Source organism: Tenacibaculum amylolyticum, assembly GCF_964511145.1.
In the GTDB taxonomy this organism is placed as follows: Bacteria; Bacteroidota; Bacteroidia; order Flavobacteriales; family Flavobacteriaceae; genus Polaribacter; species Polaribacter amylolyticum.
Map to the genome: position 1 here is coordinate 396,974 of NZ_CAZEFZ010000026.1, position 56,507 is coordinate 453,480.

General features: G+C 30.3%; 62 protein-coding genes (1 of these 62 cut by a window edge). 24 read left to right on the plus strand and 38 right to left on the minus strand.

What is annotated here, in order from left to right:
• Positions 1–1,101: 1,101 nt before the first annotated feature.
• From ACKTTC_RS10085 to mqo, 4 genes are all read right to left on the minus strand, one after another.
• Positions 1,102–1,878 (minus strand): hypothetical protein, encoded by a 777-nt coding sequence (locus tag ACKTTC_RS10085; RefSeq protein WP_408039694.1) that lies wholly within the window; start codon positions 1,876–1,878, stop codon positions 1,102–1,104.
• Positions 1,865–2,425, minus strand: coding sequence for an RNA polymerase sigma factor (locus tag ACKTTC_RS10090; protein WP_408039695.1), 561 nt, complete (start codon positions 2,423–2,425; stop codon positions 1,865–1,867). The genes ACKTTC_RS10085 and ACKTTC_RS10090 overlap by 14 nt, the downstream gene beginning before the upstream one ends.
• Before the next feature lie 482 nt (positions 2,426–2,907).
• Entirely contained in the window at positions 2,908–4,329 is a 1,422-nt protein-coding gene (locus ACKTTC_RS10095) for a TPM domain-containing protein (protein WP_408039696.1), read from the minus strand.
• 14 nt (positions 4,330–4,343) lie between these two features.
• A complete protein-coding gene (gene mqo / locus ACKTTC_RS10100; protein WP_408039697.1) occupies positions 4,344–5,819 on the minus strand; it encodes a malate dehydrogenase (quinone) in 1,476 nt (491 codons plus the stop codon).
• Between the two features lie 58 nt (positions 5,820–5,877).
• Here mqo and ACKTTC_RS10105 point away from each other — a divergent pair, with 58 nt between their 5' ends.
• Positions 5,878–6,459, plus strand: coding sequence for a hypothetical protein (locus ACKTTC_RS10105; protein ID WP_408039698.1), 582 nt, complete (start codon positions 5,878–5,880; stop codon positions 6,457–6,459).
• 321 nt (positions 6,460–6,780) lie between these two features.
• Here the strand turns inward: ACKTTC_RS10105 and priA are convergent, their stop codons facing one another.
• Positions 6,781–9,222 (minus strand): replication restart helicase PriA, encoded by a 2,442-nt coding sequence (gene priA / locus ACKTTC_RS10110; protein WP_456243510.1) that lies wholly within the window; start codon positions 9,220–9,222, stop codon positions 6,781–6,783.
• 71 nt (positions 9,223–9,293) lie between these two features.
• Between priA and ACKTTC_RS10115 the strand changes: the two genes are divergently transcribed.
• On the plus strand, positions 9,294–10,145 hold the full coding sequence (locus ACKTTC_RS10115) for an alpha/beta fold hydrolase (protein WP_408039699.1): 852 nt from the start codon (positions 9,294–9,296) through the stop codon (positions 10,143–10,145).
• Positions 10,146–10,219: 74 nt separating this feature from the next.
• On the opposite strand, the gene ACKTTC_RS10120 is transcribed toward ACKTTC_RS10115, so the two are convergent.
• The 6 genes from ACKTTC_RS10120 to ACKTTC_RS10145 all read right to left on the minus strand — a co-directional run bounded on the left by ACKTTC_RS10120 (position 10,220) and on the right by ACKTTC_RS10145 (position 13,325).
• A complete protein-coding gene (locus ACKTTC_RS10120; RefSeq protein WP_408039700.1) occupies positions 10,220–10,555 on the minus strand; it encodes a hypothetical protein in 336 nt (111 codons plus the stop codon).
• Between the two features lie 14 nt (positions 10,556–10,569).
• The gene (locus ACKTTC_RS10125; protein WP_408039701.1) at positions 10,570–10,932 is read right to left on the minus strand and encodes a hypothetical protein; all 363 of its coding nucleotides are present in this window, start codon (positions 10,930–10,932) and stop codon (positions 10,570–10,572) included.
• 16 nt (positions 10,933–10,948) lie between these two features.
• Positions 10,949–11,923 (minus strand): permease, encoded by a 975-nt coding sequence (locus ACKTTC_RS10130; RefSeq protein WP_408039702.1) that lies wholly within the window; start codon positions 11,921–11,923, stop codon positions 10,949–10,951.
• A gap of 10 nt (positions 11,924–11,933) precedes the next feature.
• Complete coding sequence (locus ACKTTC_RS10135) at positions 11,934–12,170, minus strand: thioredoxin family protein (protein ID WP_408039703.1); 237 nt, start codon at positions 12,168–12,170, stop codon at positions 11,934–11,936.
• 89 nt (positions 12,171–12,259) lie between these two features.
• Entirely contained in the window at positions 12,260–12,646 is a 387-nt protein-coding gene (locus ACKTTC_RS10140; RefSeq protein WP_408039704.1) for a hypothetical protein, read from the minus strand.
• 79 nt (positions 12,647–12,725) lie between these two features.
• Entirely contained in the window at positions 12,726–13,325 is a 600-nt protein-coding gene (locus tag ACKTTC_RS10145; RefSeq protein ID WP_408039705.1) for a sigma-70 family RNA polymerase sigma factor, read from the minus strand.
• A gap of 180 nt (positions 13,326–13,505) precedes the next feature.
• Between ACKTTC_RS10145 and ACKTTC_RS10150 the strand changes: the two genes are divergently transcribed.
• Positions 13,506–13,682, plus strand: a complete 177-nt coding sequence (locus tag ACKTTC_RS10150; protein ID WP_408039706.1) for a hypothetical protein — start codon at positions 13,506–13,508, stop codon at positions 13,680–13,682.
• 217 nt (positions 13,683–13,899) lie between these two features.
• Positions 13,900–14,082 (plus strand): hypothetical protein, encoded by a 183-nt coding sequence (locus ACKTTC_RS10155; protein WP_408039707.1) that lies wholly within the window; start codon positions 13,900–13,902, stop codon positions 14,080–14,082.
• Positions 14,083–14,133: 51 nt separating this feature from the next.
• Here the strand turns inward: ACKTTC_RS10155 and recG are convergent, their stop codons facing one another.
• Positions 14,134–16,239 (minus strand): ATP-dependent DNA helicase RecG, encoded by a 2,106-nt coding sequence (gene recG, locus ACKTTC_RS10160; protein ID WP_408039708.1) that lies wholly within the window; start codon positions 16,237–16,239, stop codon positions 14,134–14,136.
• A 149-nt stretch (positions 16,240–16,388) separates the two neighbouring features.
• Here recG and ACKTTC_RS10165 point away from each other — a divergent pair, with 149 nt between their 5' ends.
• Both ACKTTC_RS10165 and ACKTTC_RS10170 read left to right on the plus strand, forming a co-directional pair.
• The gene (locus ACKTTC_RS10165; RefSeq protein WP_408039709.1) at positions 16,389–17,603 is read left to right on the plus strand and encodes an RsmB/NOP family class I SAM-dependent RNA methyltransferase; all 1,215 of its coding nucleotides are present in this window, start codon (positions 16,389–16,391) and stop codon (positions 17,601–17,603) included.
• A gap of 2 nt (positions 17,604–17,605) precedes the next feature.
• Entirely contained in the window at positions 17,606–18,664 is a 1,059-nt protein-coding gene (locus ACKTTC_RS10170) for an endonuclease (RefSeq protein WP_408039710.1), read from the plus strand.
• Positions 18,665–18,844: 180 nt separating this feature from the next.
• Here the strand turns inward: ACKTTC_RS10170 and ACKTTC_RS10175 are convergent, their stop codons facing one another.
• The 3 genes from ACKTTC_RS10175 to ACKTTC_RS10185 are packed head-to-tail and all read right to left on the minus strand — an operon-like array spanning position 18,845 to position 21,448.
• Complete coding sequence (locus ACKTTC_RS10175; protein ID WP_408039711.1) at positions 18,845–19,243, minus strand: acyl-CoA thioesterase; 399 nt, start codon at positions 19,241–19,243, stop codon at positions 18,845–18,847.
• Positions 19,243–19,422: a CPXCG motif-containing cysteine-rich protein gene (locus ACKTTC_RS10180; RefSeq protein ID WP_408039712.1), complete on the minus strand. Its 180-nt coding sequence runs from the start codon at positions 19,420–19,422 to the stop codon at positions 19,243–19,245. Before ACKTTC_RS10180 ends, ACKTTC_RS10175 begins: the two co-directional genes overlap by 1 nt.
• A gap of 4 nt (positions 19,423–19,426) precedes the next feature.
• On the minus strand, positions 19,427–21,448 hold the full coding sequence (locus ACKTTC_RS10185) for a VWA domain-containing protein (protein ID WP_408039713.1): 2,022 nt from the start codon (positions 21,446–21,448) through the stop codon (positions 19,427–19,429).
• 136 nt (positions 21,449–21,584) lie between these two features.
• Here ACKTTC_RS10185 and ACKTTC_RS10190 point away from each other — a divergent pair, with 136 nt between their 5' ends.
• Positions 21,585–21,929 carry a hypothetical protein gene (locus ACKTTC_RS10190; RefSeq protein WP_408039714.1) on the plus strand — a complete coding sequence of 115 codons (345 nt, stop codon included), beginning with the start codon at positions 21,585–21,587 and terminating at the stop codon, positions 21,927–21,929.
• On the opposite strand, the gene ACKTTC_RS10195 is transcribed toward ACKTTC_RS10190, so the two are convergent.
• Positions 21,921–22,316, minus strand: coding sequence for a group III truncated hemoglobin (locus ACKTTC_RS10195; RefSeq protein WP_408039715.1), 396 nt, complete (start codon positions 22,314–22,316; stop codon positions 21,921–21,923). The genes ACKTTC_RS10190 and ACKTTC_RS10195 overlap by 9 nt on opposite strands.
• Before the next feature lie 69 nt (positions 22,317–22,385).
• On the opposite strand from ACKTTC_RS10195, the gene ACKTTC_RS10200 reads away from it, so the two are divergent.
• The 6 genes from ACKTTC_RS10200 (at position 22,386) to ACKTTC_RS10225 (ending at position 28,285) form a co-directional block, all read left to right on the plus strand.
• On the plus strand, positions 22,386–22,982 hold the full coding sequence (locus tag ACKTTC_RS10200) for a Crp/Fnr family transcriptional regulator (RefSeq protein ID WP_408039716.1): 597 nt from the start codon (positions 22,386–22,388) through the stop codon (positions 22,980–22,982).
• Positions 22,983–23,053: 71 nt separating this feature from the next.
• Positions 23,054–24,397 carry an adenylosuccinate lyase gene (gene purB / locus ACKTTC_RS10205; protein WP_408039717.1) on the plus strand — a complete coding sequence of 448 codons (1,344 nt, stop codon included), beginning with the start codon at positions 23,054–23,056 and terminating at the stop codon, positions 24,395–24,397.
• The gene (locus ACKTTC_RS10210; RefSeq protein WP_408039718.1) at positions 24,397–24,825 is read left to right on the plus strand and encodes a hypothetical protein; all 429 of its coding nucleotides are present in this window, start codon (positions 24,397–24,399) and stop codon (positions 24,823–24,825) included. Before purB ends, ACKTTC_RS10210 begins: the two co-directional genes overlap by 1 nt.
• Positions 24,826–24,920: 95 nt before the next feature.
• The gene (locus ACKTTC_RS10215; protein WP_408039719.1) at positions 24,921–25,232 is read left to right on the plus strand and encodes a hypothetical protein; all 312 of its coding nucleotides are present in this window, start codon (positions 24,921–24,923) and stop codon (positions 25,230–25,232) included.
• Positions 25,233–25,269: 37 nt separating this feature from the next.
• A complete protein-coding gene (locus ACKTTC_RS10220) occupies positions 25,270–27,666 on the plus strand; it encodes a TonB-dependent receptor (protein WP_408039720.1) in 2,397 nt (798 codons plus the stop codon).
• Positions 27,667–27,700: 34 nt separating this feature from the next.
• The gene (locus tag ACKTTC_RS10225; protein WP_408039721.1) at positions 27,701–28,285 is read left to right on the plus strand and encodes a type 1 periplasmic binding fold superfamily protein; all 585 of its coding nucleotides are present in this window, start codon (positions 27,701–27,703) and stop codon (positions 28,283–28,285) included.
• A gap of 54 nt (positions 28,286–28,339) precedes the next feature.
• Here the strand turns inward: ACKTTC_RS10225 and ACKTTC_RS10230 are convergent, their stop codons facing one another.
• Together ACKTTC_RS10230 and ACKTTC_RS10235 are read right to left on the minus strand one after the other, a co-directional pair.
• Positions 28,340–29,650 carry an MFS transporter gene (locus ACKTTC_RS10230; RefSeq protein ID WP_408039722.1) on the minus strand — a complete coding sequence of 437 codons (1,311 nt, stop codon included), beginning with the start codon at positions 29,648–29,650 and terminating at the stop codon, positions 28,340–28,342.
• Between the two features lie 59 nt (positions 29,651–29,709).
• Positions 29,710–30,540: a M48 family metallopeptidase gene (locus ACKTTC_RS10235; RefSeq protein WP_408039723.1), complete on the minus strand. Its 831-nt coding sequence runs from the start codon at positions 30,538–30,540 to the stop codon at positions 29,710–29,712.
• 119 nt (positions 30,541–30,659) lie between these two features.
• Between ACKTTC_RS10235 and ACKTTC_RS10240 the strand changes: the two genes are divergently transcribed.
• Genes ACKTTC_RS10240 through ACKTTC_RS10250 form a run of 3 tightly spaced genes read left to right on the plus strand, consistent with a single transcriptional unit; the run spans position 30,660 to position 32,601 of the window.
• Positions 30,660–31,535, plus strand: coding sequence for an alpha/beta hydrolase (locus tag ACKTTC_RS10240; RefSeq protein ID WP_408039724.1), 876 nt, complete (start codon positions 30,660–30,662; stop codon positions 31,533–31,535).
• Complete coding sequence (msrB, locus tag ACKTTC_RS10245) at positions 31,532–32,011, plus strand: peptide-methionine (R)-S-oxide reductase MsrB (protein WP_408039725.1); 480 nt, start codon at positions 31,532–31,534, stop codon at positions 32,009–32,011. Before ACKTTC_RS10240 ends, msrB begins: the two co-directional genes overlap by 4 nt.
• A 35-nt stretch (positions 32,012–32,046) precedes the next feature.
• Positions 32,047–32,601 carry a DUF1572 domain-containing protein gene (locus tag ACKTTC_RS10250; RefSeq protein ID WP_408039726.1) on the plus strand — a complete coding sequence of 185 codons (555 nt, stop codon included), beginning with the start codon at positions 32,047–32,049 and terminating at the stop codon, positions 32,599–32,601.
• A gap of 5 nt (positions 32,602–32,606) precedes the next feature.
• Here the strand turns inward: ACKTTC_RS10250 and ACKTTC_RS10255 are convergent, their stop codons facing one another.
• On the minus strand, positions 32,607–33,602 hold the full coding sequence (locus ACKTTC_RS10255) for a LacI family DNA-binding transcriptional regulator (protein WP_408039727.1): 996 nt from the start codon (positions 33,600–33,602) through the stop codon (positions 32,607–32,609).
• Positions 33,603–33,950: 348 nt separating this feature from the next.
• Between ACKTTC_RS10255 and ACKTTC_RS10260 the strand changes: the two genes are divergently transcribed.
• The 5 genes from ACKTTC_RS10260 (at position 33,951) to ACKTTC_RS10280 (ending at position 37,967) form a co-directional block, all read left to right on the plus strand.
• Positions 33,951–34,112, plus strand: a complete 162-nt coding sequence (locus ACKTTC_RS10260; protein ID WP_408039728.1) for a hypothetical protein — start codon at positions 33,951–33,953, stop codon at positions 34,110–34,112.
• A gap of 31 nt (positions 34,113–34,143) precedes the next feature.
• On the plus strand, positions 34,144–34,680 hold the full coding sequence (locus tag ACKTTC_RS10265) for a GNAT family N-acetyltransferase (RefSeq protein ID WP_408039729.1): 537 nt from the start codon (positions 34,144–34,146) through the stop codon (positions 34,678–34,680).
• Between the two features lie 69 nt (positions 34,681–34,749).
• The gene (locus ACKTTC_RS10270) at positions 34,750–35,370 is read left to right on the plus strand and encodes a hypothetical protein (protein ID WP_408039730.1); all 621 of its coding nucleotides are present in this window, start codon (positions 34,750–34,752) and stop codon (positions 35,368–35,370) included.
• Positions 35,371–35,922: 552 nt separating this feature from the next.
• Entirely contained in the window at positions 35,923–36,891 is a 969-nt protein-coding gene (locus tag ACKTTC_RS10275) for a hypothetical protein (protein ID WP_408039731.1), read from the plus strand.
• An 83-nt stretch (positions 36,892–36,974) separates the two neighbouring features.
• Entirely contained in the window at positions 36,975–37,967 is a 993-nt protein-coding gene (locus ACKTTC_RS10280; RefSeq protein ID WP_408039732.1) for a zinc metalloprotease, read from the plus strand.
• A gap of 116 nt (positions 37,968–38,083) precedes the next feature.
• Here ACKTTC_RS10280 and ACKTTC_RS10285 read toward each other — a convergent pair whose 3' ends face one another.
• From ACKTTC_RS10285 to ACKTTC_RS10300, 4 genes are all read right to left on the minus strand, one after another.
• Positions 38,084–38,839 (minus strand): LytR/AlgR family response regulator transcription factor, encoded by a 756-nt coding sequence (locus ACKTTC_RS10285; RefSeq protein ID WP_408039733.1) that lies wholly within the window; start codon positions 38,837–38,839, stop codon positions 38,084–38,086.
• Positions 38,836–39,870, minus strand: coding sequence for a histidine kinase (locus tag ACKTTC_RS10290; RefSeq protein WP_408039734.1), 1,035 nt, complete (start codon positions 39,868–39,870; stop codon positions 38,836–38,838). The genes ACKTTC_RS10285 and ACKTTC_RS10290 overlap by 4 nt, the downstream gene beginning before the upstream one ends.
• Positions 39,867–40,871, minus strand: a complete 1,005-nt coding sequence (locus ACKTTC_RS10295) for a sensor histidine kinase (RefSeq protein WP_408039735.1) — start codon at positions 40,869–40,871, stop codon at positions 39,867–39,869. The genes ACKTTC_RS10290 and ACKTTC_RS10295 overlap by 4 nt, the downstream gene beginning before the upstream one ends.
• A 99-nt stretch (positions 40,872–40,970) precedes the next feature.
• On the minus strand, positions 40,971–42,332 hold the full coding sequence (locus tag ACKTTC_RS10300; RefSeq protein ID WP_408039736.1) for a hypothetical protein: 1,362 nt from the start codon (positions 42,330–42,332) through the stop codon (positions 40,971–40,973).
• Positions 42,333–42,479: 147 nt separating this feature from the next.
• On the opposite strand from ACKTTC_RS10300, the gene ACKTTC_RS10305 reads away from it, so the two are divergent.
• The 3 genes from ACKTTC_RS10305 (at position 42,480) to folD (ending at position 45,344) form a co-directional block, all read left to right on the plus strand.
• Positions 42,480–43,007: a DinB family protein gene (locus tag ACKTTC_RS10305; RefSeq protein WP_408039737.1), complete on the plus strand. Its 528-nt coding sequence runs from the start codon at positions 42,480–42,482 to the stop codon at positions 43,005–43,007.
• Between the two features lie 44 nt (positions 43,008–43,051).
• Positions 43,052–44,380, plus strand: a complete 1,329-nt coding sequence (ffh, locus tag ACKTTC_RS10310; RefSeq protein ID WP_408039738.1) for a signal recognition particle protein — start codon at positions 43,052–43,054, stop codon at positions 44,378–44,380.
• 82 nt (positions 44,381–44,462) lie between these two features.
• A complete protein-coding gene (gene folD, locus ACKTTC_RS10315; RefSeq protein WP_408039739.1) occupies positions 44,463–45,344 on the plus strand; it encodes a bifunctional methylenetetrahydrofolate dehydrogenase/methenyltetrahydrofolate cyclohydrolase FolD in 882 nt (293 codons plus the stop codon).
• Positions 45,345–45,423: 79 nt separating this feature from the next.
• Here the strand turns inward: folD and ACKTTC_RS10320 are convergent, their stop codons facing one another.
• The 15 genes from ACKTTC_RS10320 to ACKTTC_RS10390 form a co-directional block, all read right to left on the minus strand.
• The gene (locus tag ACKTTC_RS10320; RefSeq protein ID WP_408039740.1) at positions 45,424–46,737 is read right to left on the minus strand and encodes a T9SS type A sorting domain-containing protein; all 1,314 of its coding nucleotides are present in this window, start codon (positions 46,735–46,737) and stop codon (positions 45,424–45,426) included.
• A 247-nt stretch (positions 46,738–46,984) separates the two neighbouring features.
• Positions 46,985–47,593, minus strand: a complete 609-nt coding sequence (locus ACKTTC_RS10325) for a hypothetical protein (protein ID WP_408039741.1) — start codon at positions 47,591–47,593, stop codon at positions 46,985–46,987.
• Positions 47,594–47,850: 257 nt separating this feature from the next.
• Positions 47,851–49,299, minus strand: a complete 1,449-nt coding sequence (locus ACKTTC_RS10330) for a nicotinate phosphoribosyltransferase (RefSeq protein WP_408039742.1) — start codon at positions 49,297–49,299, stop codon at positions 47,851–47,853.
• Positions 49,300–49,375: 76 nt separating this feature from the next.
• The gene (locus ACKTTC_RS10335) at positions 49,376–49,798 is read right to left on the minus strand and encodes a nucleoside 2-deoxyribosyltransferase domain-containing protein (RefSeq protein WP_408039743.1); all 423 of its coding nucleotides are present in this window, start codon (positions 49,796–49,798) and stop codon (positions 49,376–49,378) included.
• Positions 49,799–49,923: 125 nt separating this feature from the next.
• Positions 49,924–50,415: a hypothetical protein gene (locus ACKTTC_RS10340; RefSeq protein ID WP_408039744.1), complete on the minus strand. Its 492-nt coding sequence runs from the start codon at positions 50,413–50,415 to the stop codon at positions 49,924–49,926.
• On the minus strand, positions 50,412–50,960 hold the full coding sequence (locus ACKTTC_RS10345; protein WP_408039745.1) for an NADAR family protein: 549 nt from the start codon (positions 50,958–50,960) through the stop codon (positions 50,412–50,414). Before ACKTTC_RS10345 ends, ACKTTC_RS10340 begins: the two co-directional genes overlap by 4 nt.
• A gap of 10 nt (positions 50,961–50,970) precedes the next feature.
• Positions 50,971–51,732, minus strand: a complete 762-nt coding sequence (locus ACKTTC_RS10350; RefSeq protein WP_408039746.1) for a metallophosphoesterase family protein — start codon at positions 51,730–51,732, stop codon at positions 50,971–50,973.
• A 3-nt stretch (positions 51,733–51,735) separates the two neighbouring features.
• Positions 51,736–52,338: a macro domain-containing protein gene (locus ACKTTC_RS10355; protein ID WP_408039747.1), complete on the minus strand. Its 603-nt coding sequence runs from the start codon at positions 52,336–52,338 to the stop codon at positions 51,736–51,738.
• 2 nt (positions 52,339–52,340) lie between these two features.
• Positions 52,341–52,889, minus strand: coding sequence for a prolyl hydroxylase family protein (locus tag ACKTTC_RS10360; protein WP_408039748.1), 549 nt, complete (start codon positions 52,887–52,889; stop codon positions 52,341–52,343).
• An 8-nt stretch (positions 52,890–52,897) separates the two neighbouring features.
• Entirely contained in the window at positions 52,898–53,449 is a 552-nt protein-coding gene (locus ACKTTC_RS10365) for an RNA 2'-phosphotransferase (protein WP_408039749.1), read from the minus strand.
• Between the two features lie 122 nt (positions 53,450–53,571).
• A complete protein-coding gene (locus ACKTTC_RS10370) occupies positions 53,572–54,045 on the minus strand; it encodes a macro domain-containing protein (protein WP_408039750.1) in 474 nt (157 codons plus the stop codon).
• Between the two features lie 2 nt (positions 54,046–54,047).
• On the minus strand, positions 54,048–54,557 hold the full coding sequence (locus tag ACKTTC_RS10375) for an O-acetyl-ADP-ribose deacetylase (RefSeq protein ID WP_408039751.1): 510 nt from the start codon (positions 54,555–54,557) through the stop codon (positions 54,048–54,050).
• On the minus strand, positions 54,554–54,979 hold the full coding sequence (locus tag ACKTTC_RS10380; RefSeq protein WP_408039752.1) for an ADP-ribosylation/crystallin J1: 426 nt from the start codon (positions 54,977–54,979) through the stop codon (positions 54,554–54,556). The genes ACKTTC_RS10375 and ACKTTC_RS10380 overlap by 4 nt, the downstream gene beginning before the upstream one ends.
• Complete coding sequence (locus tag ACKTTC_RS10385) at positions 54,976–55,917, minus strand: ADP-ribosylglycohydrolase family protein (RefSeq protein ID WP_408039753.1); 942 nt, start codon at positions 55,915–55,917, stop codon at positions 54,976–54,978. Before ACKTTC_RS10385 ends, ACKTTC_RS10380 begins: the two co-directional genes overlap by 4 nt.
• A protein-coding gene (locus ACKTTC_RS10390; protein WP_408039754.1) for a DUF4291 domain-containing protein crosses the window boundary here: on the minus strand, positions 55,914–56,507 show its 3' portion. The gene runs 42 nt beyond the window's last position; the window shows 594 of its 636 coding nt (coding positions 43–636); its start codon lies beyond the right edge, outside the window; it ends in the stop codon at positions 55,914–55,916. The genes ACKTTC_RS10385 and ACKTTC_RS10390 overlap by 4 nt, the downstream gene beginning before the upstream one ends.

A 56,507-nucleotide genomic window follows, 5' to 3' on the forward strand; every position in this document is an offset into this window, starting at 1 on the left:
ATATCTGTATTCTTAAATAATGGATTCAAATCATATTTAACATATAATCCACATCCTCTGTAAGCAAAATATGTACTTAATCCGTAGTTTAATGTATTTGTATTGAATGAGTTTTTTTGTACCTCTTCTATTCTTACTCCTGAACTATTTACGTATTCTAAGTATTGTCTTGTTCCTAATTTAAAACCAAAGAATCCTCCTAATCCAAATCGAATTCCTTTATGAGTTCTATCTCTTACAAATCCATCGTCATATTTTTTATTCTCAGAAAAATCGAACTCTAAGTGCATTGGAAAAATCATTTGTACATGACGTAATCTACTTTCTGATAATGTTTCTGGAAAGGTTACTAAATCTGTACTGTTTCCATTTACTTGATGATATAAGTTGTTTTCCGCTCTTAAATTATTCCATAAAAAAGAAACTCCGTATTTAAAATATGTTTTAGAAGGCTCTTTTGAGAAACGTGTTTTTAACGTGAATCCTAATTCATAAAAGTGCGATTGCCAAAATTTGTATTGAGAATCGTTTAAAGATCCTAAATCATTATTTACTAAAACATTGTTTACCCCCAAAGCAAATACAAATTGAGAAGTGGTACGTTTATTTCTTCGTTTCCATTTTTTCCACTTTTTGTCATTATCGCCTAAAACAAACCTAAATTCTCTGTCTCCAATAGAAAATATGGTTCCAGATTCATATTCATCGTTACTAGCTAGTTTACCATTTGTTTTATCTTGAACTAATTGCTGTAACCTCAACTCTTGTTCACTTACTCTATCTTCTATATTAGCTGCATGGATTTGGGCAACTTCTTTCTTTAATTTTGTTGCCTCCTCAGCTGTTATTTCTCCTTTATCTAGTTTTAGGTTTATCTCTTTAACTTTCTTTTTTAAGCTATCTTTTTCTTGTTTTGTTATTTTCTCAATTTTATTGGCTATTTTTCTTACTTCAGCTTCAAATGTCCTTTTTTGAGCTTGGGCATAAGTAGTACATAGAAGTACTATAATTAGTAGTATTCTTATCATTTTCTTAGATTTTAAAATTAAACGTGATTTATGGTTTGGTGAGCTTAATTATCGATAATTCGTTTTTATTCTTTTAATTATTTCTATCTGCAATGGCAACAATAACATCCGATAGCTTTGATTTAAATTTATTCATAAAGTTTTCTTGAAAATCTGCTTCTTCTATAGAGTTTTCTACTTCTGCAAGAATCACTTCTGGATCTATTTTTAAGTTAGATTTTCGCAATTGCTTTTGAATAGTATCTAATACATTTTTTCTGTTGATATTGTATTTCGCATAATACACTTTTACTTCTTCTGGTGAATGTGTTACGGCATATAGTAAATCGTCTGCATTTACACGTATTCTCTTAGGTGTTTTATACTTCTTAGGAATAATTTTCTCCTTTAGTTCTTCCTCTTTTACAACCTCTTTTTGTGCTTCACTTTTTATAGGCTGTTCTTCTAATACTATTTGCTTCTTTGTATCTTCTTTTATAACAACTAACTTTTTTCTTGTTTTGCTTTCTTGTTGTATTACATTATCTGCAATGCCTTTTTCTACAGTTATTTTTTCTTTGATTGTTTTCTCTTCTTTTACTTTACTATCAGTCGTGTCTACATTAGTTATTAGAATATGCTTATTGCTCTTTATTGGCTCTTGCTCTTTCCTTTGAGTGAATAAAATACCTAAAGTAACTACAACTAATATACTTGCTGCATATCCTAAGTAAAAGAATTTCTTCTTTTTGTTTTTACCTTCTTCTTCATCTAATTGGGCGCTTAATCGTTCCCAAGCAGACTCTGAAGGTGTTACTGTTCTATTTTTTAGTTTTTCAACTAAATGTTTTTCGAAATTATTTGTCTGCATCTTTAATCCTGTTCATTTTAATATAATTTGCTTGCAACCATTTACGTGCTTTAAATAACTGTGATTTTGATGTACTTTCTGATATGGATAGTTTTTCTGCTATTTCCGAGTGTTTGTATCCTTCAATAGCATATAAATTAAAAACCATTTTATATCCGTCTGGTAATAAATCTATTAATCTTTGAATATCTTCTACAGAAGTATTTTCTATATTCTCTACAGTTGTATTATTGAAATGGTATTCTTCATCTGTAAATTCTAATGGTGTTTTCTTTCTTAAATAAGTTATACAAGTATTCACCATTATTTTTCGTACCCAGCCTTCAAAACTTCCTTCGTTTTTGAACTTGTGTAAGTTTTTAAAGACTTTTAAAAACCCTTGTAACATTAAATCTTCTGCATGATACATGTCTTTTACATACTGTCTGCATACACCAAGCATTTTAGGAGAGAATTCGTTAAAAATTTCTTCTTGCGCTTCTCTATTTCCTTGCATTGCTTTTTTGCGTTGCAATTGTGATTTTGTATGTAATGAAATAATCTTCAATGGATGTTTTTTGTCCTCTTACAAATATATAGACTACAAGCTTTTAAAAAAGGTTGCCTGTAAAAACAAAAAACCTCCTAATTTTTTATTAGAAGGTTTAAAGCTACATACATAATTGATGTAATCATCGGGGGAAAGAAAATGTCTATATTAAGTGCTGTTATTCAATTTTTACATTATAAATATAGGTTTAAATACCTTTAACCACAATAGGAAAATAGCCCTAAATAACTAACTAACAACACTTAACATAATTTTAAGAATTCATTTTTAACATAAAAAATCAATTGACTATTCAGGAATTAAATTCTAGCACTTTCATATCATTATTGACATTTAAATTCCATGAAATTATTTATCAAAACTTTCTTCGATGAATTATTTTTATGGATACTCGTCTTAATAAGCTTATTATGGGGAAAAAAACTGAAAACTGACTTTTCAATACAAACAGATTTCAATTAGTTTGAGTGATTGAAAAATTACCAACTTACTCCTGCTCCACCTCCACCAGAACTTCCACCTCCCCAGCTTGAACTTGATGAAGAACCTCCAAAACTACTTCCTCCAGAAGAAAAACTACCTGACGAACCAAACGAAGAACTTTCCGTTTCTCTTTCTAACTTAGGTATTGTAACAATTTCTGAGTGTGTATAATGGCAATTTTTACATTCATAAATTTTTTCTTTTTCACCACTACTTGTATATGTAGCGCTTTCCAATATTACAGTTCTTACTAAACCATAAGTTTTAAATCCACATTTAGAACAATTTGAGTATTTCCTACTAGAACCTTTGTATTTTAAAATTAAAATATCTTCTTCATCGATTGTTGTCCACACATCATATTCATATGACTTTAATTCTTCTTCTAAGACTTCTCCCTGCTTTAAAAATTGTGCTTCTTCCCAATTCTTCTTCAAGAACAATTCCTCTCCTCTTACTCGGCTAAATCTTGGGGCGTATCTATATTTTTTAAGTTTCTTTTTACGAGCTATGTAGTAGAATATTGCTGAAACAGGAAATAGGAAAAAAATTAGATATGATAAACATCCACTACTACTTTTTAGCGTGAGTAAATCATTGTATTTATCATAAAAATCCTCTTTGCTACGATCTATTGCATTTACCTTCTCTTTATCTTCATGAATAAAAATCCAAGTCAATAATACGTAAAAAGCAAGTAATCCATAAAAAATAAGGTTTGTATTTCTTGACTCTAAACTTACATAAGTAGCTGGCTCTTCTCTTTCATATTGAATATCTTGCGTAAACACTTCTTCTATAGCTTCTGGAGTTTCAATAATTCTCTTTACACTATGTACAGCAGCAATCAACCCTGCTCCAAATGCTCCTTTTTTGAAATTAGGCACAATATCATCTGTACCTATTCTATGGCAAATTAAATCGGTTAGAATTGACTCTAATCCATAACCTACTTCAAATTCAGTCCTCCTTTGATCTATAACAGTCAAAATTAACAGTCCATTATCTTTTTCTGCTTGTCCTATTTTCCACTTTTCAAAAAGTTTTACTGCAAAGTCTTTTGGTACTTCCTCTCCAATACTTTTAAGTATTACAACTGCTATCTGTGCCGTAGTTTTTTCCTCTATCTCCCATAGAATCGTATTCAATTTATATGTTTCTTCAGCTGAGATATAACCATTTGGATCAGATATAAAACCATTGGCTACTCCATCTTTTGGATTGGGTACGTTGCCTACTTTATAAACTGCTACGTTTTTGGTATACTTTGGTGGAATAAATTTAGAAGGCGGATTCCGTTTTACGGTATGTTGTACACTATCTTGTACGACATCTTGATAGTTATTTGTGTTTACACTCCAAAGTTGTATAAATACCAATAATGTAAGTACGATTGTTAAACTATTTCGAATTCTCATAACAATTGTAGGTTTTATAAATTTAGTATCTCTTTTACTCTTTTCAATTCTGTTGTAAACAACTCTTCTGTCACTTCTTGATTATAAAAAGGTATTATTTCTTTTAATTTTTCTTTGCCTTCTGCAGTTTGTAAAAGTTCTGGAAACGCCTTTTCTAATACCTCTAACATAATTGCAGTTGCCGTAGAAGCGCCAGGAGAAGCTCCTAACAAACAGGTAACAGTTCCATTTTTACTACTGATTACTTCCGTACCAAATCGCAATACACCTCCTTCATAATGATCTTTCTTAATGATTTGCACACGTTGTCCGGCTTTTACGACATCCCAATCTTCACTTTTTGCATTCTTTATAAACTTTCTTAAAGCTTCCATACGATCGTCTTTGTTCATTAAAACCTGATGTACTAAGTATTTTGTTAGAGGTAAATTATGCCAAAAAGCACCTAACATTGGTGAGATATTATCCAGCTTTATCGATTTGAATAAATCTAAGTTCGTTCCTTCTTTTAAAAACTTAGGACTAAATCCTGCAAAAGGTCCAAATAACAATGACTTTTTACCATCTATATATCGCGTATCTAAATGCGGTGTAGACATTGGTGGGTCACCAATTCCTGCTTTACTATATACTTTAGCATTATGTTGCTTTATAATTTCTTCATTATTACACACCAACCATTCTCCACTTACTGGAAAGCCTCCATACCCCTCTTTCTCTTCCATTTCTACTTTCTGTAAAAGCAATAAACTTCCTCCTCCAGCACCTATAAAAACATGCTTTGCATCTATATTATGTTTCTTTCCTGTTTTGGTATTCTTTACTTCCACTGTCCAATCAATTTCATGATCTGGATCTACATCTAACACTTCTTCATTACAATACACAGGTGTATCAAATTCTTCTTCTAGTATCGTAAATAATTGTTTAGTTAAAGTACCATAGTTTACTTCTGTTCCTCTATCCATTCTAGAAGCCGCCATAACTTCATCTTCTTCTCTATTTTCCATGATTAACGGAAACCATTCTGCCATCTTTTTCTTATCTCTAGTAAAATCTATAGCAGAGAACATAAAATGTTCTTTCATCGTTTTAAAACGTTCTTCTAAGTATTCACTATTCTCTTCTCCTGTTACCCAACTATGATGTTTTACAGGCATCACAAAATTATTAGGATTTTTAATCAGTTCTTTTTCAGTTAAAAAGCTCCATAATTGTTTTGAAATTTCGAATTGCTGACAAATAGAAATTGCCTTTTCTATAGAAATTGTTCCATCTTCTTGTTTTGGGCAATAATTCAATTCACACAATGCAGAATGTCCTGTTCCTGCATTATTCCATGCTGCAGAACTTTCTTGTGCTACTTTATCTAATCGCTCTAAAATTAAAATCTTTAAACTTGGCTCTAACAATTTTGCTAATAAGGCTAAGTTTGCGCTCATTATTCCACCTCCTACGCAGATTAGATCGTATTCTTTTTCGAAATTCATGGATTTTAGTTTAAATTTGAGATAAAGATATTTAGAATAAATGCTATAAAAAATTGTTATGATAAAAAATACAGATCACTGTAGATTGTGCGAATACCAAGAAGCTTATATTCAAAAAGGCATAATTTGTAGCTTGAATAATTTACCGCCTGCGTTTAGTAGAACCTGTTCTAAAAAACTATTCAATACTATAGCAATAGAAAAAACAACATCCATTTCTCAAAAATATAAAGAGCTTAATGAATCAAGACTTACGATCTACCTAAATATTATCTTTTGGCCTATAATTGGAATATTAGTTTTATATGCTGACTACCTATACTATCAACATTATATAAAGCCTTATGATATTTTGACTAAATATGGTCCATATGGATATTATTGTATTCCAATTTTAATAATACTGTTTTGTGTTGGCATTATCTTAATTGGCAAAGGAACTGGGCCTTATTTTGAATATAAAAAAGAAAAAGAAGTTGCTTTTGTGCAAAAAAAGAGGCTAGACCAGGTGTTTCAATTATATGGAATTCGTTATATAGTAACCTATTATCCTAAGCGTAATTTTTTGGATACTAGAATTATGGTAAAAGATGTAAAATTAGAAACCTCGTCAAGAAACGTAATCAATCTGACAAAATAACTTCTATTGCTTGCTATTTTTTGTAACATTTTAAAAGATTTTACTACATATCAGTAGCTATATTTATAAAAGTATGGTAAAGAAAGAGAAAAAACAACTTCCGGTATATTATGTTGAAAATAGCGAGAAGCACTCCTCTGAATTTTTTGGAGCTATTTTACGATATTTATTAGTCTTCGGTAAAAAACCTTATAAAGCTTTTTATAATGAGAAAGAGCTTAAAAGAAATATATTAATCGGACGGCTTTTTAAGATTATATTCTTCATGTTAACAATAATACTTTGTTATTATTTTTTAATTTAAAAAGCAAAGTAAGTTTATTAATAAGCATCTACATCTATAATAAAACGGATAGGTCTAAACTCTTTAATGGCTTCAAAAGTGTTTCTTATTTTTTGAAGTTGTTCTTTTGTTTTTACCAACGATTGTTTTGGAGGAATTTTTAACATTAAATTCTTAATGTATTGGTTTCTAACTCTAGCCACTGCAGGCTCTGTAGGCCCTAAAACGTTCTCTCGAAATACATTTTGCATTGCTCTAGCTAACCAATTAATTCCATCATTTACACGTACATAATCTTTATGTTTTAATGTGATTTTAATCAATCGGTAATATGGAGGATAATGATATTGCCAACGATCTTGTAGCTGTTCTTTATACATTTCCTCATAATTATTTGTAGAAACCTGTTGTAATATTTGGTGATATGGATTGTACGATTGAATTGCAACTTTTCCTTGTTTTTTAGAACGTCCTGCTCTTCCTGCTACTTGTACCATTAATTGGAATGCACGTTCATGCGCTCGAAAATCAGGATAATTCAACATGGTATCTGCACTCAATATTCCAACTAAAGAAACATTTTCAAAATCTAACCCTTTAGATAACATTTGTGTTCCTACTAAAATATCTATTTCTTGCGTTTCAAAAGCTTCTATAATCTTCTGATATCCAAATTTACCTCGTGTAGTATCAGAATCCATACGGCCAATATTATAATTCGGAAATAACTCTTTTAATTCTAATTCTATTTGTTCGGTTCCAAATCCTTTCGTATCTAAAGAAGCACTACCACAAGCTCCGCAACTATTTGGCATTGCTCTTTGATAATGACAATAATGACATTTTAATTGGTTATTATATTTATGATATGTAAGACTTACATCACAATTTGGGCATTGCGGTGAGTTTCCGCAAGTAGTACATTCTACAATAGGAGAAAAACCACGTCTATTTTGGAACAAAATCACTTGTTCTTTTTCTTCCATGGCTTCATTAATCATTTGAATTAAACGATCTGAAAAATGGCCTACCATTTCTTTTTTACGTCTTTTCTCCTTTACATTAATCAATTCAATTTTTGGTAATTGAATATTTCCATGACGTCTTTTAAGGTTTACTAGTCCATACTTTCCTTGGTCTGCGTTGAACTTTGTTTCTAACGAAGGTGTTGCAGATCCTAATAATACTTTCGCATTGTGCAATTTCCCTAACACAACCGCAGCATCTCTTGCATTATACCTTGGAGAAGGCTCAAATTGTTTATAAGAAACCTCATGCTCTTCGTCTACAACAATCAATCCTAAATTAGCAAACGGTAAAAAGATCGTTGAACGTGCTCCTAAAATAATTTGTGCTTTTGTTTTATGCTCTAATACATTATTCCATACTTCTACACGTTCATTTACAGAATATTTTGAATGAAAAACAGAAATTTGATTTCCGAAATAGTTCTGTAACCTGGTTATAATCTGTGTAGTTAAAGCTATTTCAGGCAGCATAAATAATACTTGCTTTCCTTCAGCTAGCACTTCTTTAATTAACTTTGTGTATACCTCTGTTTTTCCAGAACTCGTAACACCATGTAATAAAGTAATATCTTGATTAGAAAAACTTTCCTTTATTTCTTTTAACGCTTTCTCTTGAAATTCATTTAGCGTTTTTAATTCATTTTCTTCACCTTTAAATTGTACTCTATCTGTTTGAATATGATAAAACTCGAAGATATTTTTATCAACTAAAGACTTAATCACTGGTGCTGAAACTCCTGATTTTTCAATCAACGTTTTTGCTTTTATTGGCTTACGTTCTGTTTTTAATTGAAAAAAAGTTAAGACAGCATCTCGTTGCTTTTTCGCTCTAGATAATTGAGCTAATAAATCTTTCAAACCATCTTCTTCTTCATAATCTTTATGCAAACGCACATATTTAACCAATTTCGGCTTGTAGGTTTCATAAATTTCTTCACGAATGTAAATAACCGATTTATCTATTAATTGATTAACCGTTGGAAATATCTTTTTCTTTCCTAATATATTGGTTATCTCATGAATGGTTAGTTGCGATTGCCTTTGTAAAGCTTCAAAAATCAAAAACTCCTCATCTGTTAAGATATCTGTGTCTTCGAAATTTTCATTTTTATAGATAATGGTTTCACTTTCTAATAAAAAGGCTGAAGGTACCGCTGCTCTATACACATCTCCTAAAGCGCACATGTAGTAACTTGAAATCCATTGCCAATGTTTTAACTGATGTTCATTTACAATAGGTTGCTCATCTAAAATCTGATGTATTTCTTTTGCTTCATAGAGTTCAGGTGGTGTTTGATGAATATTTAACACCAAAGCTGCATACATTTTTGTTTTTCCAAACGACACAGCAACACGCATTCCTTTTTTTAAGAATGCTGCCTCTTCTTTCGTTACCGAATACGTAAATGTTTTTTGTATTGGTATGGGTAATATGACGTTTATAAAATAAATAGCGGAAAGATTTTAAACTATATCAAAACTACATAAAATTCACTACATTGTAATAACAATTTTGAAACAATATGACAGCCAACGAGTGGAAAAACAGAGGTACTTTTATCGAAATATTTGGAAGACAAGTTTTTGTGATTGATGAAGGAAATCATGAGCAAACAATGGTTATACTTCATGGGTATCCTACTTCTTCTTTTGATTATTACAAAGTACTAGATACACTTACGAAACGGTATAGAGTAATTATCCACGATCATTTAGGCTTTGGTTTTTCAGACAAACCTATTGATTATTCGTATTCTCTTGTAGAACAAGCTGATATTGCTTTAGCTTTATGGAAACAATTAGGATTGACTACAATTACCTTACTTGCCCATGATTATGGAACAAGTGTTGCTACTGAAATCTTAGCACGATATCAAAAGAACCAACTTACTATTCATATTGAAAAGTTGACTTTATGTAATGGCAGTATGCATATTGAATTGTCTCAATTACGTTTGATACAAAAACTTCTTAAAAATAAGCTTTTAGGTAAACACGTAACTAAGCTAACAAACTACCCTATTTTTGCTAAAAACATGCGTAATGTTTTTCATAACAAGCAAACTGTAAGTAAAGATGAATTAAGATACATGTGGGAACAGTTATTATATAACAATGGTAGAAAAGTTATTCATTTAATTTCCAACTACATTAACGAGCGTTACTTTTTCTGGAATCGTTGGATTGGTGCTTTAAAAGAAATTGATATTCCTACAAAAATAGTTTGGGCAAAAAATGATCCTGTAGCTGTATTTAAAATCGCAGAAGTATTAAGTGATGAAATTCCGAATAATACGTTATTATCTATTAAAAATACAGGTCATTTCCCTATGTTGGAAAATCCTGAAGAATGGTTAACTGCTGTACTTAGTTAATTTTACATATAAAAGTAGCAGCAAAGAACTAAAACACCTTTTATATTCTTTACTGCTTTCTTTTAAAACTATAGTTATTCTATAATTTTATAAGGTGTTTTATTGATTGCTTTTTTAATAGCACTCTCATTACATTTGTTTTTATCATACCAAACAGTAAGTAATTGTTTACTTACATCTGCTTTAGATTTAACGTATCCTTTGGTTTCTTTTAAAGAATATTCTACAATACCTGTACAACAAGATTGTTTAAATCCACTCAGTTTATACTGTTTCTGAACCAAAGCATTTGAAGTTGCTGATGTTTCTTTTTTTATTGTTGTTTCTTTTTTAGCCTGACTCCTTCCTTCACAAGAAGTTAATAGTAAAACGCCAAAAACAGCTAATGTTATTATTTTAAATTGTTTCATACTTTATGTTTTTTTTAATTGAATAAATAAGGTGCTATTAAAATGATGATTGTTAGAATTGCTACGCTCCACAAAAAGGTTTTAGATTGAAAAAAAGACACTGCTTTTTTTTCCTTTTCATTTAGTTTAGATAATGCTTCATACTGACTTGTATCGCAGCATTCTTGTTCTTTTTTAGGATAATACGCTCTGTATAAATTGTAACTGATAGCTAGCAAACTAAATGCTATTAAATAATTTTTCACGCTAGATAACCACACCAATTGTGAGGCACTTACACCTAACGCTCCAGCTAATGCCATTAATGGCCCAATACAACAAGTACAAGCTGCCATAGCTACAAATACTGCACTAATAGATGATAAAAGTGATTTCATATATTGTTTTGATAGATTAAAAAATTAGATTAAAGAAAAAGCCTGAAATGATCATTCCGAGACCTATTGTCGTAAAAAATGCAATAATCAATTTTCGTTGCATTACCTTTTTTAACAGTAAGGCTTCTGGAAATGATAGTCCGATAGAAGCCATCATAAAAGCTATAGCTGTTCCTAGTGGTACTCCTTTTGCTACTAAAGATTCAATAATTGGTAATACTCCAACTGCATCTATATATAATGGAATAGCTAATATTACTGCAATAGGAACTGCAAAAGGATTTGATTTAGAAATGTATTTTTCGAAAAAAGATTGCGGTACATAACCATGAATAAAAGCTCCTATTGCTAAACCAATAAAAATATACGGGATTAACTTTTTCAATGTTTTTAAAGCTTCACTATTAATCTCTGGCAAACGCTGTAAAAAGCCTCTATTATCTTTTGCTGCTTCTGCATGGTTTTCTCCTAATTCTTTTATCCAGTCTGCCACGTATTTCGCCATGCCCATTTTTTCTAATAAAATTCCTCCTACTACTCCTAGTACAATTCCAGAAGCCACATAAATAACAGTAACTTTCCAACCATAGGAAACCCAAAAAATTGCAATAGCAATTTCATTTACTAATGGTGAAGTAATTAAAAAAGATAAAGCGATTCCTAATGGAATTCGAGCTTGCATCATTCCTACAAAAAGAGGTATAGAAGAACAAGAACAAAAAGGTGTTATGGCCCCTAATATAGAAGCCAAAATGTTTCCTAATCCCGATTTTTTGTTCTTCTCTAAGTATACTCGAATCTTATCCATGGGTAAATAACTTGTGATAATCCCCATAAAATAAGTTACTAGAACAACCAAAATAACAATCTCAGTAAAACCTATTAGAAAGTAATGAAGTGCATTACTAAACAAAACTCCTTTTGCTAATCCAAACAAGTCATATACTAAGTAATCTGCTATTCCAGATAAGAATTGTGTTAGTTTTTCCATTCTGAATTAGTTATAAAATGGATAATAGCTTTTCTTCTGTCAGATATTTCTTATAGTCATATACCTTTCCTTTCACTACAATTGAAGGAAAAACCATAGTACCATAAACCATTGTGTCTTTTAAATCGGAAAGCTCTTCAATATGTACTTCTATATTGTTCTCTTTAGCAACTTTTTCGATATGTGCTTTAATTGGAGAACCAGTTCCACAACAAGATGAGTGTAAAATTTTAACTTCAGTTATCATAAGATTTGTTTTAAATATTAAACTTTCTATGAAGTCTGAAATCGATAGCAAAAAGACACAAGGTTTTTGAATTATTTTTGAAAAACTTACTATTTGCTTTCTTTTATTGTTCCATTTTTTATTTTTCTTTCTCTTTCCATTTCTTGAAGTTTATCCCATTTTTCTCCCATTATATAAACAAAGAGCACATGTATTAATAATGTTGTGCCACTAAACAATGCCCCTGAAAATAAATAGGTAAAAAACGAGTTTACTCCTTCAGAAAATAAAGGATTGTTTACTCTTAGCGGTGCTACAAAAACAAAAGAAACAAAAATCCCTGCCCAAAAAGGGAAACACTGCATACAGTTTACCAAAGGACTTAAAAAATTGGGACTTATTCTTTCTGCAAAATCTCGAAGTGGTGCAAAAATTGTGCTAATAATTACAATTGCAGAAATACCGTAAACGGTTAATACTAAAATTAAAAATTCCATAATATATTGTTATAAATTATGAAGTCTTTAAAAATCTTGAAAAGACACAAGAATCTTGTAATAGTTTGAAGTATCTGAATTATTCTTCCTTAGATTTTTGAATGAGTTCTTCTTGTGTTTTTAACAATGGGGTACAAGAATTCTTTATGGAGCATCCGATAAAGTTACCTTTCTTATCATATTCTATATCACAACACTCAACAAAGAGCTCTCTCAGTTTTGTTCTTCCTCTTTGGATGCGCATTTTTGTTGCCGATAATTTTAAATTCAATTGTTTAGCTATCTCTTTCTGTGATAGTTTATCAATATCATTTAATAGTAAAGGTGTTGCATAATCTTTTGGTAAAAGTTCTATCATTGGAATCACATAATCTGATACCAGTATTTTAGAAAGTTCTGTATCCATTGCTTCTTCTAAATTCCAATCATTATCTAAGTTATATTCTAAATTATTACGCTTATAATAATCGTACATTGTATTTCTACTTACTTGAAATAACCAAGCTTTAATATTCGTTATTTCTTTTCCTTTCTGATGAGATTCAATAAGCTTTATCATTACTTCTTGAACTATATCTTCAGCTAAATTTTTGTCTTTTACTTTCCCTAAAACATAAGATTTCAAATAGTTGTAAAACTCTTGGACAACTTCATTAATATTACAACATTCTTTTTTCATTAAAATTACCTTAAACTACAAAAAGGCTAAATTACAAAATAGTCAAATTCTTTTATTATTATACTATAATTTAAAACTGTATTTAATCTAAATTAATTTAAAAAAAACATATTTTATTATGATTTTTTTTATAATTTAATCAAAAATTTAACAACCCAAAATAAATTTAAAATCACTATTATGTTAAAAAATGTAGGTACCCCGTTAACCAAAGAACAACAAAAATCTATTAATGGAGGCTATAAAGCTGTAGTTTGTAGAACAAGGCAAGACTGTGTCAATGCTTTTCCACATACTGGACCATGGGATTTTTCTTGTGTTCGTCGTGGACTATATAGTTATTGTGTACCAAACTAGTCTGACTAGATTAAATGTATGATTTAAAAACTCCGCAAATTGTGGAGTTTTTTTATTTCCATATTGAATATCTTTTATTTTTTCTCAGACAAGACCATCTAAAATTACCATTTCAACAAAAAAACATACACAAAATTAAATAAAAACAAATCTTAAATTTATTTTTTTGTATTTTTAGAGAAATTAATCAACCAAAATAAATTTAAAAACCACTATTATGTTAAAAAATGTAGGTACCCCGTTAACTAAAGAAGAACAAAAGTCTATTAATGGAGGCTATGCAAACTTTCTTTGTAGAACAAGTAGAGATTGTTGGGAGAATATTCCATATTCTTTTCCAGGAGATTTTTCTTGCGTTCGCAATTACGGACAGTATTATGGTCAATGCGTACCAAACTAGTATCTAGTAAAATTATCATTCTAAAAACTCCGCAATTGCGGAGTTTTTTTATTAACTAATGTTACTCCAAATTCCACTAGATCGTTGCAACGATGTTAATCTTTTTAAGATTAACTTATTTTCTGGTTTGGTAAAACCTGCATCCTCACTTAGTAATTTCATTGCAGTTTGACGAGCAGTAAATAAAATTGGACTGTCTTTTACTACATCTGCAATTTTTAGATTTAAAATACCACTTTGCTGCGTTCCCATAATATTTCCTGGTCCACGAAGTTTTAAATCCACTTCTGCTATTTTAAAACCATCAGAAGTTTCTACCATTGTTTTTATTCGTGTTTTTGCATCAGACGATAATTTGAAACTGGTTAATAAAATACAAAAACTTTGTTCTGCTCCTCGTCCTACTCTTCCTCGTAATTGGTGTAATTGACTCAATCCAAAACGTTCAGAACTTTCGATAACCATTACGGAAGCGTTTGGAACATTTACTCCTACCTCGATAACAGTGGTAGCAACCATTATTTGCGTTTCACCTTTTACAAAACGCTCCATTTCATAATCCTTATCAGCTGGTTTCATCTGTCCATGTACAATACTGATTTGATATTTAGGTGACGGAAATTCTCTTACTATACTTTCATAACCATCCATTAAATCTTTATAATCCATAGCTTCAGATTCTTGAATTAATGGATATACAACATATACTTGTCGCCCTTTTTCAATTTCATCTTTTAAAAATCTAAAAACCCCTAAGCGATGACTATCATACCTATGTACTGTTTTTACTTCTTTTCTTCCTGGAGGCAATTCATCTATTACAGATACGTCCAAATCACCATATAAAGACATTGCTAAAGTTCTAGGTATAGGTGTTGCTGTCATAACCAACACATGAGGAGGCACACCAGATTCGGCACTTTTTTGCCATAATTTACTTCGTTGTGCTACCCCAAAACGATGTTGTTCATCTATAATAGCTAATCCTAACTTTTGAAATTGCACCTTATCTTCTAAAATAGCATGAGTTCCTATTAAAATGTGTATACTTCCATTTTGTAAACCTTCATGAATTTCTCTTCTTTTTTTAGTTTTTGTTGATCCTGTTAACAGCTCTACATTAATATCTGTCTTTTCTAACAATTCTTTAATCCCATTGTAATGCTGCGTTGCTAAAATTTCGGTGGGAGCCATAATTGTAGCTTGATATCCATTATCGATAGCTAATAACATTACTAATAATCCTACAATGGTTTTTCCTGAACCTACATCTCCTTGTAACAAACGATTCATTTGTGCACCTGTACCTACATCTTTTCGGATTTCTTTCAATACTCTCTTTTGAGCATTTGTTAAATCAAAAGGTAAATGGTTTTGGTAAAAATCTGTAAATTTTTCTCCTACACTCTCAAAAACAAACCCTTTAATTTTCGATTTATTGATCAACTTTTTCACCAATAATTGTAACTGAATAAAGAACAACTCTTCAAACTTTAATCGGTATTGAGCTTTAGCTAGTAACTCTTGACCTTTTGGAAAATGTATATTTAATAGCGCTTCTTTTTTATGTAGTAATTGATTTTCATTTCTGAATGTTTCCGAAAAAGTCTCTTCTATACTTTCAAAAGCTTGTTGCAATAAATTTTGCATCATGCTGCGCATTACTTTATTACTTACTCCTTTATTCGTAAGTTTTTCGGTAGATGGATATACTGGCTGCATTGCAGACTGTAGTTTCTTTTTGTATTCAGTTACTAACTCCATTTCTGGATGCGCCATATTAGCCGTTCCATTAAACCAATTGAGCTTTCCATAAATTACATAAGGTGTATTAGGTTTTAAACTATCTTTAATCCATTTTGTTCCTTTAAACCAAACCAATTCCATGCGCCCAGTAGCATCTGTAAAAGTAGCTACTAACCTACTTCCGCGTTTTTGTTGCACAGTTTTTATATTCGTTATTTTCCCTACTATTTGAACTTCAGCAGTATTTTGTTGTAATTGATTAATAGTATAAAATTGTGTTTTATCAATATACCTATGCGGAAATAAATGCAATAAATCATTACATGTTTTTACATTTAATTCTTTATAAAGTAATTCTGCTCTCGCTACGCTTACTCCTTTAATATAAGTAGTAGGTTGGTTTAGATTCATAGATACCTCTATATTCTTATTCTAGTTTTTAAATCTTACTCAAAAAATGCCTTCAAAAACAACTTTTTTTACAAACACACATTTATGTTTATAACGAAAATACAAAAAGCCAATAAATCGTAGTATCTTTGCCCTCTTAAATATTACGAATGAGGTTACATAGAAACTTAGTTTTTGCTGTTATAGATAGTCTTAGAGACATCTTTAATGAAGGAGTGTATGCAGATAAAGCTGTAGAAACAGCTTTACGTAGAGATAAAAGATGGGGTGCTCGCGATCGTAAGTTTGTTGCTGAAACTATTTATGAAATTGTACGTTGGAAACGTTTATATGCTGAAATAGCAAATGTAAAAGAGCCATTTTCTAGACAAGATTTATGGCGCTTATTTTCTGTATGGTGTGTTTTACGTGGTATTCAATTACCAGACTGGAATCAAATTGAACCAACTCCAACACGTCGTATTAAAGGAAAATTCGATGAGCTATCAAAAATTAGAAAGTTTAGAGAATCTATTCCCGATTGGATTGACAATATAGGTGTAGCTGAATTAGGAGAAGCAGCTTGGACCAAAGAAATAGCTTCCTTAAATAAACAAGCTGAAGTTATTTTACGCACCAATACATTGAATACTACTAAAGAACAGTTACAAAAAAAGCTGAAAACTGAAGGTATTGATACTGAATTCATACAAGGATACCCAGATGCTTTAAAGTTAGTAGAGCGTGCCAATGTTTTTAAAACAGAAAGCTTTAAAAAAGGATTATTTGAAGTGCAAGATGCTTCCTCTCAATTGGTAGCTGATTATTTACAAGTAGCTCCTGGAATGAAAGTGGTAGACACTTGTGCTGGTGCTGGTGGTAAAACGTTACACTTAGCTTCTTTAATGCAAAATAAAGGGCAAATTGTTGCTATGGATATCTATGAAAGTAAACTTAAAAAACTAAAAGTTAGAGCACGTAGAAATAATGTGCATAACATAGATACTAAAGTAATAGATTCTACAAAACCTATTAAAAAACTATACAACAAAGCTGATAGAGTTTTAATTGACGCGCCTTGTTCTGGTTTAGGTGTTATTCGTAGAAATCCAGATAGTAAATGGAAATTACAACCTGAATTTTTAGATAATATTAGAAATGTACAGCAAGATGTTTTACAAAATTATTCTAAAATGGTGAAGCCTGGAGGAAAGTTAGTATATGCCACTTGTTCTGTGCTTCCTTCTGAAAATCAGGATCAAATTAAAACTTTTTTAGCATCAGAATCAGGAAAAGGCTTTACTTTTGTATCTGATAAAAAGGTCTTATCGAGTGTTTCTGGTTTTGATGGATTTTATATGGCTCTTTTAGAAAAAACCAACTAAATATGATTAAAAAACTACTTTCCATATATTTAATTGCTGGTTCATTATTCATATCGGCACAACAAAGCTATTATAACGATGTTGACTTGACTAAGTCTGGCATTGCGTTAAAAGATGAGTTAGCTACAAAAATTACAGCGACACATACGAACTTTTTAAGTTATACTCCTGGTGTTTGGGAAGCCTCTAAAGCTACCGACTTTAATCCAGATAATGCTAATGAAGTATTATTAATATACGGTTATAGTGATTCTGGTCAAACAGCAAGAACTAGAGGCATTAACGATAATGGAGGAGCAAGTAATGACTGGAATAGAGAACACGTTTTCCCTAGAAGTTTAGGAGATCCAAACTTAGGAAGAGTTGGTCCGGGTGCAGATGCACATCATTTACGACCTGCTGATCCAGCCCAAAATAGCGACAGAAGTAATTTTCCTTTTGCAGAAAGTGAAGGTTTAACTACTTCTGGTAAAGTTAATGATGGCTGGTTTCCTGGTGATGAATGGAAAGGAGATGTAGCTCGTATGATGATGTATATGTATGTACGTTATGGAGATCAATGCTTACCTTCTACTGTTGGTGTTGGAAGTAAATTAAATACACCAGATGAAATGATTGATTTATTTTTAAAGTGGAATGCAGAAGATCCTGTTTCTCAGTTTGAAGATAACCGTAATACTTATCATGGAAATACAGCTAATGCATATGCACAAGGAAATAGAAATCCATTTATAGACAATCCAAACTTAGCTACGCAAATTTGGGGGGGACCAGCTGCTGAAGATAGATGGGCTACTGCTAGTGTAAATGATGTAACAGCTTTAAGCAAAGTATTAATTTACCCTAATCCTTCTTTTTCAGGAAATATAACTATTAAGGGAAATCCTGAAGCTGTTTCTCGTATTCGAATTTTTTCAATTTTAGGAAAAGAAATATACACCAAATCAAATCCAGAATTTAAGTCTCAAGAGTTTAAAATTACTGGTTTAAAAAGCGGTATTTATTTACTACAACTTTCTAATAAAAATAAAAGCATTACTAAGAAATTAGTAATTCGTTAAACATAGAAAAAGCTCGAGAAGATACTTCTCGAGCTTTATTCAATCAACTATCAAAAACTAACTAATCACTAACTTACTGAAAGTAATTTGTCTATAAGACGCTGGATTTACTTTCCTGTTACGCTTAAGAAAGTCAATTAACTTTTTTTTAAGACTTTTTAACTTCTTCTAATATCAAAATTATTGATCAGTACTTCCTAATCTATCTTTTACATATTCTATTTTTGTTTTTCCATGTGGAATAGGATTTCCTTGATCATCTAGACTTACCATAATAATTTTATCTATAGTAATAATATCTTTTCGTGTTAGTTTATTTCTCACTTTACAGTTTAACGTAATTGAGGTTCTTCCAAATTTTACAACATCAATACCTATTTCAATTATATCTCCTTCCCTAGCAGAACTTACAAAATCTATTTCAGACATAAATTTGGTAACGGTTTTAGGAATCTCTAATTGAATGATAGCATATAAAGCTAATTCTTCATCAATCCATTGTAATAATCTTCCTCCAAATAATGTTTTATTTGGATTTAAATCTTCTGGTTTTACCCATTTTCTTGTATGAAATCTCATTATTGCTCTATGTTTTTTACTTCAAAATTAACTAGTTCGTTATTTACAAATACAGTAGTTATTTGTATAGGATTACAACAAATCTCACAGTCTTCTATATATGTTTCGGAAGTACTTTTATCTAATAACATAGATATTTCTTCCCAACAATACGGGCATTGAAAAAAATGTTCTAACATCATATTATATTTTACCAAGATATTTGCGTAGAAACCATTCTATAGTTAGTAAAGATATTACAAGAAACAAAATCCATTTCCAATGAATTAAATCTTCTTCTTTTTCTATAGATTTTTGGATGGTAACGTATGCATCATTCTTAATTAAATCTTGAATAAATTCATCTTGTTGGTTAGGATAATACATTTTTCCCTCAGAAGAATTCGCAATTGATGCTAACTTCTTTGTGTTCGCATATGAAAATTGTTCTTCAATTTGAAAATCTGCTACTTTAAATTTACCTTTCTTTTGTATTGGTTGACCTTCTACAGTAATATGATAATTATATTCCCCTGGTGATAAGCCTTCAATTTTAACTTGATAAGAATTATTTATCAGCGAAAACGGAATAACCTTTTCTTCTTTTGTTTCATTATTTATTAATGAAATTTGGATAGAAGCTCTATTATCAAATTTAAAATTACTATCTAAATACAGCGCTGAAATAGTAATAGGTTCGTTAGCCAAGTATAGATTCTCAATTTTAACATCTAAACGTTTACGTTGTTCATTAGAAGATAAAAATTGCACCAAGTTATTTACAAATTCATCAAAAACTTCAAAGGAGCTTTCTTTTATATAGCTAGAAGCTCTCCACTTCCAAATTCCTTCGCCTAATAACATTCCATACTTACGTTCTCCTTTTTCAATAGTAGCTAAAAGAGGTTCATTAGTGGTTATATTTTGCAGCTTTTGAAATAATAATGTTTGATTTCCTTCTGCGTCTACTGCTCCAAATTTGTCTTTTAAAGGCGGGAAACTATTAAAACCTATGTTTTCTTGTATAAATGTTAAATAATTAGGATTGTAGCTTGCATTATAATTTTCTGACTGATTGATATATGATTTACGAATTCCTAAGTTTAGCGAATTGATAAAATTCCAATCTGTCTTTGTTCCAGTTACGATTAAAAAATTCGCTGTTCTCTTTTCTAAGAACGACTTAAAATAAAAGGTTGGTTGGTAAAAAATCACGAATTGATACTCTTCTAAATCTCCTTTAAAAGAATTTATTTGGGCAATTGTAACTTTCCTTTGTTTATTACTTTCAATTGCATTTTTAAAAGCTCCTAAATCTGGGTGAAGAATCGATGATAAAATCAATACTTTACTTTGTTCATCTATTACTTCTACCGAAAAACTTTTGGTATTATTTCTTGTGTTTTTTTCGTTTGGAAGTTGACTAATACTTGCTGAGTAATAATCTATCCCTTCTTTATCTGAAAGTAGATTTGTTAAAATCGTTACCGACTTTTTTTCTTTAGACAACTCTATCTTCTTTGTAAAAACCTTTTTTCCTGATTTATAAATGGTAAACGTTGGCGAAATTTCTTTATCTCCGTCGTAATACACAAAAGCTTCTACTGGAAATTTATTATTTAAATAACTGTATTTATTTACATTTAATTGAGAGATTTTAATATCATCGTATTTAACAGTTCCTCCAATTACAATAGGATAAATTGGTTGCTTTGAATTTATATATTCATAATCTTCTCCAATTGTTTGGTTTCCATCAGAAATTAATATCATCGGTGCAATTTCATCTTTAAAAAGACTATTTACAGACTTAATTGCTTTGTTAATATTCGTATGAGAATCGTTGAATTGTAAGCTATCTGCTGAAGTTAAATCAATATCTTTTCCAAATTCAAAAAAGTTTACATCAAACTTATCATTTAACTTATTAGATCCTTTAAACCTTCTAACTAATTCTAAAACTCTATCTTTTTCTTTAAAAAACGTTGTAGATAAAGAATTATCTACCAAAACAGATAATTTAGGTTTAATGTTCTCAGTTTTTTGAAGCTTTACTTTAGGATTAATAAATAACAATAGCAACAAAAAAATACTTATTGCTCGTAAACTGAATAATAATATATGATTTTTAGGAGTGTTCTTTACTTTAAAAAAGTATTGAAAATATGCAATAACAACACTAAATAGTATTGCTAGAATGATATATAGAAGTGTAAGTGTTGGCACACGCAAATATTTTAAATGTGAATATATAAAGAACCTTAAAAATAGTTCTACTATTTAACTTGTTTTTTCTCAAACATGATCAAAATCATAAAATAATAACGCTATCAAAAATAACTTTGTGGTAAAATTAATACTTATGATCACAACAAAAAACACCACGCTAGATAATGTAACTTATACTAAAAAAAGTACTGTTTTTGATTTGATAAATAATAAAATTCAAAAAGAGCAAGAAAACAGTCTTGGTATTACAATTTTATTAATTATGGTAAGTACAATGATTGCTTCAGTATCTGTAGGGCTTGCTATTCACGGTGAGATATCTGTAGGAATTTTAATTTTTTCTGCTGTTACAGCAATGGGAACCAATGCAACGGCCTTTGGACAAGGTCCGTTTAAATACATTGTTTGGGCAGCAATTATTAGTATTATAGGGAATACTATTTTAAGCTTGTACCAAATCTTATTACTGCTACTTTAATTTAGCATCATATAACTTAAAGAAGAGCATAGAAGCAATGTTTCGTGCTCTTTCTTTAGCTTGATTTGCTTTTTCTCCAATAAAAAGTTCATCTATGGTAAAAAACCATAAAAACAACCATTGTCCAAAATGTTCTTGGCCAATCTTAAAATTGAAATTTCTATCTACATCTCGATGCGCTTTAATTGGATTTCCTTTAAACTTTCTTACAAAAAACAAATTGGTTTCCCAGAAATCTGTGAGCTTTTCTATATGATCGTCCCATTCACTTTCTGGAATTGTTTTAGTAAAAAATTCTCCTATAGTTTCGTCCCTTTTTATCTTTTCATAAAAAGTAGATACTAATAAAAAAACATCAGCCCTATCTTGTATTTCTTTTTTATGCATTCTAATGCCAATTTAACACTGTAAAAGTATACCTTTAATTCAATTTTACTTTATGACCATAATCATATTATGATACCTGTAGATATTTTACTAAAATTTAACGCTATTAAAAAGGAGTTTAAAAAAGATGAAATCATTTTTTCTGAAAATAATATTGCTCGTAATTACTATCAAATAGATAGCGGTATTGTAAAAATGAATAATTATAACGATGATGGTAAAGAATTCATTCAAGGTGTTTTCTATAAAGGACAATGTTTTGGAGAACCTCCTTTATTTATAGATGTTAATTATCCTGCGAATGCAGTTACTTTGGCAGATAGCTCCATATACATACTTCCTAAGCAACAATTATTTGAACTGCTTGAAATACATAGTGATATTCATTTAGAAATTACTAAAAACTTAGCTAAAAGATTATACTATAAAGCAATTATTGCTTCAGAAATCTCTAGTCAAGAACCTGCGCATAGAATTTTGCGTTTCTTCGATTATTTAAAGAATGATGTATATAAAGTATCTGGTAAATTCAGTTTAAAAATTGACTATACGCGTCAACAAATCTCAGATATTTTAGGGCTACGTGTAGAAACTGTTATTAGAACTATTAAACAACTTGAAAAACAAGGAGCTGTTAAAATTGAAAAACGAAAAGTATACCGATAAATTCCTATGAAAATATCTGAAAAATACTCTTAGGTTTTTCTATTTTTGTTGTTTCAACACAACAAACACATATGAGTTTAACAACATTAAACGCAATCTCTCCTATTGATGGAAGATATAGGAGTAAAGTAGATCAATTAACCAACTACTTTTCGGAAGAAGCTTTAATAAAATACAGAGTTAAGGTAGAAATAGAGTATTTTATAGCACTATGCGAAATCCCGCTTCCTCAGCTAGCTAGTATCGATAAAAATATCTATACTGATTTACGAAAAATTTACACCAATTTTACTACTGAAGACGCACTAAAAGTAAAAGAAATAGAAAGCGTTACTAATCATGATGTAAAAGCAGTAGAGTATTTCATTAAAGAACAATTTGATGCTTTACAGTTATCTGAACACAAAGAATTCATTCATTTTGGATTGACTTCTCAAGATATAAATAATACAGCAATCCCTTTATCTATTAAAGATGCTATAGAGGAAGTGTATTTTCCTACTTTAGATAGTTTAACTTCTAAACTAGCCGATCTTTCAGAAGAATGGGAAAATGTTCCTATGTTAGCGCGCACTCATGGACAACCAGCCTCTCCTACCCGATTAGGAAAAGAGTTATTTGTTTTTGTAGAACGTATCAATCAGCAAGTATTATTTTTACAACATATTCCTAATGCTGCTAAGTTTGGAGGAGCTACTGGAAATTACAATGCACACAAAGTTGCCTATCCAAATATAGATTGGAAATCTTTTGGAACTTCATTTGTGGAAGAAGCGTTAGATTTACATCATTCATTTCCTACTACTCAAATAGAGCACTACGATCATATGGCTAGTTTGTTTGATGCAATGAAACGTATCAATACAATTTTAATAGATTTAGATAGAGACATCTGGACGTATGTTTCTATGGATTATTTTAAGCAAAAAATTAAAAAAGGCGAAGTTGGCTCTTCTGCTATGCCTCATAAAGTAAATCCTATAGACTTTGAAAACTCTGAAGGAAATTTAGGTATTGCCAATGCTATTTTTGAACATTTAGCAGGAAAGCTACCTGTTTCGAGAATGCAACGAGATTTAACAGATAGTACTGTTTTAAGAAATATAGGAGTTCCTTTTGGTCATACCATGATTGCTTTTAAAGCAACGTTAAAAGGTTTAAATAAACTATTATTAAACAAAGAGAAGTTCGAGCAAGATTTAGAAAATAATTGGGCTGTTGCTGCTGAAGCTATTCAAACCATTTTACGTAGAGAAGGATATCCTAATCCGTATGAAGCTTTAAAAGGATTAACACGTACAAACGAAAAAATAACACAGCAATCTATTGCTAATTTTATAGATACACTAGAAGTATCTAATGAAATAAAAGACGAATTAAAACAAATTACACCATCTAATTATACAGGTATTTAATGAAACAAATCTTTTTTTTATCAACTATATTAATGTTTTTGGTTTCCTGTAGTGTACAAACTTCAGGAGACCCAAAACGTTTTAAGCAAGGAACTTTTGAAATTCCAGCTGCAGACAATTACAGTAAAACAATTATTGTACGAAAAGATAGTTTGCAAATAGAATATTATACAAAACATGTAACAGTTTCTACAGATACTAGTGTAGTTGAGAAAGATATTGAACGAATTGATACACTCTATATCGATTGGAAGAACAACTTTGCTTATACTTTACGTATGAAAAGTCCAAAAACAGACTTAGATAAAGACCCTATCTTCGTTCAAATAACCAAAGTAACAGATTCTTCTTACGATTTTACTTCTAGAATAGGATATTCTAAATTCAAACCTAAAGGAACTGTATACATAAGCAATCAAACTCGTTAAATAATTATTAATAAAAATCAATTATTATTGAAAAAACAGCATTAAAGTTGTATTTCTTAAATAATTCTTTTTATTTTGCAGGCTGAATGAAATTAATGCAGAGATACATATCAATTATTGTACTGGTGCTTTTACTAGCACCTTCTTTAGTACAATTGAGTCATGTAATTCATGAAGAACATGAGGGACATGAAGTTTGTATTTCTAAAGATGAGCAACACTTTCATGAATATGAATTAGATTGTGATACTTGTACTTTTCATTTAAATAATTTCACAGTAAATACGTTAACCATTATTCCTTTAGTTACGTTTACGGAAATTACATCGCCAAAAGGCTTTTTTTATTCATTTAAAAACACTTCAACAACCTCTTTTCATTTAAGAGGACCTCCTGCGTCAGTTTAATTATTTAACCAAGATAATTTAAACTCTAAAAATCATAATGAAATCAAATCACCGTATTTTGGTTTTATTACTAAGTTTTTATACAACTTTAGTAATAAGTCAAAATTGTACACACACTTTTTCGGGAATCGTAGAAGATTTTCACGATAAATCGGCTATAGTAGGCGCTACTGTTTACTTAAAAAATTTAAACAAATACGCTGTAACAGACATAGATGGAAAATTTAAAATACCAAACCTTTGTTCTGGAACTATAGAAGTTGAAGTTTCACACATATCATGTGAGACAAAAATTTTCAAATTCGATCTTACGAAAGATATTTATAAAGTAATTGATCTTGAACACCATATAGAAGAGCTTGACGAAATTAGCGTAAAAGCAGCTACTGGTATAAAAACTAAAACATCTCAAGAAACTTTGTTAAAAACTAACACACTTGAAAACTTTAGCGATGCTAGTCTTGGAGACGCTCTAAAAGAGGTTTCCGGAGTTTCTTCTATTAATACAGGAAGTGCAATTGTAAAGCCTGTTATTAACGGATTACACAGTAGTAGGGTACTGACATCTGTTAATGGAGTTAGGTTACAAGATCAAGATTGGGGTATAGAACACGCACCTAATGTAGATATTAATGCTGCAGGTAGTATCTCTGTTATTAAAGGAGCTAGCGCTCTAGAATACGGAGGAGATGCTATTGGAGGAGTAATTGTTATAAACCCATCTAAAATTATTCGAAAAGACACATTAATGGGAAAAACAATTGTTTCTCAACAAAATAATGGTAGACTTTTCTCTATAAATACAAATCTTAGTAAAACTTACGAAAAAGGTTGGTTTATTAACGGACAGGCATCTTTTAAAAGATCTGGTGACTTTATGGCTCCAGACTATAATCTTACGAATACAGGAATAAAGTCTTATGGTTTCTCTTTAAATGGAGGCTTTAAGAATTTTAATAAAGGTTTTGATATTTACTATAGCTATTTATCCAATGAACTTGGGATTTTAAGGGCTTCCCACATTGGTACAGCCGGAGATCTGGTTAGAGCTATTAATAGCGGAATACCTTTAGTAGTAGAAGATTTTAGTTATGCGATTAACAACCCAAAACAAGATGTAACTCACCAATTACTAAAAGCCAAAATGTACAAGCGCCTTAAAGGTGTAGGTAAATTTTCAATTCAATATGATTTTCAGCACAACAGAAGGTTAGAATTTGATATAAGACGCGGAGGAAGAAGTGGTATAGCTGCGGCCGATTTAGCATTAACAACGCATTCGGTTACAGCAGATATAAAACTAGATTCTGATCCGGACAATATCTATAAATTTGGGATTTCTGGTGGATACCAAAATAACTTCCCTAGGCTTACTGGAGTGCGTAGAATTATACCAGACTATGACAAATTCAATACAGGGATTTACGCAATTTCTGAATTTAGGTTTAATGGTTTTCTTTTGTCAGCTGGTATTCGCTACGACTTTAATCATATAAATGCAAAAAAGTTTTACTTAAAATCTAGATGGAATTCACTAAATTATGATCAAGATTTTAGTAATATTATTATAGAAGACACTGGAACTCAATACTTAGTTAACCCCAAATTTAACTATCATAATGTATCAGCCTCAACTGGTTTATTATACGAATTGGATTCCAAAAATTCTTTTATCGTTAACTATGGTTTATCCAATAGAGCACCCAATCCATCGGAGCTATTTAGCGAGGGTTTGCATCATGCAGCTGCGAGGATTGAGCTAGGGAATTTGCGTATCCAACCAGAAACATCCCATAGATTTTCTGGAACTTATAAATATACAAATTCTAAATTTAATGTTTCTGTTGAAGCATTTTTCAATCACATCAAAGATTTTATTTATTTAGAACCTACGGGAACTGAAACAACTCTAAGAGGAACTTTTGTGGTATGGGCTTATCAACAAGTAAATGCGAATCTTTTTGGTATAGATACCAATGTTTCATTTGACGTTATAGATAACCTAACTATTGCTAACAAATCGTCTTTATTAAAAGGAAGAGATGCTAGCAACAATAGACCTTTAATAGACATACCCCCATTTAAAACAGTAAGTAGTATTACATACGAGAAAAAAAGCTGGAATAATTTTTATGCATCGTTGCAAAGCGAGTTTAATGCAAGACAAAATGAGTACCCTGATAATAATTTTACAACTTTTGTTCCTTCTACAAACTCTAATGAGCTTGTAGATATAAGCACTCCTCCAAACGCATATCACTTATTGAATTTCTCTACTGGTTTAGACTTTAACTTGTCTAACACTACCATTGGAATTAATTTTTCAATAGATAACATGCTAAATACTTCGTATAGAAATTATTTAAACAGACTTCGTTTTTTCGCTGACGATTTAGGACGAAATTTCAAATTACAAATCAAAATAAATTATTAACGAAAACCATAATCCTTAAATTTTTAAAACAATTATGAAATCAATTAAATTATTAGCAATTTTATTTATCGCTGCAATTACATTTTCATCTTGTTCTGATGATGAAACTCCAGCTCCAGTAAATGAAGAGGAAGTAATTACCACAATGGTTGTTACTTTAACTCCTGCAGGAGGTGGGAATGCAATTACATTAACTAGTAAAGACTTAGATGGTGATGGACCAAATGCACCAGTGCTTACATACTCTCCAGATCCAGCTACTTTAACTATGGGAGCAACTTATAATGGAAGTATCCAATTATGGAATGAAACTGAAGATCCTGCTGAAAATGTAAATGATGAAATTGTTGCTGAAGCTGATGATCACCAATTCTTCTACAGTGCTTCTACTATTGCTGCTAACTTTGCTTATGCTGGAGCTAACGATTCTAATGGAAACCCTGTAGGAATTAATTTCACAGTTACTCCAACATCTGCTGGTACTGGTACAATGACTTTTATCTTAAGACATGAGCCAAACAAAGCTGGTGCTAACGTAAGTACAGGAGATATTACAAATGCTGGTGGTGAAACTGATATTGAAGTTTCTTTCGCTGTTACAGTAAATCAACCACTTTAATATTTTATATATTTTTATTTTTACGAGAAAAGAGCTTCTTAAGAAGCTCTTTTTTTATGATACATATTTTGTTCTTTTCAAGGTATTTAAAACCAATAAAGACGCTAAGAAAAAGATTGCTAAAGACAATACACTCCATTGCATAGAATCTGTTACTGCATTTAAAAATCCATACACTAAAGTTCCCATAACAATTGCTATTTTTTCTGTTACATCGTAAAAACTGAAGTATGTTGCATGATCTTCTGTTTCTGGTAATAACTTAGAATAAGTAGAACGTGTTAACGATTGTACTGCTCCAAGTACAAAACCTAACAAACCTCCTAGACTATAAAAATAATATCCAACATTTGGAATTCCTTTATGTAATGAAAAAGCTCCAAAACAAACCAACATCCATATAAGAATTGTAATTTTCAAAGCTTTAAAGTTTCCATATTTTTCAGAAAGCTTAGAGAAAAATTTTGCTCCTACAATTGCTACTATTTGAATTAACAATATCGTTACAATCATATCTGTACTTTCCAATTCTAACTCGGTAGTACCAAAAAAGGCTGCCATGATAATAATGGTTTGTACTCCAACGCTTAATAAGAAAAATGCCACTAAAAAACCTTTTAATGTAGGATATTGTTTAATCTCTTTAAATACATTTTTTAGCTCTTGATATCCTTTCCAAAAGTAATTCTCTTCAGGTTTAGCATGTGATGCGTTTTTAGGTAACTTTCTTAACGTAAACTGTGCAAAGCCAACCCACCATAATCCAACTAATACAAACGACAATCTAGAAGCATAACCTGATGATTCTAGTCCAAAAAGAGTTGGTTTCATAATTAAAACTAAACTAATTAGTAATAAAATCACAGAACCTATATATCCGTAAATAAACCCTTTTGCACTGGCACTATCTTGTTGTTCTGGTAAAGCAACTTCAGGTAAATAAGCATTATAAAAAACAATACTAGACCAAAAACCAATACTAGCGAAAATAGATGCCCAAATTCCAATCCATGTGGTATCAGAATCTTTAAAAAAATACAAGCTCATAACTGCTAAGCTACCAAACGTACAGAAAAAACTTAAAAACTTCTTTTTACTTCCTGTATAGTCTGCAATACCCGATAAAATTGGAGACATAAAAGCCACTATCAAAAATGAAAATGACATCGCATAGCTATACAGACTTTCTGGGTGTTCCCAGTCTATTCCTAGAAATCGTACAATCTTCCCTCCTGTTACACCGCTAAAGTATATTGGGAAAATTGCAGTACTTATTACTAAAGAGTATACAGAATTGGCCCAATCGTAAAAAGCCCAACTGTTTATTAATTTCTTATCTCCTATTTTAAGTGTATTGCTTTTCATAAAAAAACCGTTCTTTAATTAGAAAGAACGGTTTGCAATATACTTAAAAACTATTTTCTTTACGATTTTGTTGCTCTAGCTTGACTATTAAATTTTGCTGCTAATCGTTTAGCCTCTGGCAAATAATTTCTTAACTCAACAATTCTCGATTCGTTTGATGGATGTGTGCTTAAAAATTCTGGTGGAGCTTTTCTTCCACTTTTCTTGGCATCTTCACTCATACGCTTCCATACATTTACTGCTTCTTCTCCATTATAACCTGCCATTATCATAAATACTAATCCTAATTTATCTGCTTCTGTTTCATGAGTTCTACTAAATTTTAGCATTCCTAATTGAGAACCTACACCGTATGCCATATTCCATAACTGTGAATTCTTGTTTTTTGCAGTTCCTAAAGCAACGGCTGCGCCTCCTACTTGCTGTATTTGTGCAGAAGACATACGCTCTTGACCATGTTTTGCAAAAGCATGTGCTACTTCATGTCCCATAACAGATGCAACACCATCTGTATTTTTACAGATCGGCATTATTCCTGTGTAGAAAACCACTTTCCCTCCAGGCATACACCAAGCATTAATAGTTTTATCATTAATTAAGTTAAATTCCCATTTATAAGCATCAGCTTCTTTTGCCATACCATTAGCTCTCATAAATCGATCTACTGCTCCAGCTATATTCTTACCTACAGCTCTCAATTCTTTTGCCTGTGGTGTATTTGTAATAATCTTACTTTTATTCTCTTTCAAAAAACCATCATACTGCTTAAAACTTGTTGGTAAAATCTGAGCGTCACTCACAAAATTGATACGCTTTCTTCCTGTAATTGGCACTGTACTACAATCTACCAAAAACACTGAAATGGTAATAAGGGCTATTAATTTTCTCATGGTTTTCTTTCTTTTATTACTTCTATACTTATTATAAGACCAATTCAACGGAAAAAAGTCACTTCTATTATATTTTAAAATTACAAATTCTATCTTTACAATGAAAATTTAAATCTTTTATGATTCAGACAAGTCAAGATAGATTAGTACCTGCAAGTATTGCAATTCCTAAAGTAATTCAAAATGTAGCTAAAGTAATTCAGTTTTTTTCCAATAAATTAGCAACATTATTTTCTGTAAAACTCTTCTCTACTCCTGTTAAATTTCCAATACCAGAAAGAGAAAAAACCATGTGGAAAAGTGCTCAAAAAAGCCGTTTAATGCTCCCTGATCTTCAGCAAGAAATAGAAATACTTACATATGGATTTTCTAAAAAGAAAGTACTTTTAGTACATGGATGGTGTGGGAGAAGTACACAACTTTTTATGATTGCAGATAAGTTACTTGAAAATGGATATATGGTCATTTCTTTTGATGCTCCTGCGCATGGAAATTCCGATGGAAAAAATGCTTCTATGCCTGATTTTATTGATTCTATCCAAGCTATTAACAGAAAATTTGGTCCGTTTGATGCAGCAGTAGGGCATTCTCTTGGAGGAATGAGTTTATACAGTGCAATTGCTGAAGGATTTGAAGTAAAATCTGTTGTGAGTATTGGTTCTGGAGATACGATTTCTGGTGTAATGCAAAACTTTATTAAAAACTTAAGTTTGCAACCTAAAATTGCTCAAAAATTAAAAAAATACTACGATAAAAAACACCAAATAGATATAGATATCTATTCTAGCTCTGTGCAGGCTAAAAAAGTAAAAATCCCTGCATTAGTAATACATGATTCTTTAGATGGAGATGTTCCTGTAAGTTGTGCGTATCGCATACGTCAAAATCTAGAGAAGGGTTCTATTTTAATTACAAAAGGATTTGGACATACTAAAATTCTTCGTGATAAAAATTTAACTGCAAGAATTGTATCATTTATAAAAAACAACGAATGAAAAATCTAATTTTAGTTGCTATCTTAGGTTTATTTGTATGCTGTAAATCTACAGCACAAGATAAAAAGTCTGCAAAAAAATATAAAGTTGAAAAGACTACTGAAGAATGGAAAAAAGCATTAACTCCAATGCAATATTATGTATTAAGAGAAGCAGGAACTGAACGTCCTAACTCTAGTAAATATACTTACCTTAAAGATAAAGGTACTTTTGCTTGTGCAGCGTGTGATACTCCATTATATAAATCGGATAGAAAGTTTAACTCTGGAACAGGCTGGCCTTCTTTTGATAAAGCTATTGAAGAAAATATAGAAACAGATACTGATTATAAAATTGGATATGCTAGAACTGAATTAAAGTGTAATACTTGTGGCGGACACTTAGGACATCGATTTAATGATGGCCCGAGAGAAACTACTGGAATGCGAGATTGTATTAACGGTGTGGCACTTAAATTTGTTCCTGAACAAAAATAATGTAATTTAGAGTTGAATTTTTCAACTCTTTTTTTATGTCTAATTCTTACCTAAACAGTGTTCGAAAACAATTTACCTACTACAAAGAATTAGGTGACAAAACTTTTGCACAACTTTCAGAAGAACAGCTCTTTCTTTCTCTAAATAATGAAAGTAATAGTATTGCTATTATTGTTAAACACATGGCGGGAAATATGCTTTCAAGATGGACCAATTTCCTTACGGAAGACGGTGAGAAAGAGTGGCGTAATAGAGACGCTGAATTTATAAACTCATTCAGAACAAAACAAGAGGTTTTAGATTATTGGAACAAAGGCTGGAATTGTTTATTTACCGCATTAAATCCTTTAACATCTGATGATTTAGAAACCATTATTTACATTAGAAATCATGGGCATACTGTAGTAGAAGCTATTAACAGACAATTATGTCATTACTCTTATCATGTTGGCCAAATTGTTTCTTTAGCAAAGCTTATTTTAGATGCTAAATGGCAATCTTTATCTATTCCAAAAGGAACTTCTAAACAATATAATGCTGAAAAATTTTCAAAAGAAAAAACGCGTAAGCATTTTACAGATGATTTATAATTTAATTATCTCTTAGTAGTAGCCCTTTCTCTTAATGTAGAATCGATGATGCGTACTTCTGAGTTTTTCTGTGGTTTCTCCAATTTGTTTAGCATTAATTTTGCAGCTGTTCTTCCTACTTTTTTTCCGTGCTGATCTATTGTTGTTAGACTTGGAGTAAGGTGCTCCGAAATCGTTTTCCCTGCATATCCTATTAAAGATAATTTTCCTTCTTCTAATAAGTTCTCCTTCTTCCCTACTCTAAATGAAGCTAAAGTTGCTTCTTCATCTAATGCTATTATAGCATCAATTCCTTTTTCTTTTAATGAACTATGTAACGATTTTTCTACTTGATCTTCAGAACCATCAATAATTATAGGTAATTGAAAATTCGTAACTCCATCTACATATCCTTTAGTTCTTAATTTCCCTACACTTAAATTATTAATTGTAGAAACTAAAGCTATATTCTTTTTCCCTTTAAACTGCAACTCTTTAACTGCTTTTAAAACTGCTTCATAATCATCTACTAATACTTTATCACAATTAATCGAATTCTCTACTCTATCAAACATTAACAAATGTACATCGTCTTGAAGAGCTATTAAATGAGAAAAGTCTTGACGAATTTGTGTTTCTTCAGAAACAGATATAATGATACCATCTACTAAACCATTTACAAGTGTTTCTACTGCTTTTACTTCTTTTTCGAAAGATTCATTGGTTACACTAATAATTACATTATAATCAGTACCAGCAATAACACTTTCTATACCTCTTAATGCTCTTGCTAAAAAGAAGTTTTTAATACTAGGTAAAATAACTCCAATAGTGTTTGTTTTACCAGATTTAAGATTTAAAGCAGCTCTATTTGGTTTATAGTTATGTAATTTAGCAGCCTCTTCTACTTTCTTTTTAGTTGCTTCGCTAATTTCATGACTATCATTTAATGCTTTTGAAACTGTAGATGCTGAAACACCTAATATTTTTGCTAATTCCTTAAGTGTGATACTTTTTTTCATTCATCAAAAAATTAGTTGAACCTCTTTTAATTTGTTAGTTTTTAATATGTGTATTAAATACAGAAGCAAAATATAATAAGTCTTTTTATTTACAAAAGTTTTTTATGCTTCTATTATGTTCCCTTTGTAATGTAAATGTATTAATAATACTAGTATTTTTATTCATAATGAATAATTATATTTTATAAAATTAGAAGTAATCTAGTTCATATTTAATAGAAATTAAACTCAAATACTGCAATAGTATTATCCTTTCTTTTTTATTTTAAATAGTATGAGTTAATGCTAACTATTCCCTATTTCATCGTATGATTTGTATATATTAGCAAAAAAATTAACATTCATCATATGTACATTGAAAAAGTAAAGCAAGGAACAATTATTGGTACTGTATTAGCTATGATAATTTCTTGGGATAGAAATAAATCTATTTTATTGGCTATAATACATGGCGCTTTAAATTGGTTATATATCATATATTATTACTTCTTTTTAAAGGAAAGTAAATAAGCATTTATTTATGGTTTATTAATGATTAGATATGAATACTTATATTTTTACTTCGGAGCGATTAGGTTTTAGAAATTGGAAAGAAAGTGATCTTGATGTTTTATATAATTTAAATTCCGATCCGACAGTAATGCAGTACTTTCCTGCTATACAAACCAAACAACAATCTCTAGATTTTATTAATCGAATGCAAGCACAATTCTCAGAAAAAGAATTTTGTTATTTTGCTGTAGAAATCTTAGAAAGTAATGAATTAATTGGTTTTATTGGTCTCTCTGAACAAATCTATGAAGCAGATTTTAATCCATCGGTAGATATTGGTTGGCGATTATTACCTTCTTCTTGGGGAAAAGGTTATGCTACTGAAGGAGCTAAAAGATGTTTAACATATGCTTTTGAAGATTTAAATTTAAACGAAATTGTATCTGTAGCCCCCGAAATAAACATCCCTTCTATTACTGTTATGCAAAAAATAGGTATGATAAAAGAAAAAAGCTTTGCGCATCCTTTATTAGAAGATTACCCTGACCTACAAAAATGTGTACTTTATAAAATAAAAGGAATCTAATTTTATTTAGTAACAAAAATAATTGCTTTTCGTCTTTTTATTTAAGTAACCAAGTTTAAAATTAACACTATGAAAAACAAAGCGTTTCCTCAATTATTTATTATTTATCTAAGATATTTAATTGGTTTTGCCTTTGTATTTGCAAGCATTGTAAAAATACAAGGGTTAAGATTTACCACTGAAAGTGGCGCTGAAAATCCAATTAACAGTGCATGGCATTTTTTTGAAACAATGTATCAATCTGGTATTTATTGGAAATTTTTAGGTTTAAGCCAGTTATTCGCTGGACTTTTATTAATGACACAGCATTATGCAAAACTAGGAGCTCTCTTATTTCTTCCTATTATTGCGAATGTATTTGTAATTACGATATCTTACGATTTTAGAGGCACACCTATTATTACTGGATTAATGCTTTTAGCTAATCTGCTATTAATAGCTTGGGATTGGGATACATTAAAGGTTCTAGTGAATAAAAAGCCCCAATATCCCGCAAAACAACGGCTAGAGAACGATACTATTTGGGTTGTTATAGGCCTATTGTTTTTTGCACTCACCATTGGAGCTAAAGTAATTGCTAGTAAAACAACTTTTTTACCTATAGCTTTAAGTTTTCCTATTATTGGTATTGTTGGCCTTATTATTGGAATGAAAAGACATCGTAAAATTCAAGCTAAGAAGAACGATTAATTTCCTTCAAACCAATTTTAAAAAGTTGAGACTTTATCTCTACTTACTATAATCTCTTTTTCTAAAGAAACTTTAGGAGTAATTTTTAGGCGACTATTAGATATATACTAACACATCTTGTATGCCTCCTATTCCCATAATAAAGGTTCTATTTACACGGAAAAAAAATTCTTTAACGATTTTAATTTAAACGTTGCTTTTGATACATCTGTAAATGTAATTGGTTTCAAAATATAATCTATACTATTTACTTTAAAAACATCTATTGCATACTCGTCAAAAGTAGTTTCAAAAACGATATTTTTTTATCAATACTTGATTAAAAATTTCAAAATTTAATCTAAGTACTATATCAAATTCCTTGTTTTAGCGTGTCAAAAACATGTTTTAGGACTCATTTTAAAAAATAAAAAAACACCTAAAAAACAATATTTTAAATACTGTAGAAAAGTTTAAATGTCCCAAAACATATTTCTGGGACTTACATTTTTAGAGAATGAAATGAATGAAGTATAATTTTGAAGTCTTAATTTTTAAAAACAAGATTAAACAATGATTAATTTTTTTAGAAAATCCCCGAAATTATTAGCAACAACATTATTTGCTACATCTTTAGTTTTTACTTCATGTGAAAAAAATGAAGAATTAATTGAAACTCCAGTTGAGCAAAACAAACTTGACAATTTTAGTACACAAGCTAGAATGAATAATCAAGAAGGTTTTCATTTTGGTTTCCCTATTACTGAAGTTGCAGGTAACGAGATCATTAACATTTATGAAGGTAATAACAGAAATGCTGATTTAACTCCTGTTAACCTATTAAACTCTTCGGAATTGCAAACAATTTACTACAAGTTAGCCCCTGCTTTTTTTGACAATAGTCCTGAAGCAGAAGCTCATAATTGGATACCACCTATACTAACTGCGATTAATGCTTATCAAAATGCTTTAGCTGACCTTGGTGTACAGTTCCTTCCTATAGGTTTTGGAGATGTTCCTGCTGATACAGAAGCTGATTTAGTTTTCTCTTACTTTAATTCTGCCGAGTTATCTCCTGTATCTGGTCGTTTTCCTGAAAGTGACGGATCAATTGGTAGAATAATTAATGTTAATCCATTAGCAGCTGCATTCTTAAATAAGGATGGTGATATCAAACAAAGTAAATTTAATTTTATGATACGTGCTTTGGGGCAAGTACTAGGTTTCTCTCCTGAAAGTGCTGAATGTGAACTTAGCTTTATGACTACTAGCCTTATTGATATTAAAAACTCTACTAGAGCAACTCAAACATTAACAAATGAAGAAAGTCAAAGTATTGCTAAAAGAGCAAAGCTTTTATATGTTTCTAATAATCTAGACTCATTTTCTTCAACACCTGCATTTGTTACTAACATATTCAGAAATGCTTCTGTTGTAACAAGAGGTTATCAAAGTTGTCCTACTAGAACCGATTCTGGTACAACTGACAACGCTCTTAATCTTGCTGAAATTTTATATAATGAAGCTTTTAATATTCAATAATAGCATATAATAGTTATATAACTCTTTACAAAAACCCGATAAATTATTAATCGGGTTTCTTTTGGTAAAAAATTAATTACATAATGATTATAAAACATAAAGCATATAATAGAATAAGCTGTGGAGCAATAATATTTAGTTTATTTCTAATTTTTACTTCATGCCAAAAAGAAGATGAAATTATTGAAATAGCAAATAAAGAATATGAAATAGTTCAGCATACAAATAGCTGTAATTTAAGTAAACATGTAGAATTAAATAATTCACCACGATCTAGAGCTAATACAACTAGAACATATTATGGTTTTCCTTATGTTACTACTAATGATGGTACTGAATACCCTGATACTTATAGTGATTTAGATGCTCTTGGTACTGATAGTTATGCTGCTCCTAACTTTTCTAAGTTAAATAATATTCGATATGCAATTGAAGATGACATGCCAGTTGAATGGCAATTTTTTATTCATAATGCCATAACAAGATGGAACTCTGCTCTTGAAGGGTTAGTTCATTTTACATACCAACGTCAAATAGTACCAGATCCAGATGAAGAAATAGATTTAAGGTATGATTTAGTATTTACCAATTACAGAGATTTGTCTGTTGGAGCCCCAGATGCTAGTGCTAGATTTCCTAATGCTGATGGAAGCGTAGGTCGTTTAATTAATATCAATTCAAACTCTCCTGTATATGATGGCGAAACTATTTCAGTGGAAAGAAAAATAGCTCTTATGGTACATGAAATAGGTCATATTTTAGGCTTTAGTCATGAAGCTTATCGTTTTAGCGACCTTAATATAATGAGATCTAATTATCCTGAAGAATACGCACGATTAACAGGTGATCAAAAAAACACCTTAATAAAAGTCTTTAGACGCTTAAGATTAAACTCTGATCCTAACGTTACTTTTGTTAGTCACCCTATTTTTCCAGATATATTAACTAGAGTTTTTTATGATAATTCTATTAAAGGAAACCTAACTCTTGCTCATGCTAGAGGTGGTGTGAGTGGTGATGATGCAACTTCAACGTATTCAGATTTTTTATACAATCACTTTTATCCTAATAATTAATGAAAACTAAAGCCTTGTACTTTTTAGTACAGGGTTTTGTTTTTACTATTAAATAATTAGTGACTTCTATTAACTAGAAATAAATTTCAAAGATTTATTCCCAAAATTAAGATTAATCAATTTCCTTCAAACCAATTTTTAAAAGTTGAGACTTTATCTCTACTTACTATAATCTCTTTTTCTAAAGAAACTTTAGGAGTAATTTTTAGGCGACTATTAGAATATACTAACACATCTTGTATGCCACCTATTCCCATAATAAAGGTTCTATTTACACGGAAAAAACTACTAGAGTCTAAAATATCAATCAAAGTTTCTAACTTATAATCAATCATGTATTTTTTTCCTGTATTTGTAATTAAGTAGACATCTCTGCCTTCAGCATAAAACAATGAAATTTCATTAGTTTTTATTGAGTGAATATGGTTCCCTAACTTTACTAAAAACCGGTCTTTTGTTTTCTTTTTCTTTAAGGTTTGTACTACATCTGATAAGGCTTCTGTATTCGTAAATAGATTCTTTAACGATTTTAATTTCAGCATAGCTTTTGATACATCTGTAAATGTAATTGGCTTCAAAATATAATCTATACTATTTACTTTAAAGGCATCTATTGCATACTCGTCAAAAGCAGTTACAAAAACAATAGGTTTCTTTATCAGTACTTGATTAAAAATTTCAAAACTCAATCCATCAACTAATTGTATATCCATAAATACAACATCAAAATCTTCATGCTCTTGAAACCATGTTACTGCTTCAGAAATTGTATCTATTTTATTAATAATTGTTATGGAAGTATCATATTTTAAAAGATAACGCTCTAGTTTTTCAACAGCTAGTACTTCATCTTCAATTATTACAATGTTCATGTTGTTAGTTTGGTTTTGGTTGTCAATTTAGGTATTGAAATTGTTCTAGTAATATCGTCTGTGTATACCTCTATGTCATAATTACTGTAAATACGATACACTCTCTGTATTTCTGTGATTTTCTGCAATGTAAATGGACTTGTAATTTTATCGTTTATATTATAATGAACCTTAAAAGAATCCTCATGTTCTTCTATAAAGATTTCTAAAGTTATTTGCGTTGAAATTATGGTTGTTCTTATTATCTGTTCTACTATGAAAAGTAAAGCTCTTGGGACAATTAAAAAAGAGTTTTGTATAGAGCTACTAATCATAACATTTCTATACGGCAAGTAATTGAATAAGCTTGCAAGCTGTATTGTATTTTCGAGTTCTTCTTCTATTGTTACTAATTGTTTTTCTTTACTTGCTAGTATATACCTATATATTGTTGCTAAATAGTCAATGAAATCATCTGCTTTATCTTTATCATTCTGTATGAGTACCAATAAATTTTCTAAACTTTCAAATAATAAGTCTGGATTTATTCCCTCTTTAAATTCTTTAAAATCCTCTTCTATAAATGATAAAAATTGTTCCTCTTCTTTTAACTTTTCTGTGTTAACCCTATACAAATACTGGTGACTAATAAATAATAGCACATAAATAATTGTAATTGAGGAGAAAATACTATTAAACAACCACAACTCTTCATTATCAGGTGAAAAACCAAGAACTTTCTTGTAATATATTGTTATGGAAATAGTGATAACACCTATACCTACGAACAAAGAAATAAATGCTTGTACACCTAATGAAAGTATTGTTGTATTAAACCTTGGAATTTTATTAAACAGCACCAATAAAAACCTTGATACTTCCTGGATAATATACGATAATCCAATACATACGTATAGTTCTTCTCCTAAAAACTCTTCCTGCAATTGCCCTACATTATTATTCACTAATAAAATTAATAAATAAGCTATAACTCCACTAAATAAAGGGCTCAGCAAACGAAATAATGATTGGTGAATAAATAACTTTTTCATGCTACTATTGGTAATTTTACACGAAAGTTACTTCCATTTGTAATGGTTATTCCTTTTTTAAAAAGTAATAAGTATCGTTGATTAATATTTCTAAGTCCTATTTTTAAAGAATGTACTTTGTGCGGTACCTCGGTAATATTATTCTCTACATAAATATATGCTTCATCATTTGTAATAGTAACTTTTAGAGGTTCTGAAGTACTCATTACATTATGTTTGACGGCATTTTCCACTAACATTTGTAAGGTCAACGGTGGAATTTTCGTACGTAAAACCTCTGAAGTAATTGCAATTTCACAACTATACCGTTTATCAAATCGTGTTTCGAGTAAGAAATTATACGATTCTACAAAAGCTATTTCTTCTTCTAATGACACATGTTTTGTATGATAACTTTTCAATGTATAATTATACATTAAAGCTAGTTTTCTAATAAATAAATTTGCCTTAGATACATCTTTATGAATCAATGAAGAAATTGTATTTAAACCATTAAACAAAAAATGAGGACCCAATTGTGATTTTAATGCATTTAACTGATACTCATATTGTTTTCTTTCTAAAGTAATTGTTGCTATTTGTAAGTGTACATAGGAGTTATAAGAATAGAAAGCAAAATAAACTACCTGATAAATAATACTTAGAATGCATAATAAGATACTTAGTTTTATAAAAACTAATTCTAATTGATTTGTAATAGTAACTTGCTGCCCATTAATTAGTGCGTAAACATAATACCCTAAAATGCTTAGTAAAAATGTTATTACTAAATGCATAGTAATTCCAGTTAGCAATCTAGTACCTTCATGCTTTTTCCATGGAACTTTATGATCTAAGATAGCTGATAAATATACATTACTATAAGCTATGACTATACCTAATATTCCAGTTCCTATTAATACAATAGTATCTGGCGTTTTTTGCTCGCTTATAAGCATATAATACCCTATAAAAACACCTAATATAATTCCAGTAAATGCTATGAAAAAATGTTTTTTCATGTGTTTTTCTCTAAGTAAAGACTCTACTTTTAGCATAGCACTAAGGTAATTAAATCCTATTTTTAAAACTTAATTACCTTAATAACTTAGCTATATTTTTTAGTACATTGCTTTTACTGCTCTACCGTAATAAGTATCTGAATTAATAGATTTCGCCCTTTTCATATAAGCATCTTTTACTCTTTGAGAACTTCGTTTTACTTTTGGAGCAAAAGCTACTAATGCAGATGAAAGATAATTACTAGAACCTATATTATCTAGTGAATTTAGTATAATGATTAGTTGTTCTTCATTTAGTTTTTTAGCAGCTATTTTTTTGTATACACTTGATGCATAATAATCTGAAGCTACATTTTCTGATACTAATTTTAATACACGATTTAAAGCTGCATTATCTAAATCTTTTCCCAGTAAATCCGCGATTACACCAGATGCATAATAGTCAGAATCAATATCATCTATAGAAGAAATAAAAGCTTTGTAATTCTCTTTTGATAAATCTTTCTTATCTAATGCTTTTTTCAAAACCTGGCTTTTATAATAATCAGAACCTATTTCATTAGAAAGTTGCATGATTTTATTCATGTTAGCTTTATTAAGCTTTCTATTATTCAGAATCTTAATTAATAACTGAGACATGTAATAGTCTGATCCTATATCCTTAGAAATTACTAATAATTCTCCTAACTGATCATCTGAAATATCATCATTTTTAATAGCTTTTGTTAGTACCTGAGCCATATAGTAATCTGATCCAACATTTTTTGTAGCGTTAATATAAGCTGAAACTGTTTGTGGACTTGCTAAAAAAGCACGTTGATTACTCTGTAAAATCTGTGCTAAATAATAATCTGAATCAACTTGCTTTCCGGCAGTTTCAATAACTTTTGTTAGTTCTGAATTACTTAAATCTTTTTCTAACAAATAGCTAAAATATTTAGCAGTTACATAATCGCCTCCTAATCTTTTTATTTCATTTAAAACTGCTTGCGCTCCTCCTCTACTATAAAATCTATTTACTCTAGACTCAGCAGCAATGGTTGTATTTCTAACAATTTCTGGTAAAACCTCTCCTAACCATTCTTTTCCATCTGGAATAAAAGGTTTCTCGTTCCAACCAACATAATAACGTTTTTTAAGAGTTCCACTTTCAGCTTCAATTACTATTTTCCTTTTCTTACCAAAAGATGATTTTTTAATTTCTATAAAACCTCCTCGAGAAATAGCTGTAATATCTTTATCATCGTCAGACAAAGTTATATCTCCTTCAAACTCTACCTGAAAATCACCTCCTTTTCCATTAAACTGTATTTTATGTACTCCATTGTTTTTTGAAGAATAACTGTAATGTTTATTCTTATTTACAGTAACAGTTTGTTGTCCAAAAGACTTTAAAGACATAAAACTGACAATGAAAGTAACTAGTAAACTTTGTAATATTAGAATTGCTTTTGCTCTCATAATGATTCTTTTTTGATGGATTAACACAGCCAAAAGTAGTAGACGAGTTCTCTTTAAAAAAATGAAGTGTAATGAAACGTAGTTTTATTGTAGTGAATTGTTGAACTAGTTAATTTTTATATCTTTAATGACTATTTATTTCTACTTATGGACAAACAAGCTATTGCTAATTTACTAGACGAAAAACATCAACAATTATTTGATTGGATTGCAACTCAGGATGAAGAAAATTATTGGGAGAAAGGTCCTGAAGATAAATGGACTACTGGACAACAAATACAGCATTTAGTAGATTCTATAAAAAAACTAAATCATGGTTTAAGTTTTCCTGCATTTATTTTAAAAGCTAAGTTTGGTACAGCTAATAGACCTCTTAGAACATATGAACAAGTTAGAGATCGATATCAAGAAAAACTTATACAATATAAAGATAAAGCAAAAGCTTTTAATAGTGATGTAAAAACACCTTCTGAAAAGAAATACAAACAATTACTTACCACATTAGCAATTCAAAACAAAAAGCTACAATACAAAACCAATAAATTTAAAGATAGTGCTTTAGATACGCTTATTCTTCCGCATCCTTTAATGGGTAAAATGCCTTTGCGTGAGATCATTATGTGGACTGCATACCATACAGAACATCATACAAAAGATTTAATTGAAAACTACTAGCGAAATACCTATATTTGTGCTTCTAAAAAATGTAGCAGACATCAATGTTTAATAATTTAAGTGAAAAGTTAGATAAGGCGTTACATACGCTTAAAGGTCATGGAAAGATTAATGAGGTTAACGTTGCCGAAACTGTAAAAGAGGTACGTAGAGCATTATTAGATGCCGATGTTAACTTTAAGATAGCCAAACAATTTACAAATACTGTTAAGGAAAAAGCAATGGGTGAAAACGTATTGACTACGTTAAACCCTGGACAATTAATGGTAAAAATTGTAAAGGATGAATTGACTGAATTAATGGGAGGTGATACTGTAGGTATTAATCTTGCTGGTAATCCTTCTGTAATTTTAATGTCTGGTTTACAAGGTTCTGGTAAAACTACTTTTTCTGGTAAACTTGCTAATTTCTTAAAAACTAAAAAAACTAAACAAGTTTTATTAGTTGGTTGTGATGTTTATCGTCCAGCTGCCATCAACCAATTACGTGTTGTAGGTGAACAAATTGGTGTAGAAGTTTATGCTGAAGAAGGAAATCAAAACCCTGTAGAAATCTCTCAAAATGCGATTAAGCATGCTAAGGCAAATGGTAAAAATGTAGTTATCATTGATACCGCTGGTCGTTTAGCTGTTGATGAAGAGATGATGACAGAGATTTCTAATATTCACAAAGCTGTAAATCCACAAGAAACACTTTTTGTGGTGGATTCTATGACTGGGCAAGATGCAGTAAATACAGCTAAAGCCTTTAACGATGTCTTAAACTTTGATGGAGTTGTATTAACAAAATTAGATGGTGATACAAGAGGTGGTGCTGCATTATCTATTAAATCTGTAGTAGATAAACCAATTAAGTTTATTGGTACGGGTGAAAAGATGGATGCAATTGATGTATTCCACCCTGATCGTATGGCAGATCGTATTTTAGGAATGGGAGACGTTGTATCGTTAGTAGAACGTGCCCAAGAGCAATACGATGAAGCTGAAGCTAGAAAATTACAAAAGAAGATTGCTAAAAATCAGTTTGGATTTGATGATTTCTTAAACCAGATTCAGCAAATTAAGAAAATGGGTAGCATGAAAGATTTAGTAGGTATGATTCCTGGTGCTGGAAAAGCTTTAAAAGATGTAGATATTGATGATGATGCTTTTAAAGGGATTGAAGCTATTATTTTCTCCATGACTCCAGAAGAAAGAAGCAAACCTTCTGTAATAAATGCGAGCAGAAAGAAAAGAATCGCAAAAGGTTCGGGAACTTCCGTTCAAGAAGTAAACCAACTCATGAAGCAGTTCGACCAAATGAGCAAAATGATGAAGATGATGCAAGGCGGAGGCGGAAAACGAATGATGCAAATGATGCGAGGTATGAGATAATAAATAAAACATAAAAGAGAAGTGTGCCCACTTCTCTTTTTTATTTCAACTACATAAACACAACACACACTAACAAAAAACAATGATTTTATTAGACGGAAAAAAGACTTCTGCCGACATTAAAGAAGAAATTGCTTTAGAGGTTGGAGAATTGAAAAGAAACGAAAAAAAAGCTCCACACTTAGCAGCAATTATAGTTGGTAATGATGGCGCAAGCTTAACCTATGTAAATGCAAAAGTTAAAGCTTGTGAACGCGTTGGTTTCGAATCTACTTTAATTCAATTACCAGAAGAAACTACCGAAGCTGAATTATTAAACGAAATTGAAATTTTAAATGTTGACAATGATATAGATGGTTTCATTGTACAATTACCTTTACCTAAACACATAGACGAACAAAAAGTTTTATTAGCTGTAGATCCTGCAAAAGATGTGGATGGTTTTCATCCTGAAAATGTAGGAAGAATGGCTTTAAATTTACCTACTTTTATCTCTGCAACTCCTTTCGGTATTTTAGAGTTATTAGATCGTTATAATGTAGAAACTTCAGGAAAGAATGTAGTTGTTATTGGTAGAAGTCATATTGTAGGAAGTCCTATGAGTATTCTATTATCTCAAAAAAGAAAAGTAGGAAATGCAACCGTTACACTTGCGCATAGTAGAACACAAAATTTAGAAGAAATTACTAAAAAAGCAGACATTATTGTTGCTGCTATTGGAATTCCTGAATTCTTAAAAGGTGACATGGTAAAAGATGACGTTGTTATTATAGATGTAGGTATTACTCGCGTAGCTGATGCTTCAAAGAAAAGAGGATATCGATTGGTTGGAGATGTTGCTTTTGAGGAAGTAGCTGCTAAATCATCTTTTATAACTCCTGTTCCAGGTGGTGTAGGACCTATGACTATTGCAATGCTATTAAAAAACACATTATTAGCTAATAAACGTAGATATAACCTTTAGGTTATCTATTTTAGATATTGAAAAACAAAAGGCTTACTTTAGAAGTAAGCCTTTTTATATTATTGACTGTAATGAATATTTAATTGATTACTATTTTTTTAACTAAAGATATACCATCAATACTCTTAAATTTTACAAAATATAATCCTGAACTAAATTCACTCACATCTACATTTAATTTATTCGTATTTCCTAATTCTAATGTTTTTACTTCAGTACCAATTGAATTATACAAAGCTGCCGATTGAATTTGTAGAGATCCATTATCCTTAATGTCAATCCAAAAAGCATCATTTACTGGATTTGGAAAAATAGCAATCTTATCATCTAACAATTCATTATCTTCAACTCCTAACGTAATAATACTACTATTTAAGTTTGCTATTTCCATACTCCCTACTCCATTAGTTGCTTCCCAAAAATTATACGAAGAAAAACCATCTGAAGCTTTTCTTCCAAATCTCTCTGCATGATCATCTAATAAATTCCACTCATCATTTGTTAACGCTCTATCTGTTAATGCGACAACTAATAACTTAAAATCTTTTTGAGATGTATTTGATGCTGGTACTCTAGCTCCTAATAAGTTTTCTAAAGAAGCAGGTGTATAAGTCGTTCTTGTTGATGCTTCAAAATCAAAAACATCTCCATTTACCTCTACAGAAGTTATATTTGAAAAAACATCGAAATTAGATACTTCTGTAACAGGAATCATTCCCATTAAATATAGTTCTAATTCATTATAAGGCTGACTATTTCCTCCATTGGCATTTTGTCCAAAAGATGCTACTGAATAAGCTCCATTACCTTTATCTACTAAGGTACTTTGTTTAAAACCTCCTAGCTGTCCTTTACTACTTCCTCCAGTAAATCCCCAATGTGGTCTAAATGGTGTAGAAGTTAAATTTGTTCCTGCTGCATTTACAGCATGTGTTTCTATTCCAAAATTTCCCCAATTATGCATTAATTCATGTAATGCAGGTCCGTTTCTTAAGAAATTTCGTTGTGTTAATTGCATTAGGGCTTTTAGTTTCCCTGAAGAACCGTAATCATCACCATTATTATAAATATTCATTCCTAAACCTTCTATGTCGTTTGATACTTTAATCAATCTTCCAAAAGGTAAATTTTGTGGCCTTGAATCTTCATTTAAGATTAAAAAGATAAAATCAAAATCATCTTGAAACTTCCTGTAAATATCCTTTACTAATGTTTCTCTTGTATTTCTATTTCCAAAACCATCATTTGTTTTCCAACTATTGTATTCAGATGAAGTCATTAATAAAGATGACACACGTCCGTTAGGATGTATAGTAATTGGATGATCTGTTTGTGCGTTAACATTTGAAATTTGTAATAAAAAAATTATCACTAATAGGGGGATTACTCTCATAATGTTTGTTTAAATTTTTATTTAGATTTATTGGTTTTTAAGTTTAGCAAACTTAAAAATTTAAATCAAACATTAAGATTTTATCAAGGTTCTTTTATAAAGATATAGTAGTCTATAATTACTACTTTACTGTTTTTGAAATATTTATTTCTAATAATTTATAAATAAAAAAACCATCGTTTTTGAATTAAAAATGATGGTTTTAGAATTGTATGATTCGAAATATTATTATGTTCTAAAAAGTGGTTTAATACACATAGTAACTTACCTTAGCTTTTAAAAACCTTGTTCCTAAACCACTAGAACAATCATTACAAAGTAAATAATCATTAAAAAAATGAACATTTGCTATTCGGTAATTTGAATAATTCGTATCTCCATATGTTTTAATTGTACAGGCAAAATATTGTTTAATTTGATTAGAAATTGTTGGAGGAATCGTATCTGACAGATAATCATAGGTTTCATTAAAATTAGGACCATCATAAATACTAAATTCTACCGAGCAAACCTTAATAGGCTTTGGAGCTCCCATACAAGTGCTAAAATCTTCATGACAATAAAAAAGACTTTTTAATGTAGTATCTAGCTTAGCACTTCCTAATCCGTCATATGATAAGGTATTAATAATATTATTTAGTGAGAATGTATCTGCACAAGAAGTCATTAACGATGCATTTACTGATGTTGTTTCATCATAACAAAATTCTACTAGGCTTATGCTTCTCTTGCTTTCTTTTGTTTTTGTAGTAGTTTCAGTTTTTGCATTTGTAAGAAGTGTATCTTCATTAGTGCAGGAATTTAGTAATATAATACATAAAAATGTTACTAAAATGTAGCTAAGTTTTTTTTCCATGAGTTTCGATTTTTTAATTAATTATTAATCAAATCAAAGGAAAAATGAATTGTGATTTAAGTATGATTTCAAAAGTGCTTGTAACAATTGTATATATAATTATTACGTAATGATAACTGTCTTATGATTAGTAAACTTTCTTTTCTATATAAAAAAACTGTCTAAATAGTTTAACTAACCCATATTGAAATTAAAATAAATTCAGGATAGCCTTTAAACTTTTTTTAGACAGTTCTTTTACTTTTCTTCTTTATTTTTTACTTAACTCTTTTTCTAATTTCAGTTAAACTATCATCTATTAGCAATTTCCCATCTCTAAAAACTTCTTTTAATTCACCTTCTTTTTCTTCTTCCCAAGTAACTTCGTCTATTAATTTATATGTTCCATTTTCTCGTTCAATTTTTAGTAATCCTTTTGCAGATTTCTTCGTTCCATCATCTGTAATTGGATCTTTGAAAATAGCTCTACCTTCTCCATCTACTTCTCCGTACGTAGCTTTCATAGCAAAGCCAAAGGTATCCCTTGTATTATACTGATAGGTAAAAGATCCGATTCCTAAAACCACATTTGTAGATGCAAATCCTTTCTGAGCTAATCGCTCACAGATTTGGGTTGCTCTTTCTAACGTAATACTATCGCCATATATAGCACCAATATGTGTGTCTAATTCTTTATATCCTTTTGTATTTGTAATTCCTCCAAAAATATCCCACAATAACTCAATCACTCCTTTACGTTCTTCTTCCGTTTTCCCTTTTGGATTTCCACAAATAATATCAACTGGGTCTCCACTATCTGGTCGAATGACTACTTTTCCATCTCTTTGTAATACCTCTTCCTTTAAGTTTGGTAAATATTCTGTTAGCACTTTCCATAAATCCCATGTGTCAGATACAATAGAAACTATTCCCTTTGGATATACTTCAGTTATTAAACGCTTAAAAGTTTCTTCTTCCCCTGTATTTGTTCCCATACACATTACTGAGTGCTCTGTAGCTGCTACTGAACCTCCAACCAATTCCTCATCTGAATTCGCATTATAATATTCTTCTAAGAAATCTATTGCAGGAATGGTATCTGTTCCAGTAAAACTTAATAAATGGCCTGAAGCCGATAAGACAGCAGCTTCTAAACCAGCCATACCACGCATAGAAAAATCGTGTCCTTGCCAATCTACAAATTCTGTTGCTGTTGATGTTTTTTCAGCATACGTGTCTAAAATTTTTCGATACTGTTTCGCTATTGTTGCCGAATTACATGGCATCCAAATAGTTGTAGATAATAATGTTTCAAAATAATTAGTTAACCAGAAAAACTCAGGAAGTGTATTGTACATTGTAAACATTGGAACTCTAATTGGTACAGAAACTCCTTCTGGTAATGCTTTGATAACGATTGGAACGTATCCTAAATCGTGTAATGCTGCAATATGCGATACTCCTACTTGATTTTCTCCTAAATAGTTATTAATTCGCCTAGCATACTTTTTTACAATTTTTTCTTTTGGCTGCTGAAAGAAGTTTTTATCAAATTCTTCTATGATATATTTCTTAATAAAATATTGCAAACCGAAGAATACTACTTCATCCACTCCTTCTATTCTACTTTTTCTTGGTGTCCAATTAGAATATACTAAAGTTGTATTTTCTGGATATTGTCTTCTATGATCTACTTTGTAACCGTCTGTATATAATAATGGATTCATGATTTTATTGATTTGCGTAATTACAACACAAATATAAAATCATTTTTCAAACACACAAAACATATTTGCGTTTTTTTTACACAAATATATTTTCAAATGTTTTATATATAGGAATCTTATACTTTTTACAAAGTATATGCACATATCTACTTTTATAAAATTCATCTGGACACACAACAATTAGCTTCCCTGATTTAGCATGCAATCCTAATTCTACTAATGATATTGGTGACATAGCATTTGGTAAGAAATTGAGTATAATTGTATCCGCTAATTCCATAGCTTCTAATTCCCACTCTATATGAGCTTTCATTTCTTTATCAGATAAAGAATCGTGGTTTTTATTTGTTGGATCCAAAAAAAGAACATTCCCAGAAATCTCTTTCATTATTTTGTCTCGCCAAGAAACTTCTTTTTGTAAATTCATACTTCCTGCTAAAAAGTAATATTGATATTCTTTTTTCTTTATTGGTAATTTTTGTGATGAAGTGTAGATCACGAGGTTTAATGTAAATTTTATTGATGATCTTGATTTTAGTATATTTATCTGTAACTGTCAAATAGTACACAGCTAAGATTTAATAAAATGAAGGAATATAGTTCGTTTCTTTTACTTTTTAAAGATCAAGGTCTTGAACAACCTTTCTTTAATAGTTCCTTAATTTTTTTATTTGTTTTTATAGGATCGTAGGTAATTACTTCATTTCTTCTTTTAATCAACTTTATTTTACCAATATGATCTATACACTCAATAATTTTATCATTATCCGAACCTATCAAAACTGTATCTCCTATTGAGTAGTTGTTAAAATGATCTACAAACACTACAATATTTCCTTTCTTCATACAAAATGCAGCACCATTAACTCCAATATCTAGAAACTCTTTTTTATTTGATTCAAGTACGTTTACCGTTACAAAAAATTTATACGAATCAAATGGTTTAGATTTTTCTATACTACAAATGACTCCTTTTAATTTTAAATCAAAGCTCTCAAAATATTTTAATCTTTTATTCGTACTATCTGATTCCAGATTACTACTAATAATATTAACCACTACAATAAAAGAAATTAAGAAGAATAACAGTCTCAAAAATAATCTTCTTGGGTTCATTTTTTTAGTTGATCTCTTACCTCCATTAATACATACCCTAATAAATTATGCCCTCTCCATAAATTAGGATTCATAGCTTTTTCATTAGATTGTCCCATTCCTATTCCCCAAATTCTATCTCTAGGACTTGCTTCTACAATAATTCTATCATTTGTATGGAATAAAAATGATGCTAACTCTTTATTTTGAGAAAACTTGGCAAGATTTCCTTCATAAACAATTCTGTATTTATGTTCATTCCATGTAACTGGATCAAAATTTCTTACTTTTCTTCCTAATTTTTTAGCATCGTGTGGATGATCTGTTTCTAAAATTTCTTTTACGATTTCTTCATCATTAAAAAGTCTTGCTTTTCCTGCCATCATGTAGTGCTCAGCTGTTTTATAAGTAACATTATCTATAATAAACGTTGACTCCCACCATTGACTAAAGCAACTTTTTCCAATACTTCCATCTTTATTGGGTTGGTGTCCCCAGAAAAACAAAAACTTTAGCTGTTCTTCATTATTAAATCGCTCTTGTATGAGTGTATTTGTGTATTTCATAACTTCCTTTTTAATATTTCTTCTTTATCACTCTATATGGATTTGCATTTCTTCCTTCTTCATCTGGATATAAAGTATATACAGCATCGCTTTGAATAAATGCTTTTGTTTCAATATTTAATGCCGTTAATTTTCCTTTAAATGCTGCTCCTGTATCTACATTCCAAACATTACATCCTTGCATAGGTTCAAATATATCGTAACGCGTTGTAGGTGTATGACCAATATAGATTTCTTTAAATAACAACAATCTTTTTGGATATAACAGCGAATCTTTTTGTATTCGTTTGTCCATGGTTACTGCCATTTCCCATAAGGTTCTATCCCAAGTATAGTTAGATTCGTATACTTCTTGATACGGCCCATGCATAGAAGTAAATCCTGCATGAATAAACAAACGGTTTTCATCATCTACATGAAATAATTTCATGCGTTCTATGAAAGCTAAATGTTCTTTCTTTTGTTCAGGAGTATATTCTTTATAGCTTTCTATTGTTACTTTTCCACCATGGAATAACCATACATCATTTGTTTCTCCAGATTTTAGCCAATTTTCACAATAAGCATCGTGGTTTCCTTTTATAAAAATGCATTTTTGCTTTTGCTCTAATGCTATTAAATAATCTAATACTTGTGCAGATTCACTCCAGCCATCTACATAATCTCCTAAAAAAATAAGTTGGTCGTCTTTTGTTAATTCTAGCTTATCTAGTAATTGTTGTAAGGCTTTTAATCCGCCATGTATATCTCCAATTGTAAATGTTCTTTTCATATCTTAATAATCCCAAATAAGACCTTTTTCATTTAATCTATATTGAAACTTTTGAGTATCTCCAAAAGTTTTATAATCTTTATAATTTCCATTAATTATTTCATCGAATGCTAGAAACATTTGATTAGAAGCTATATGAAAAGGCATTCTTCCACAACCTGTACATAAACCGGGAATTGCAACTGTATGAATCTCTTCATGATTTTTTGCTGCTATCAAAATAGCTTTCATCGCATGATATGCATTTACAGAAGTCGCTATATTAAAACTCATAGGTACTCGCATGGTAGGAGCAGAAATTAAAAATGGAATCTTTTCATCTTTAGTAGGAATAATCATTGATTTTCCTACTAATAGTTCTCTCTCATCTAATTGTGCTATTCTTGCTTGTAACTCATCTTGAATATGCCAACCAAATGTTTCTGATAAATGTATATCTAAACCTCCATCCATAAAACCAAAAGAGTTTGCTGGACTTACAATTGCATCACAATCAACTTTAACAATATCTTCTTTAAGAATTTCGACATTATCACATACATCAAAATCTTGTTTCCATGCTTTTCCTAATTCTTCTTCTTTATAAACTAATTTTATTCTTAACATAACTATATTCTTTTATACATTATATCTGTTCGTAATACATATTTAACGCCTGATGTTACTTCTTTCCCTTCGTGCCTTAAACGATGTCTAAAAATAAGTGCCATTCCTTTTTTAGGTGTAACGGTAAACAATTTTCTAAACTCCGTTGCTCCTCCTTCAAAATCATCGTTTAAATAGATGAGAAATGAATATAAACTTTCTTCATTTAAATTTCGTTTAAAGCTTCCGTCTATATGCATTTTAAATCGTTGTCCTTGGGTATATTTATATACTCTAAACATTTCATTTAATTCCAAAGCTTCATAAAAACCTACTCTTTGAGGAAGAAATTTCTGTACTCGATTCCACAGTGAATTTGCTAAGCTTTTATCGAAAAAAATATGACGATCATTATTTCGAATATTTTTATTCATTACTTGACTTCCATCAATAGCTATTTTTGCTTCTTCAAATTCTGAAGTTTGAAACTGTAATAGATATTCAAAGCATTCATCTTCTGATAAAAAGTCTTCTATTAGAAATACTTCCTCGTGTAATTCTTTCTTTTTCATTTGTTTTTTTATTCTTTAAAATCTATAAATGCAGCAGGTACATTATTTGTTAACCAAACTCCGTTTTCTGATTTGAAAAATTCATAACCTTCTCGAAACATTGCTCCTGATTGGATTGTCAAAATAATAGGCACTCCTCTTCTACTTCCTACTTTTACAGCTGTGTCTTTATCTTTACTTAAATGCACATGTTGTCTGCTCATTTTTTGCAATCCATTTTCTCGAATAGAGGTCATAAATTTTATTACTGTTCCGTGATATAGATGTTCTGGTGGTGCTATAGCCTTGAGTTGTAAATCGACTGTTTTTATGGAATGTCCTTGATTCGCTCTAATTTTCGTTTTTTCTTTATTAAAGCTAAATCGTTGTTTATCGTTTTCTGCTACTATTTTTTCCAAATCTTGTTTAGAAAAATGTTTCTTTTTCTTTTTAGATTTATTGATCAACTCTTCTATATCTGCCCATCCATTTTCGTCTAGTTCTAGTCCTATTAAACTAGGTTGATGCCGTAATAATAGACTTAAAAATTTACTAATCTTTTTTATTTCTTTTTCGTTCATTTTGTTTTGTTTTTAATTTCATACTCGTCATTCCGAAGAAGTAAAATAACTGAAAGAGTCTCACTCTAAAAAACAGATTGCTTCACTTCATTAAATTGCGTTCGTAATAACGTAATATTACTTTACTCAAAATCATACACAATGGTTTCAATTTCGTTTTTTGTTAAATGCTTTTCTAAAATTGGTTCTATATTTTCCCATTTTCCTCCTGCTAATCCACAACCAATTCTTGGCATATGTACAGAAGCTTTTATTGCTGATGCTTCTTTAGCAACTTTTTGAATTCCTTCTTCAATAGCTTTATATCGAATTGGCGGATTTCCTTGTTCATCTTTTCGAATTTTGTGTTGTCCTATTAAATTAGCAATCCATAAATTAGATTCAACTTTTACAAATTGAACTCCACCCAATTCGAAATTTTCTCTTGATTTATACCATGCTTTGTACTCTTTTTCTGGCTCAGACCATTTCTTAGAAATTGCCAGTACAAAACCTTTTCCCCAACCTCCAATGTCATTACATACATGAACAATAATTTTATTTCCTTCTCCAATAGGATTGGTTGCATCTCCTTTTATATATTTTATCTTTTTCATTTTTATTTTTTTAAAATCTCTTTATAAACCTTATAATTCTCTTCATCAAAGCATACAAAGAGTACTTTTTCTAGAATTGGATTTTCTTTCACTGTTTTTATCGCAATTGCTGCTGCTATATCTTTTGGAAAACGATAAATTCCTGTACTTATATTTGGAAAAGCAATCGTTTTTAAATCATTCTCTTTTGCTAATAATAAACTATTACGGTAGCAATCTGCTAATAATTCTTTTTTCTCATTTATTCCTTCTTCATTATTGTATACAGGTCCTACCGTATGAATAACTTTTTTAGCTAGCAATTTTCCCGCAGTTGTAATTACTGCTTGTCCAGTTTTACACTTTCCTTGTCTATTTCTTATTTGTTGACATTCTTCTAAAATTTCTTTACCTCCTGCTCTATGAATTGCTCCATCTACTCCACCACCGCCTAATAAGCTAGAGTTTGCTGCATTTACAATAACATCTACTTTAATTTTTGTAATGTCGCCTTGTATTACTTCTATTTTCATTTTTCATATATTTTCGGAATAGTATCCATTACTTCTGAAGTTTCTTTACTTTCAACAGTAATGAATGATTTTCCTATATAAACTTTTACTACTTCTATTTCTTCTGTAATTGCTTCATTAAATATTTCTAGATCTTCTGATGGCACCCATAGTTCATTATGAATTTTCCCGCCTACATTTTCAACTTTATATTTTTGAAACTCTTCTTCCCTAATTGTAAACTTAGTTACAAATCCCAAATAATTTCCAAATGGATCTACAGTATTCCATTTACTAGCAATTTCCGATGCGTATTCTTCATTTAATACGGGATAAAAAATAGGTTGCTGTGCTAAACGTGGTGGAAATTTTTTAAATCCGCTTTCAACTATTAAAACCAATTCTTTCTCTCCTATTGGTCTGTATAATATTACTGTTTTCATTTTCCATATTTTTTTGCAAATTTCTCTGCTAATACTTTTATATCTTCTACTCTTGCTAATTGGTTAATCCATTCTTTTGGAACTGTTTCTAAACCATAATATAATCCTGCTAAAGCACCAGTAACACAAGCTGTGGTATCTGTATCTTCTCCTAAATTTACTGCTTTTAAAGTTGCTTCTTTATAATTATTGCTTGTTAAAAAACTCCATAAACTTGCCTCCAACGTATGTACAACATATCCTGAACTGCTTATTTCTTCTTTTTTAAGACTATTAATTGAAATCTTAAGTAATCTCTCAAATATATGTATCTCTTTTTCCGAACAAATTGGATTGTTATCTAAAAACTCATTAATGTTTTGCTGTGTACTTTTATATGCTTTCAATTTTTCTATTCCTTTCATTAATTCTAACAGGAATTCTATATAAATAAAGCAACTAATTACAGCTCTTATATGTCCATGTGTTATAGAAGAAACTTCTTTTATAATATCAAATCGTTTTTCTATAGAAAAATCTTTTACATAAAAAGCTAATGGACTAATTCTCATTAACGAACCGTTCCCATTATCAAATTCTCCTCTTCCTCCTGCTAAAGTTGCAGAAGTTCCTTTAATAAAAGAGGAAATCGCTTTGCTTGTTGCTATTCCAACATCAAAAACTTCTCCACCAGCTGTCCAATAGTTCTCAGAGTACCACTTAGCAAATTTTATAGCAATATCCTTTGGTTTATACACATTCAATAAACTTTCAGCTAAACAAAATGTTAAAGAACTGTCATCACTCCAAGTACCTTTTGGTTGATTATGGGATCCAAACTCAAGCATGTTGGTTACAGGGTTTTGTTCCAGTTCAAACCTAGATGTAAATTCTACCGGAACACCTAAAGCATCTCCAATAGCTAATCCTAAAAACATGGCTTCTATTTTCTCTTTCATGATATTTTTAGAAATTTATTGACGACCTTATTATTTGACAGGTACGGCTTTTCTTCTGGTAATATTAAGCTTGTCAAATCTTTGTTTTTTACAAACTCATATTGCTCTTTTACAAACGCTGATATATCTTCTATTTTAAGAATATCTTCTCTTGCGTACCTTCTTATTTCTCCATTTCTAATTCCTAACTGAATCGCTCGTCTTTCTAGCTTAGCTCCATAAGGATCATGATCTGGATCCCATTGTAATCTAATAGATGAGTTTTGTACTTGCTCTTTCCAATCTTCATTACTTTCGTATAAATCTGCCTGATAACTTGAATATACAGCTTGCTCTAAATATCTTTCAAAAGCAGTTCTTTTTAAATGGATTGCTAAAACAACTTCTTGTCCTTCTTTTAATCCCCAACCATTACGGTACATCATCCATAAAAAGTTTGGTTTTATCCATGTCATACGTGTAAGCTTAAAGGCGCCTCCAAAAAATTGATTTTTTACTGCAAAATTTCCTATTTCTGGTCTATATGACTGATAAACGATTACTTTTTCTTCATCGTATTGTGCCATTATATGATGTCCTTTTTCTGGCCA

What these genes read in the sequence shown, in the direction of transcription:
- ACKTTC_RS10270 (WP_408039730.1), top strand. Translation starts at nt 34,750, where the DNA reads ATGAAAAACAAAGCGTTTCCTCAATTATTTATTATTTATCTAAGATAT.
- ACKTTC_RS10330 (WP_408039742.1), bottom strand. Translation starts at nt 49,299, where the DNA reads ATGAATCCATTATTATATACAGACGGTTACAAAGTAGATCATAGAAGA.
- recG (WP_408039708.1), bottom strand. Translation starts at nt 16,239, where the DNA reads ATGAATCTAAACCAACCTACTACTTATATTAAAGGAGTAAGCGTAGCG.
- ACKTTC_RS10120 (WP_408039700.1), bottom strand. Translation starts at nt 10,555, where the DNA reads ATGAAACAATTTAAAATAATAACATTAGCTGTTTTTGGCGTTTTACTA.
- ACKTTC_RS10295 (WP_408039735.1), bottom strand. Translation starts at nt 40,871, where the DNA reads ATGAAAAAACATTTTTTCATAGCATTTACTGGAATTATATTAGGTGTT.
- ACKTTC_RS10260 (WP_408039728.1), top strand. Translation starts at nt 33,951, where the DNA reads ATGTACATTGAAAAAGTAAAGCAAGGAACAATTATTGGTACTGTATTA.
- msrB (WP_408039725.1), top strand. Translation starts at nt 31,532, where the DNA reads ATGAAAAATCTAATTTTAGTTGCTATCTTAGGTTTATTTGTATGCTGT.
- ACKTTC_RS10340 (WP_408039744.1), bottom strand. Translation starts at nt 50,415, where the DNA reads ATGAACCCAAGAAGATTATTTTTGAGACTGTTATTCTTCTTAATTTCT.
- ACKTTC_RS10155 (WP_408039707.1), top strand. Translation starts at nt 13,900, where the DNA reads ATGTTAAAAAATGTAGGTACCCCGTTAACTAAAGAAGAACAAAAGTCT.
- ACKTTC_RS10305 (WP_408039737.1), top strand. Translation starts at nt 42,480, where the DNA reads ATGGACAAACAAGCTATTGCTAATTTACTAGACGAAAAACATCAACAA.
- folD (WP_408039739.1), top strand. Translation starts at nt 44,463, where the DNA reads ATGATTTTATTAGACGGAAAAAAGACTTCTGCCGACATTAAAGAAGAA.
- ACKTTC_RS10380 (WP_408039752.1), bottom strand. Translation starts at nt 54,979, where the DNA reads ATGAAAACAGTAATATTATACAGACCAATAGGAGAGAAAGAATTGGTT.
- ACKTTC_RS10165 (WP_408039709.1), top strand. Translation starts at nt 16,389, where the DNA reads ATGAGGTTACATAGAAACTTAGTTTTTGCTGTTATAGATAGTCTTAGA.
- ACKTTC_RS10325 (WP_408039741.1), bottom strand. Translation starts at nt 47,593, where the DNA reads ATGGAAAAAAAACTTAGCTACATTTTAGTAACATTTTTATGTATTATA.
- ACKTTC_RS10235 (WP_408039723.1), bottom strand. Translation starts at nt 30,540, where the DNA reads ATGAGAAAATTAATAGCCCTTATTACCATTTCAGTGTTTTTGGTAGAT.
- ACKTTC_RS10370 (WP_408039750.1), bottom strand. Translation starts at nt 54,045, where the DNA reads ATGAAAAAGATAAAATATATAAAAGGAGATGCAACCAATCCTATTGGA.
- ACKTTC_RS10240 (WP_408039724.1), top strand. Translation starts at nt 30,660, where the DNA reads ATGATTCAGACAAGTCAAGATAGATTAGTACCTGCAAGTATTGCAATT.
- ACKTTC_RS10085 (WP_408039694.1), bottom strand. Translation starts at nt 1,878, where the DNA reads ATGCAGACAAATAATTTCGAAAAACATTTAGTTGAAAAACTAAAAAAT.
- ACKTTC_RS10195 (WP_408039715.1), bottom strand. Translation starts at nt 22,316, where the DNA reads ATGCATAAAAAAGAAATACAAGATAGGGCTGATGTTTTTTTATTAGTA.
- ACKTTC_RS10355 (WP_408039747.1), bottom strand. Translation starts at nt 52,338, where the DNA reads ATGTTAAGAATAAAATTAGTTTATAAAGAAGAAGAATTAGGAAAAGCA.
- ACKTTC_RS10250 (WP_408039726.1), top strand. Translation starts at nt 32,047, where the DNA reads ATGTCTAATTCTTACCTAAACAGTGTTCGAAAACAATTTACCTACTAC.
- ACKTTC_RS10290 (WP_408039734.1), bottom strand. Translation starts at nt 39,870, where the DNA reads ATGAAAAAGTTATTTATTCACCAATCATTATTTCGTTTGCTGAGCCCT.
- ACKTTC_RS10275 (WP_408039731.1), top strand. Translation starts at nt 35,923, where the DNA reads ATGATTAATTTTTTTAGAAAATCCCCGAAATTATTAGCAACAACATTA.
- ACKTTC_RS10170 (WP_408039710.1), top strand. Translation starts at nt 17,606, where the DNA reads ATGATTAAAAAACTACTTTCCATATATTTAATTGCTGGTTCATTATTC.
- ACKTTC_RS10360 (WP_408039748.1), bottom strand. Translation starts at nt 52,889, where the DNA reads ATGAAAAAGAAAGAATTACACGAGGAAGTATTTCTAATAGAAGACTTT.
- mqo (WP_408039697.1), bottom strand. Translation starts at nt 5,819, where the DNA reads ATGAATTTCGAAAAAGAATACGATCTAATCTGCGTAGGAGGTGGAATA.
- purB (WP_408039717.1), top strand. Translation starts at nt 23,054, where the DNA reads ATGAGTTTAACAACATTAAACGCAATCTCTCCTATTGATGGAAGATAT.
- ACKTTC_RS10375 (WP_408039751.1), bottom strand. Translation starts at nt 54,557, where the DNA reads ATGAAAATAGAAGTAATACAAGGCGACATTACAAAAATTAAAGTAGAT.
- ACKTTC_RS10200 (WP_408039716.1), top strand. Translation starts at nt 22,386, where the DNA reads ATGATACCTGTAGATATTTTACTAAAATTTAACGCTATTAAAAAGGAG.
- ACKTTC_RS10215 (WP_408039719.1), top strand. Translation starts at nt 24,921, where the DNA reads ATGCAGAGATACATATCAATTATTGTACTGGTGCTTTTACTAGCACCT.
- ffh (WP_408039738.1), top strand. Translation starts at nt 43,052, where the DNA reads ATGTTTAATAATTTAAGTGAAAAGTTAGATAAGGCGTTACATACGCTT.
- ACKTTC_RS10320 (WP_408039740.1), bottom strand. Translation starts at nt 46,737, where the DNA reads ATGAGAGTAATCCCCCTATTAGTGATAATTTTTTTATTACAAATTTCA.
- ACKTTC_RS10230 (WP_408039722.1), bottom strand. Translation starts at nt 29,650, where the DNA reads ATGAAAAGCAATACACTTAAAATAGGAGATAAGAAATTAATAAACAGT.
- ACKTTC_RS10220 (WP_408039720.1), top strand. Translation starts at nt 25,270, where the DNA reads ATGAAATCAAATCACCGTATTTTGGTTTTATTACTAAGTTTTTATACA.
- ACKTTC_RS10095 (WP_408039696.1), bottom strand. Translation starts at nt 4,329, where the DNA reads ATGAGAATTCGAAATAGTTTAACAATCGTACTTACATTATTGGTATTT.
- ACKTTC_RS10300 (WP_408039736.1), bottom strand. Translation starts at nt 42,332, where the DNA reads ATGAGAGCAAAAGCAATTCTAATATTACAAAGTTTACTAGTTACTTTC.
- ACKTTC_RS10350 (WP_408039746.1), bottom strand. Translation starts at nt 51,732, where the DNA reads ATGAAAAGAACATTTACAATTGGAGATATACATGGCGGATTAAAAGCC.
- ACKTTC_RS10225 (WP_408039721.1), top strand. Translation starts at nt 27,701, where the DNA reads ATGAAATCAATTAAATTATTAGCAATTTTATTTATCGCTGCAATTACA.
- ACKTTC_RS10115 (WP_408039699.1), top strand. Translation starts at nt 9,294, where the DNA reads ATGACAGCCAACGAGTGGAAAAACAGAGGTACTTTTATCGAAATATTT.
- ACKTTC_RS10365 (WP_408039749.1), bottom strand. Translation starts at nt 53,449, where the DNA reads ATGAACGAAAAAGAAATAAAAAAGATTAGTAAATTTTTAAGTCTATTA.
- ACKTTC_RS10265 (WP_408039729.1), top strand. Translation starts at nt 34,144, where the DNA reads ATGAATACTTATATTTTTACTTCGGAGCGATTAGGTTTTAGAAATTGG.
- ACKTTC_RS10150 (WP_408039706.1), top strand. Translation starts at nt 13,506, where the DNA reads ATGTTAAAAAATGTAGGTACCCCGTTAACCAAAGAACAACAAAAATCT.
- ACKTTC_RS10140 (WP_408039704.1), bottom strand. Translation starts at nt 12,646, where the DNA reads ATGGAATTTTTAATTTTAGTATTAACCGTTTACGGTATTTCTGCAATT.
- ACKTTC_RS10285 (WP_408039733.1), bottom strand. Translation starts at nt 38,839, where the DNA reads ATGAACATTGTAATAATTGAAGATGAAGTACTAGCTGTTGAAAAACTA.
- ACKTTC_RS10125 (WP_408039701.1), bottom strand. Translation starts at nt 10,932, where the DNA reads ATGAAATCACTTTTATCATCTATTAGTGCAGTATTTGTAGCTATGGCA.
- ACKTTC_RS10105 (WP_408039698.1), top strand. Translation starts at nt 5,878, where the DNA reads ATGATAAAAAATACAGATCACTGTAGATTGTGCGAATACCAAGAAGCT.
- ACKTTC_RS10345 (WP_408039745.1), bottom strand. Translation starts at nt 50,960, where the DNA reads ATGAAATACACAAATACACTCATACAAGAGCGATTTAATAATGAAGAA.
- ACKTTC_RS10190 (WP_408039714.1), top strand. Translation starts at nt 21,585, where the DNA reads ATGATCACAACAAAAAACACCACGCTAGATAATGTAACTTATACTAAA.
- ACKTTC_RS10385 (WP_408039753.1), bottom strand. Translation starts at nt 55,917, where the DNA reads ATGAAAGAGAAAATAGAAGCCATGTTTTTAGGATTAGCTATTGGAGAT.
- ACKTTC_RS10145 (WP_408039705.1), bottom strand. Translation starts at nt 13,325, where the DNA reads ATGAAAAAAGAATGTTGTAATATTAATGAAGTTGTCCAAGAGTTTTAC.
- ACKTTC_RS10255 (WP_408039727.1), bottom strand. Translation starts at nt 33,602, where the DNA reads ATGAAAAAAAGTATCACACTTAAGGAATTAGCAAAAATATTAGGTGTT.
- ACKTTC_RS10280 (WP_408039732.1), top strand. Translation starts at nt 36,975, where the DNA reads ATGATTATAAAACATAAAGCATATAATAGAATAAGCTGTGGAGCAATA.
- ACKTTC_RS10180 (WP_408039712.1), bottom strand. Translation starts at nt 19,422, where the DNA reads ATGTTAGAACATTTTTTTCAATGCCCGTATTGTTGGGAAGAAATATCT.
- ACKTTC_RS10135 (WP_408039703.1), bottom strand. Translation starts at nt 12,170, where the DNA reads ATGATAACTGAAGTTAAAATTTTACACTCATCTTGTTGTGGAACTGGT.
- ACKTTC_RS10130 (WP_408039702.1), bottom strand. Translation starts at nt 11,923, where the DNA reads ATGGAAAAACTAACACAATTCTTATCTGGAATAGCAGATTACTTAGTA.
- ACKTTC_RS10210 (WP_408039718.1), top strand. Translation starts at nt 24,397, where the DNA reads ATGAAACAAATCTTTTTTTTATCAACTATATTAATGTTTTTGGTTTCC.
- ACKTTC_RS10175 (WP_408039711.1), bottom strand. Translation starts at nt 19,243, where the DNA reads ATGAGATTTCATACAAGAAAATGGGTAAAACCAGAAGATTTAAATCCA.